This window comes from Variovorax sp., from assembly GCF_965279555.1.
In the GTDB taxonomy this organism is placed as follows: Bacteria; Pseudomonadota; Gammaproteobacteria; order Burkholderiales; family Burkholderiaceae_C; genus Variovorax.
The window spans coordinates 4,710,659-4,766,919 of record NZ_OZ257247.1; the positions used below are offsets into that span (position 1 = coordinate 4,710,659).

Annotated in this window: 53 protein-coding genes (2 of these 53 running past the window's edge); 25 read left to right on the forward strand and 28 right to left on the reverse strand. The window is 67.4% G+C overall.

Going from position 1 to position 56,261, the window contains the following annotated elements; all coding sequences use genetic code 11:
• On the reverse strand, positions 1–913 hold the 5' portion of the coding sequence (locus ACQY8B_RS22030) for an FGGY family carbohydrate kinase (RefSeq protein WP_422088654.1). Its footprint begins 575 nt before the window's first position; only the first 913 of its 1,488 coding nucleotides appear in the window; it begins with the start codon at positions 911–913; the stop codon falls past the left edge of the window.
• A 180-nt stretch (positions 914–1,093) separates the two neighbouring features.
• On the opposite strand from ACQY8B_RS22030, the gene ACQY8B_RS22035 reads away from it, so the two are divergent.
• The 12 genes from ACQY8B_RS22035 to ACQY8B_RS22090 all read left to right on the forward strand — a co-directional run bounded on the left by ACQY8B_RS22035 (position 1,094) and on the right by ACQY8B_RS22090 (position 16,807).
• A complete protein-coding gene (locus tag ACQY8B_RS22035; RefSeq protein WP_422088655.1) occupies positions 1,094–2,140 on the forward strand; it encodes a substrate-binding domain-containing protein in 1,047 nt (348 codons plus the stop codon).
• Positions 2,137–3,660 carry a sugar ABC transporter ATP-binding protein gene (locus ACQY8B_RS22040; protein ID WP_422088656.1) on the forward strand — a complete coding sequence of 508 codons (1,524 nt, stop codon included), beginning with the start codon at positions 2,137–2,139 and terminating at the stop codon, positions 3,658–3,660. The genes ACQY8B_RS22035 and ACQY8B_RS22040 overlap by 4 nt, the downstream gene beginning before the upstream one ends.
• Entirely contained in the window at positions 3,657–4,685 is a 1,029-nt protein-coding gene (locus ACQY8B_RS22045) for an ABC transporter permease (RefSeq protein ID WP_409194690.1), read from the forward strand. The genes ACQY8B_RS22040 and ACQY8B_RS22045 overlap by 4 nt, the downstream gene beginning before the upstream one ends.
• Positions 4,686–4,696: 11 nt before the next feature.
• Positions 4,697–5,677, forward strand: coding sequence for an aldo/keto reductase (locus ACQY8B_RS22050; protein WP_422089094.1), 981 nt, complete (start codon positions 4,697–4,699; stop codon positions 5,675–5,677).
• 40 nt (positions 5,678–5,717) lie between these two features.
• Positions 5,718–6,575: a class I fructose-bisphosphate aldolase gene (locus ACQY8B_RS22055; protein ID WP_422088657.1), complete on the forward strand. Its 858-nt coding sequence runs from the start codon at positions 5,718–5,720 to the stop codon at positions 6,573–6,575.
• Between the two features lie 150 nt (positions 6,576–6,725).
• Positions 6,726–11,435: an RICIN domain-containing protein gene (locus tag ACQY8B_RS22060; RefSeq protein WP_422088658.1), complete on the forward strand. Its 4,710-nt coding sequence runs from the start codon at positions 6,726–6,728 to the stop codon at positions 11,433–11,435.
• A gap of 140 nt (positions 11,436–11,575) precedes the next feature.
• Complete coding sequence (atpE, locus tag ACQY8B_RS22065; protein WP_081270724.1) at positions 11,576–11,815, forward strand: F0F1 ATP synthase subunit C; 240 nt, start codon at positions 11,576–11,578, stop codon at positions 11,813–11,815.
• A gap of 155 nt (positions 11,816–11,970) precedes the next feature.
• Positions 11,971–13,176, forward strand: coding sequence for an ABC transporter substrate-binding protein (locus ACQY8B_RS22070; RefSeq protein WP_422088659.1), 1,206 nt, complete (start codon positions 11,971–11,973; stop codon positions 13,174–13,176).
• A 129-nt stretch (positions 13,177–13,305) separates the two neighbouring features.
• On the forward strand, positions 13,306–14,226 hold the full coding sequence (locus ACQY8B_RS22075; protein WP_081270722.1) for a branched-chain amino acid ABC transporter permease: 921 nt from the start codon (positions 13,306–13,308) through the stop codon (positions 14,224–14,226).
• On the forward strand, positions 14,223–15,206 hold the full coding sequence (locus tag ACQY8B_RS22080; protein ID WP_422088660.1) for a branched-chain amino acid ABC transporter permease: 984 nt from the start codon (positions 14,223–14,225) through the stop codon (positions 15,204–15,206). Before ACQY8B_RS22075 ends, ACQY8B_RS22080 begins: the two co-directional genes overlap by 4 nt.
• Positions 15,203–15,958, forward strand: coding sequence for an ABC transporter ATP-binding protein (locus ACQY8B_RS22085; protein ID WP_081270720.1), 756 nt, complete (start codon positions 15,203–15,205; stop codon positions 15,956–15,958). The genes ACQY8B_RS22080 and ACQY8B_RS22085 overlap by 4 nt, the downstream gene beginning before the upstream one ends.
• Positions 15,959–16,102: 144 nt before the next feature.
• Positions 16,103–16,807 (forward strand): ABC transporter ATP-binding protein, encoded by a 705-nt coding sequence (locus tag ACQY8B_RS22090; RefSeq protein ID WP_422088661.1) that lies wholly within the window; start codon positions 16,103–16,105, stop codon positions 16,805–16,807.
• Positions 16,808–16,809: 2 nt separating this feature from the next.
• On the opposite strand, the gene ACQY8B_RS22095 is transcribed toward ACQY8B_RS22090, so the two are convergent.
• The 12 genes from ACQY8B_RS22095 to ACQY8B_RS22150 form a co-directional block, all read right to left on the reverse strand.
• Positions 16,810–18,267 (reverse strand): SulP family inorganic anion transporter, encoded by a 1,458-nt coding sequence (locus tag ACQY8B_RS22095; RefSeq protein WP_422088662.1) that lies wholly within the window; start codon positions 18,265–18,267, stop codon positions 16,810–16,812.
• Between the two features lie 253 nt (positions 18,268–18,520).
• Positions 18,521–19,234 carry an SDR family oxidoreductase gene (locus tag ACQY8B_RS22100; protein ID WP_422088663.1) on the reverse strand — a complete coding sequence of 238 codons (714 nt, stop codon included), beginning with the start codon at positions 19,232–19,234 and terminating at the stop codon, positions 18,521–18,523.
• A 313-nt stretch (positions 19,235–19,547) separates the two neighbouring features.
• Positions 19,548–20,156, reverse strand: coding sequence for a glutathione S-transferase (locus ACQY8B_RS22105; RefSeq protein ID WP_422088664.1), 609 nt, complete (start codon positions 20,154–20,156; stop codon positions 19,548–19,550).
• Between the two features lie 19 nt (positions 20,157–20,175).
• Positions 20,176–21,900, reverse strand: coding sequence for an FAD-dependent oxidoreductase (locus tag ACQY8B_RS22110; RefSeq protein WP_422088665.1), 1,725 nt, complete (start codon positions 21,898–21,900; stop codon positions 20,176–20,178).
• Positions 21,900–22,643 carry an SDR family NAD(P)-dependent oxidoreductase gene (locus ACQY8B_RS22115; RefSeq protein WP_422088666.1) on the reverse strand — a complete coding sequence of 248 codons (744 nt, stop codon included), beginning with the start codon at positions 22,641–22,643 and terminating at the stop codon, positions 21,900–21,902. Before ACQY8B_RS22115 ends, ACQY8B_RS22110 begins: the two co-directional genes overlap by 1 nt.
• A 24-nt stretch (positions 22,644–22,667) precedes the next feature.
• Positions 22,668–23,417, reverse strand: a complete 750-nt coding sequence (locus ACQY8B_RS22120; RefSeq protein ID WP_422088667.1) for an SDR family NAD(P)-dependent oxidoreductase — start codon at positions 23,415–23,417, stop codon at positions 22,668–22,670.
• A gap of 24 nt (positions 23,418–23,441) precedes the next feature.
• On the reverse strand, positions 23,442–24,161 hold the full coding sequence (locus ACQY8B_RS22125; RefSeq protein ID WP_422088668.1) for an ABC transporter ATP-binding protein: 720 nt from the start codon (positions 24,159–24,161) through the stop codon (positions 23,442–23,444).
• Positions 24,154–24,930 carry an ABC transporter ATP-binding protein gene (locus ACQY8B_RS22130; protein ID WP_422088669.1) on the reverse strand — a complete coding sequence of 259 codons (777 nt, stop codon included), beginning with the start codon at positions 24,928–24,930 and terminating at the stop codon, positions 24,154–24,156. The genes ACQY8B_RS22125 and ACQY8B_RS22130 overlap by 8 nt, the downstream gene beginning before the upstream one ends.
• Positions 24,927–25,910 (reverse strand): branched-chain amino acid ABC transporter permease, encoded by a 984-nt coding sequence (locus ACQY8B_RS22135; protein WP_422088670.1) that lies wholly within the window; start codon positions 25,908–25,910, stop codon positions 24,927–24,929. The genes ACQY8B_RS22130 and ACQY8B_RS22135 overlap by 4 nt, the downstream gene beginning before the upstream one ends.
• On the reverse strand, positions 25,907–26,809 hold the full coding sequence (locus tag ACQY8B_RS22140) for a branched-chain amino acid ABC transporter permease (protein ID WP_081270710.1): 903 nt from the start codon (positions 26,807–26,809) through the stop codon (positions 25,907–25,909). Before ACQY8B_RS22140 ends, ACQY8B_RS22135 begins: the two co-directional genes overlap by 4 nt.
• 13 nt (positions 26,810–26,822) lie before the next feature.
• Complete coding sequence (locus tag ACQY8B_RS22145) at positions 26,823–28,040, reverse strand: ABC transporter substrate-binding protein (protein ID WP_422088671.1); 1,218 nt, start codon at positions 28,038–28,040, stop codon at positions 26,823–26,825.
• A 45-nt stretch (positions 28,041–28,085) separates the two neighbouring features.
• Positions 28,086–28,865, reverse strand: a complete 780-nt coding sequence (locus ACQY8B_RS22150) for an SDR family NAD(P)-dependent oxidoreductase (protein ID WP_422088672.1) — start codon at positions 28,863–28,865, stop codon at positions 28,086–28,088.
• Positions 28,866–29,011: 146 nt separating this feature from the next.
• Here ACQY8B_RS22150 and ACQY8B_RS22155 point away from each other — a divergent pair, with 146 nt between their 5' ends.
• Complete coding sequence (locus ACQY8B_RS22155) at positions 29,012–29,743, forward strand: GntR family transcriptional regulator (RefSeq protein WP_422088673.1); 732 nt, start codon at positions 29,012–29,014, stop codon at positions 29,741–29,743.
• Here the strand turns inward: ACQY8B_RS22155 and ACQY8B_RS22160 are convergent.
• The 8 genes from ACQY8B_RS22160 to gtdA all read right to left on the reverse strand — a co-directional run bounded on the left by ACQY8B_RS22160 (position 29,709) and on the right by gtdA (position 38,134).
• A complete protein-coding gene (locus ACQY8B_RS22160) occupies positions 29,709–30,617 on the reverse strand; it encodes an acyl-CoA thioesterase (RefSeq protein WP_422088674.1) in 909 nt (302 codons plus the stop codon). The two genes, ACQY8B_RS22155 and ACQY8B_RS22160, sit on opposite strands and share 35 nt — an antisense overlap.
• 107 nt (positions 30,618–30,724) lie before the next feature.
• A complete protein-coding gene (locus ACQY8B_RS22165; RefSeq protein ID WP_428744986.1) occupies positions 30,725–31,414 on the reverse strand; it encodes a hypothetical protein in 690 nt (229 codons plus the stop codon).
• A 100-nt stretch (positions 31,415–31,514) separates the two neighbouring features.
• Positions 31,515–32,867 carry an FAD-dependent oxidoreductase gene (locus tag ACQY8B_RS22170; RefSeq protein WP_422088676.1) on the reverse strand — a complete coding sequence of 451 codons (1,353 nt, stop codon included), beginning with the start codon at positions 32,865–32,867 and terminating at the stop codon, positions 31,515–31,517.
• A complete protein-coding gene (locus ACQY8B_RS22175; RefSeq protein WP_422088677.1) occupies positions 32,867–33,844 on the reverse strand; it encodes a Bug family tripartite tricarboxylate transporter substrate binding protein in 978 nt (325 codons plus the stop codon). The genes ACQY8B_RS22170 and ACQY8B_RS22175 overlap by 1 nt, the downstream gene beginning before the upstream one ends.
• Before the next feature lie 84 nt (positions 33,845–33,928).
• On the reverse strand, positions 33,929–34,915 hold the full coding sequence (locus ACQY8B_RS22180) for a Bug family tripartite tricarboxylate transporter substrate binding protein (protein WP_422088678.1): 987 nt from the start codon (positions 34,913–34,915) through the stop codon (positions 33,929–33,931).
• 53 nt (positions 34,916–34,968) lie between these two features.
• Complete coding sequence (locus tag ACQY8B_RS22185) at positions 34,969–36,192, reverse strand: 3-hydroxybenzoate 6-monooxygenase (protein ID WP_422088679.1); 1,224 nt, start codon at positions 36,190–36,192, stop codon at positions 34,969–34,971.
• 29 nt (positions 36,193–36,221) lie between these two features.
• A complete protein-coding gene (locus ACQY8B_RS22190; RefSeq protein ID WP_422088680.1) occupies positions 36,222–36,926 on the reverse strand; it encodes a fumarylacetoacetate hydrolase family protein in 705 nt (234 codons plus the stop codon).
• 146 nt (positions 36,927–37,072) lie between these two features.
• Positions 37,073–38,134, reverse strand: coding sequence for a gentisate 1,2-dioxygenase (gene gtdA, locus ACQY8B_RS22195; RefSeq protein WP_422088681.1), 1,062 nt, complete (start codon positions 38,132–38,134; stop codon positions 37,073–37,075).
• Between the two features lie 120 nt (positions 38,135–38,254).
• Between gtdA and ACQY8B_RS22200 the strand changes: the two genes are divergently transcribed.
• The 8 genes from ACQY8B_RS22200 (at position 38,255) to ACQY8B_RS22235 (ending at position 44,212) form a co-directional block, all read left to right on the forward strand.
• On the forward strand, positions 38,255–39,151 hold the full coding sequence (locus ACQY8B_RS22200) for a LysR family transcriptional regulator (RefSeq protein ID WP_422088682.1): 897 nt from the start codon (positions 38,255–38,257) through the stop codon (positions 39,149–39,151).
• A 61-nt stretch (positions 39,152–39,212) separates the two neighbouring features.
• Positions 39,213–39,662, forward strand: coding sequence for an acyl-CoA thioesterase (locus ACQY8B_RS22205; RefSeq protein ID WP_422088683.1), 450 nt, complete (start codon positions 39,213–39,215; stop codon positions 39,660–39,662).
• 89 nt (positions 39,663–39,751) lie between these two features.
• A complete protein-coding gene (locus tag ACQY8B_RS22210; protein WP_422088684.1) occupies positions 39,752–40,222 on the forward strand; it encodes a phasin family protein in 471 nt (156 codons plus the stop codon).
• A gap of 141 nt (positions 40,223–40,363) precedes the next feature.
• Complete coding sequence (locus ACQY8B_RS22215; protein WP_422088685.1) at positions 40,364–41,059, forward strand: TetR/AcrR family transcriptional regulator; 696 nt, start codon at positions 40,364–40,366, stop codon at positions 41,057–41,059.
• An 8-nt stretch (positions 41,060–41,067) separates the two neighbouring features.
• Entirely contained in the window at positions 41,068–41,913 is an 846-nt protein-coding gene (locus ACQY8B_RS22220) for a hypothetical protein (RefSeq protein ID WP_422088686.1), read from the forward strand.
• Between the two features lie 67 nt (positions 41,914–41,980).
• Positions 41,981–42,238: an acyl-CoA-binding protein gene (locus ACQY8B_RS22225; RefSeq protein ID WP_007835415.1), complete on the forward strand. Its 258-nt coding sequence runs from the start codon at positions 41,981–41,983 to the stop codon at positions 42,236–42,238.
• A gap of 539 nt (positions 42,239–42,777) precedes the next feature.
• On the forward strand, positions 42,778–43,758 hold the full coding sequence (locus tag ACQY8B_RS22230; protein WP_422088687.1) for a ThiF family adenylyltransferase: 981 nt from the start codon (positions 42,778–42,780) through the stop codon (positions 43,756–43,758).
• Positions 43,748–44,212 (forward strand): HIT family protein, encoded by a 465-nt coding sequence (locus tag ACQY8B_RS22235; protein WP_422088688.1) that lies wholly within the window; start codon positions 43,748–43,750, stop codon positions 44,210–44,212. Before ACQY8B_RS22230 ends, ACQY8B_RS22235 begins: the two co-directional genes overlap by 11 nt.
• A gap of 6 nt (positions 44,213–44,218) precedes the next feature.
• Here ACQY8B_RS22235 and ACQY8B_RS22240 read toward each other — a convergent pair whose 3' ends face one another.
• From ACQY8B_RS22240 to ACQY8B_RS22255, 4 genes are read right to left on the reverse strand one after another with little or no spacing between them, the layout of a single operon-like run.
• Positions 44,219–45,463 (reverse strand): CaiB/BaiF CoA transferase family protein, encoded by a 1,245-nt coding sequence (locus tag ACQY8B_RS22240; protein WP_422088689.1) that lies wholly within the window; start codon positions 45,461–45,463, stop codon positions 44,219–44,221.
• Between the two features lie 12 nt (positions 45,464–45,475).
• Complete coding sequence (locus ACQY8B_RS22245) at positions 45,476–45,793, reverse strand: polyhydroxyalkanoic acid system family protein (RefSeq protein WP_422088690.1); 318 nt, start codon at positions 45,791–45,793, stop codon at positions 45,476–45,478.
• Positions 45,786–46,910, reverse strand: coding sequence for an aminopeptidase (locus tag ACQY8B_RS22250; RefSeq protein ID WP_422088691.1), 1,125 nt, complete (start codon positions 46,908–46,910; stop codon positions 45,786–45,788). The genes ACQY8B_RS22245 and ACQY8B_RS22250 overlap by 8 nt, the downstream gene beginning before the upstream one ends.
• Positions 46,907–48,967, reverse strand: coding sequence for a molybdopterin-containing oxidoreductase family protein (locus ACQY8B_RS22255; RefSeq protein WP_422088692.1), 2,061 nt, complete (start codon positions 48,965–48,967; stop codon positions 46,907–46,909). Before ACQY8B_RS22255 ends, ACQY8B_RS22250 begins: the two co-directional genes overlap by 4 nt.
• 51 nt (positions 48,968–49,018) lie before the next feature.
• Here ACQY8B_RS22255 and ACQY8B_RS22260 point away from each other — a divergent pair, with 51 nt between their 5' ends.
• On the forward strand, positions 49,019–50,149 hold the full coding sequence (locus ACQY8B_RS22260; protein ID WP_422088693.1) for an ABC transporter substrate-binding protein: 1,131 nt from the start codon (positions 49,019–49,021) through the stop codon (positions 50,147–50,149).
• On the opposite strand, the gene ACQY8B_RS22265 is transcribed toward ACQY8B_RS22260, so the two are convergent.
• From ACQY8B_RS22265 to ACQY8B_RS22275, 3 genes are all read right to left on the reverse strand, one after another.
• Positions 50,139–51,233 carry a M14 family metallopeptidase gene (locus tag ACQY8B_RS22265; protein WP_422088694.1) on the reverse strand — a complete coding sequence of 365 codons (1,095 nt, stop codon included), beginning with the start codon at positions 51,231–51,233 and terminating at the stop codon, positions 50,139–50,141. The genes ACQY8B_RS22260 and ACQY8B_RS22265 overlap by 11 nt on opposite strands.
• A 7-nt stretch (positions 51,234–51,240) precedes the next feature.
• The gene (locus ACQY8B_RS22270; RefSeq protein WP_422088695.1) at positions 51,241–52,443 is read right to left on the reverse strand and encodes a M20 aminoacylase family protein; all 1,203 of its coding nucleotides are present in this window, start codon (positions 52,441–52,443) and stop codon (positions 51,241–51,243) included.
• Positions 52,444–52,527: 84 nt separating this feature from the next.
• The gene (locus ACQY8B_RS22275) at positions 52,528–53,049 is read right to left on the reverse strand and encodes a nucleoside deaminase (protein WP_422088696.1); all 522 of its coding nucleotides are present in this window, start codon (positions 53,047–53,049) and stop codon (positions 52,528–52,530) included.
• A 134-nt stretch (positions 53,050–53,183) separates the two neighbouring features.
• Here ACQY8B_RS22275 and argE point away from each other — a divergent pair, with 134 nt between their 5' ends.
• From argE to ACQY8B_RS22290, 3 genes are all read left to right on the forward strand, one after another.
• Positions 53,184–54,350 (forward strand): acetylornithine deacetylase, encoded by a 1,167-nt coding sequence (gene argE, locus ACQY8B_RS22280; RefSeq protein ID WP_422088697.1) that lies wholly within the window; start codon positions 53,184–53,186, stop codon positions 54,348–54,350.
• 155 nt (positions 54,351–54,505) lie between these two features.
• Positions 54,506–55,729, forward strand: coding sequence for a DUF445 domain-containing protein (locus ACQY8B_RS22285; protein ID WP_422088698.1), 1,224 nt, complete (start codon positions 54,506–54,508; stop codon positions 55,727–55,729).
• A gap of 140 nt (positions 55,730–55,869) precedes the next feature.
• Positions 55,870–56,261: the 5' end (the start) of a hypothetical protein gene (locus tag ACQY8B_RS22290; RefSeq protein WP_422088699.1), read on the forward strand. Its footprint extends 1,321 nt past the window's final position; the window shows 392 of its 1,713 coding nt (coding positions 1–392); the start codon lies at positions 55,870–55,872; its stop codon lies beyond the right edge, outside the window.

Here is a 56,261-nt window from a genome sequence, read left to right on the forward strand (position 1 = left end):
AGGGGCTGTTCTCCATGTACAGCCGCCTGTCCCCGCGCCCGAAGTTCACGACCGCCGCCACGTCGGGCTTGGGCTCGATCACCGGTCCGATGACCGCGTTCACGCACCATGTGCCGAAGACAGACACCGCACGCTCGCGCCCTTCCGCGCAGATCGCGGCCATCGATGCGAGCAGGTCGATGGCGCCCATCGCCACGGGAATGCCGGCGGGCAGGCCGCACAGCGCGGCTTCGGCAGGCCGCAGCTTGCCGACGACCTCGCCGCTGGGTACCAGAGGACCGAAGGCACGGGGCCCGAGGTCAGCGATGCCCGATGCATCGAAGGCCGCCTGCGACCACGTGCCGGTGGCAATCGACACCAGCCCGGCGGTGCTCGCATCGCTCGCGTCGGTCGCGATCTCGCCGGTCAGCAGGAAGCCGAGGTAATCCTTCGCGAACAGCAGCCGGCGCACCTCGCCGCGCTGCACGGCGTCGGTGCCCAGCAGCTCGGCCGCGATCACGGTGGGCTGGCCCGGCCAGGGCCTGCAGCCGACATCGGCGAACAGCGCGTCCCCGTGGCTCAGCGACAGCGAACGCGCACGCGCATCGGCGCGCTGGTCGGTCGAGGCGACGGCCCTCGCGCCCACGAGTTCGTTGCGCGCGTCCAGCGCATAGAGCCCGGCGCCGTGGCCGGTGCAGCCGATGGCGCGGACCTCGGCCACGCGGTTGCCGAGCTGGTGGGCGACGTCGCGCAGCACGTGGGTCAGGGCGCAGCGGATGGCGGCCGCCCCCACTTCGCATCCCCCTCCGGGCAGCCGGTCGTGCGGCAGTGGCATGCGGGACAGGGCGACAGCCCGGCCGCTCCCGGCTTCGAGGGCCAGGGCTTTCAGGCTGCTCGACCCCATGTCGATGCCGATCAGTATTTTTGTCTTCATGTCATAACAGCTTCGGCGGAATAAAAGCGCATCGCCAGTAGCGTTTCCCCTAGTTATCCCGCCAAACGGCCAGCGCGTACATTCCAGCCTGTCATAACAACTGTCGTGACAACGAGGATCAGAAGGCTGCCTTCAAAAGCAGCATCAGCAAGCTGTGCCACACAACGTGAGGAGACAAAAATGAGGCGTAATTTCCTGAAGTCCGCGGCGGCCGCCGGTATCGGCCTGGCCGGTGCGAGCGCGCTTGCGCAGCAGCAAGCGGCAGCCCCCGCCGCGGGCGCCGGCCTGCGCGGCAATGCCAGCGACGTCTACGTGATGAACGTGATGGTGTCGGGCGTGGAGTACTGGTTTCCGGTCTACGAAATGATGAAGCAGCTCGGCCGCACGCTGGGCGTTCGCACCCGCTACACCGGCACGCCGGAGTACGACGTGAACAAGCAGCTCGCGTCCTTCGAGCAGGAGCTGGCGCGCAAGCCGGCCGGCATCCTGCTGCACCCGATGAACCCCGACCCGTTCATCGAGCCCATCAACCGCGCGGCGGCGATGGGCATCCCGGTCGTCACCTTCGCGGCCGACTCGCCCAACTCCAAGCGCACGTCGTTCATCACCTCCGACAACGACCGCGAAGGCACGCAGGCGGCCGACGCCATCGCGGCCTCGATGGGCGGCAAGGGCGAATACGCCGTGCTGGAGAACCCGGGCCAGGACAACCATGACCGCCGCATCGCCGCCTTCGTCAACCGCATGAAGACCAAGCACCCGGGCATGAAGCTGGTGGGCCGCGCCGCCAGCAACCAGGACCCGAACAAGGCCTACCAGGCCGTGCTGAGCCTGGCGCAGGCCAACCCGAACCTGGGCGCCCTCTTCATGCCCGAGGCCAACTCGGCGCTCGGCGCGGCGCAAGCCAAGGTCGAGACCAAGAAGAACATCAAGGTGATGTGCTGCGACGTGAACGCCAAGATCCTGGACATGATCAAGTCGGGCGACGTGTTCGGCTCCATCAACCCGAACCAGGGCATGCAGGGCTACATGGGCATGATGATGCTGTTCCTGGCCAAGAACCCGACGCTCATCGACCCGATGAACGACGCCAAGCGCAACGGCACCAACCCGATGTCCGTGCCCTTCCTGGACAACGGCCTGGCGGTGGTCAGCAAGGCCAACGCCGACGACTTCTACTGGGACAAGTACCTCGCCCGCCGCGGCACCAAGGGAATCGGCGAGTGAACGCAGTGAGCGCATTGCTCGAACTGAAGGGGATCAGCAAGCGCTTCGGCGCTTCGCGCGCGCTCACGGGCGTGGACTTCTCGCTGCACGCCGGCGAGATCCACGCCCTGTGCGGCGAGAACGGCGCGGGCAAGTCCACGCTGATGAACATCATCGACGGCATCCACCAGCCGGACGAGGGCGAGATCTCGCTCGACGGCCGCAAGGTGGTCATCGACGGCCCGGCGCACGCCATGCGCCTGGGCATCGGCCTGGTGCACCAGGAGATCGCCCTGTGCGGCGACGCCACCGTGGCCGAGAACATCTTCATGCCGGAGATCAACGCCGGCAAGCATGCGTGGATGAACTACGCCAGCCTCAACGCGCGCGCAGCCCGTGTGCTGCAGCGGCTGGGGCAGGACGTGGACCCGTCGGCGCTGGTGAAAGACCTGAGCATCTCGACGCAGCAGCTCATCGAGATCGCCAAGGCGCTCACGCTCGACTGCAAGGTTCTGATCCTCGACGAGCCCACCGCCGCGCTGACAGACAACGAATCGGCCGCGCTCTTCAAGGTGCTGCACGACCTGAAGGCGCAGGGCATCGGCATCATCTACATCAGCCACCGCATGGCCGAGATCTTTGCGCACTGCTCGCGCGTGACGGTGCTGCGCGACGGGCGCAACGTGCACTGCGGCCCGCTGGCCGAGCTGGACGCCGACGCGCTGGTGCGCCGCATGGTCGGGCGCGACCTGGGCAACTACTACCCGCCGAAGCATGGCGACACGGCGCACGGCGAGCCGGTGCTCGAAGTGAGCGACATCGCCGACGGCGAGCGCGTGCACGGCGTGTCTTTCACGCTCAGGCGCGGCGAGATCCTCGGCATCGCGGGCCTCATGGGCGCCGGGCGCAGCGAACTCGCCGAGACCGTCTGCGGCCTGCGCCCAGCCACCCGCGGCACGGTGCGCCTGCGCGGCAGGACACTGACGATCCGCAAGTACAGCGACGCGCTGCGCGAAGGCATCGCCTATCTCAGCGAAGACCGCAAGGCGGCGGGCGTGTACCTCGACCTGCCCATCGCGCAGAACATCGCGTCGATGGCGCTGAAGCGCGTGAGCTCGCGCTTCGGCCTGCTGCAGCGCGCGGCCGAGCACAAGCTGGCGGTGGACCTGGGCGCCAAGCTCAAGCTCAAGTCCGACGGCGTGGCCATCGACGTGGCGAGCCTGTCGGGCGGCAACCAGCAGAAGGTGGCCATCGCCAAGCTGCTGGCCACCAATCCTTCGGTGCTGCTGATGGACGAACCCACGCGCGGCGTGGACGTGGGCGCCAAGTCGGAGATCCATCACATCCTGCGAGAGCTGGCGAGCCAGGGCGTTGGCGTGGTGGTGATCTCCTCGGAGCTGCCCGAGATCATCGGGCTGTGCGACCGCGCGCTGGTGATCCGCGACGGCCGGCTGGCCGGCGAAGTGCAAGACAACGAAATGACGGAAGAGGCGCTGCTGCGGCTGGCCTCGGGACTTTGCGAAGAGGAAGCGACAGCATGAACTACCCGGCACAACTCGACGCGGGGGCCGCACCGGGCCTCCAGCCACATCAGTCGGGGGGCGGCCCCGCCAAACCCGCCAGCAAGCTCGGCAGCATGCGCGAGATGGGCTTGCTGCTCATCATCGCCGCGCTATGCGTGGGCATGAGCTTCGCGTCGCCGTACTTCCTCACGTGGGACAACGTGCGCGCGATGCTGCTGTCGTTCTCCATCGAAGGCATCGTGGTGGTGGGCATGACGATCTTGCTGATCGTCGGCGGCATCGACCTGTCGGTGGGCTCGGTGGTGTGCTTCGCGATGGTGGTCACGGGCAAGCTCTTCCTCATGGGCTTCGACCCGTGGACGGCGGGGCTGGTGGCCATCGGGGCGAGCGCGCTCATCGGCGCGATGATCGGCGGCTGCGTCACGCGCATCGGGCTGAACCATTTCATCGCATCGCTGGCCTTCATGGTGATAGTGCGCGGCCTGTGCCTGGCGCTCACTCAGGGCACGCCGCAGTCGCTGTTCTCGCTGCCGGCGGAGTTCAAGTTCATCGGCCAGGGAACGCTGTTCGGCATTCCGGCGGTGATCCTGATTTTTCTGCTGATCGTGGTGGTGAGCGACTTCGTGCTGCGCCGCTCCACCCTGCTGCGCCGCGTGTTCTACACCGGCAGCAACGAGAAGGCCGCGCTGTACTCGGGCATTCGCGTGGGCCACGTGAAGTTCTGGGTCACGGTGCTGTGCTCGGCCTCGGCGGGCCTGGCAGGCGTGATCTACACCGCGCGCTTCGGCGCGGCCACGCCCACCTTCGGCATGGGCATGGAGCTGAACGTGATCGCCGCCGCGGTGATCGGCGGCGCCAGCCTCAAGGGCGGCTCGGGCACGGTGCTGGGCGCGGTGCTCGGCCTGGCGCTGCTGTCGGTGGTGACCAGCTCGCTGATCCTGCTGGACGTGTCGCCCTACTGGCAGGACGTGATCAAGGGCCTGATCCTGCTCGCGGCCGTGACCATCGACCACATCATGAACACCAGAAAGACCAAGCGATGAACAACGCATCGATGAAGAAGACAACGCTGGGCCCCTCGGGCATCGAATGCTCGGCCATCGGCCTAGGCACCTGGGCCATGGGCGGCTGGATGTGGGGCGGCGGTGACAACGCCGCCGCCGTGCTGGCCATCCAGGCCTCGCTGGACGCGGGCGTGAACCTGATCGACACCGCGCCGGCCTACGGCCTGGGCCGCTCGGAGAGCATCGTCGGCACCGCGCTGAAAGGCCGCCGCCACGAAGCCGTGATCGCCACCAAGTGCGGGCTGGTGTGGCACACGCAGAAGGGAACGCACTTCTTCGAAGAAGACGGCCACCCGGTGTATCGCTACCTCGGGCGCGATTCGATCTTCCATGAATGCGAAGAGAGCCTGAAGCGCCTGCAGACCGACTACATCGACCTCTACATCACGCACTGGCAGGACAGCACCACGCCCGTGGCCGAGACCATGGATGCGCTGCTCGCGCTGAAGAAGCAGGGAAAGATCCGAGCCATCGGCGTGAGCAACGTGAGCCCCGAGACGCTGGCCGAGTACCTGCAATACGGCCCGGTGGATGCCGCGCAGGAGCGCTACAGCCTGATCGACCGCGAGATCGAGCAGACGCTGGTGCCGCTGTGCACCGAGCACGACGTGGCGGTGCTGGGCTATTCGTCGCTCGCGCTCGGCCTGCTGGCCGGCCCCATCGACCCCGCGCGCCAGTTCACCGGCGACGACCAGCGCGCGAGCAACCCGCGCTTCAGCGCCGGGAACCGCGCGAAGCTCAAGGCCTTCTTCGAAGAGCTGGAGCCGCTGCGCAAGCAGCTCGAATGCTCGTTCGGCCAACTGATGATCGCGTGGACGCTGGCGCGCGGCAGCGTCTCGGTGGCGCTGTGCGGCGCCCGCGTGAGCAAGCAGGCGGTCGAGAACGCGGCAGCCGGCTCGGTGCAGCTGCAGGACGACGCGCTGGCGCTCATCGACGCGGCGGCGGCCCGGCACCTCCACGCACTGGCCTGAGGCCCTTCTTCACTACTCTCAACACAAGGATTTCTTTCGTATGTCGAAGGACAAGACCGCACGCCTGAACCGACTGCTGAACAACGGGCGCTGCCTGGACATCGCACTGGACCACGGCGTGTGCAACGAGCCCTCGTTCCTCAACGGGCTCGAGGACATGCCGCAAGTGATCGACAAGCTCGTGGCCGCCGGCCCCGACGCGATCCAGCTCAACTACGGGCAGGCCGACCTGCTGCAGGACCGCCCCGGCCGCGACAAGCCGGCGCTGGTGCAGCGCATCGACATGGGCAACCCCTACAACGCCACCGCGCACCGCGTGATGTGGGCGGTGCTGCAGAACGAGCACGACCCGGTGCTGCCGGCCGTGCAGCGCGACGCGGCCTGCGTGGTGGTCAACCTGTTCATGCTGCCGAACGAGCCCGACCTGTTCCGCCAGTGCGTGCAGAACATCGCACGCGTGCGCGCCGACTGCGACCGCTACGGCATGCCGCTGATGATCGAGCCGCTGGTGATGCGCCCGCACAGCGAGCAAGGCGGCTACATGGTCGACGGCGACGCCGGGAAGATCGTCACGCTCGTGCGCCTGGCGCGCGAGATGGGCGCCGACATCGTCAAGGCCGACCCCACCAGCGACCCCGCCGACTTCCACCGCGTGGTGCAGGCCGCGCGCTGCCCCGTGCTCGTGCGCGGCGGCGGACGCGAAGACCTGCAGCAGGTGTTCGCCCGCTCGCGCGTGCTGATGGACCAGGGCGCGGTCGGCATGGTGTACGGGCGCAACGTGTACCAGCACGCCAATCCTTCGGCGGTGGTGGATGCGCTGATGGCCATGATCCACCGCGGCGCGAGCGCCAAGGAGGCATGGGACATCTACGAATCGGGCGGCGCGAAGAAGAGCTGAGCCGAGCCGGCGCGAGCTGAACGACGGCGCAACGCCGTCCAGAAAAACGAGGAGGGAGAGGCTGTACGGCCGGCGACGCATGTCGCCGGCCGGGGTGCGCCCTGCGCGCGCGCTTTTGCAAGTGACCGATACAACAACCTGGAGGCGACGATGAGAATCCGGTATTACTTGATGGCGTTCCTGCTGCCGTTCGTCACGCTGCTGACGCACGCTGCAATCACCGGGGTCAGTCCGATGACGACCCTGAACAACATGGCGGCGGCGGTTTCCGCGGCCGTCGCCGACCCGCTCCCGCTGCAGGGGCCGGGCCTGGGCAACCTCACCTACACCTCGGCGGAACTGTTCAAGCCGGTGTCGATGATCACCAGCGCCGCGCATCCGCTCGACCCGGCACACAGCAGTGCCTACGAATCGCGCGAGGTGCCCGCCACCTATCCGGGCCGCAAGGACTACGGCATGAACGCGGGCATCATGATCAACGGCTACTTCCTCACCTCCTTCGCGCCGGACAGCGGCCTGGGCCCGGGCGGCTTCCTGCTGTACGACGTGTCGAACCCGCGCCAGATCCAGCTCGTCAAGAAGATCTACGAACCCGAGGCACGCACCAAGGAGTTCCGCGAAACGCACTCCTTCGGCACCGCCAAGGTCGGCGGCAAGACCTACGTGGTGCTGCCCAGCATCAACGGCGTCGAGTTCTGGGACTTCACCGACATCAACGACATCAAGCAGGTGAAGAAGCTGGCGCTGCCCGGCGTCAACGGCGGCGACTACGAGGACGTGGCCTGGCAGCTCTGGTGGCAGGCGCCGTACCTGTACGTGGCCTCGGCCGGCCGTGGCATCTTCATCGTCGATGCCACGGACCCGGCGAACGCGGTGGTCGCGAACCGCGGCGCGGGCAAGCCCAACCCTGTGCCCACCGGCGAACTCGGCGGTTTCCGCATCGGCCCGATCTTCACGATGGGCAACCACATGGTGCTGACCGCGATGGAAAGCAACGGCGGCTTCGCGAGCCTGGACATTTCCGATCCGCTCAACCCCAAGGTGCTCGATTCCATCGTGGGCACCACGCCGTTCTATTACGCGACCTGCTTCGACGGCAGGAACCTGCACGTCTCCACGCGCAACAGCGGCGCCAGGATGTACAGCTACGACCTGAGCGACCGCTCGCGCTTCGTGGCAGAAGACAACCGCCTCGTCATCGACGAGCAGCTGTACTGCGCCACGCAGGACAACTACGTCATCCAGGGCGCGCAGACCCGCATCCACAAAGTGGACGTGAGCAACCCGCTCAACCACGTGGAGGTGGGCCGCGGCAGCATCCTGCGCGAGGACGACCCGAACTTCACGCATTCGGACAACGGCCAGGTCGCGATGTTCGGCAACCTGGTCTTCGTGGGCAACGACCACGGCTCGGGCAGCGGCTTCATCGTGCATTCGGTGGACCCCGACATCACCAGGCCCGAAGTGAAGCAGGTCTCGCCCGCCAGCGGCGCGAAGCAGCAGGCGCTGACCTCGCGCATCGGCCTGGGCATGACCGACAACATCCGGCCGGAGAGCGTGAACTCCAACACCTTCATCGTGCGGCCGGTGGGCGGCAACACCCTGGCAGGCACCTACAGCGTGCAGCTTGGCATCATCAACTTCTCGCCCGACCAGCCGCTGCAGCCCGGCACCAGCTATGAAGTGTTCCTGCCCGCCAACGGCGTGAAGGACTATGCGGGCAACGCCATCGCGGCGGACTACAAGTCGGTGTTCCACACCGGCAACGCGAGCGACATCAGCCTCATGCACTACTGGACGCTGGCGGGCAGCCTGTCGGACCAGATCGGCGCCAACAACGGCACGCCGGCCACCGGCGACGCCTTCGAGAGCATCGGCCTGAATTTCGCCAACCGCACGGCGGGCGTGCCGCTGAAGAACGACACCGTGGCCACCGTGCTCGGCGGCACCGCTTCGCTGAGCTTCTACATGAAGACCACGCAGACAGGCGCGGCCAACTCATGGACCGCCCCCGGGGTCTTCGGGCGCGACCAGGCGAACGGCACGGACGACGTGTTCTGGGGCTGGCTCGACACCAGCGGGCGCATCAAGCTGTCGGTCGGCAACGACGCGGGCACCGCCTCCTCGGCCGCGGTGAACGACGGCAACTGGCACCACGTGGTGATGACGCGCGACGCCGCCTCCGGCGCGCAGGCGGTGTACGTCGACGGGGTGAAGACCACCTCCGCCGGGCTCACCGGTACCAAGGGCCTCGCGAACAAGTTCCAGCTGCTGGGGCAGATCCAGGGCAACGCCGCGCTCTTCAAGGGCACGCTGGCGGAAGTGCGGGTGTACGGCCGCGTGCTGAGCGATTCCGACGTGGCCACGCTGCGCGGCCAGGCCATCATCGGCGACCCCGGCATCGGCGGCGGACCGAAACTGGTCAACGGCCAGTTGGTGTTCAACCCCGCCACGCTGGGCGCCAGCGGCGCGCAGTACCGCTGGAACTTCGGCAACGGCACGCAGACGGCCTTCTCCAACCAGGCGAACTACACCTACACCTACACCACGCCCGGCCACTACACCGTGACGCTGACGGTGCGCGACGCCCAGGGCCGCGAGACCTACTACACCTACAACCTGACGGTGATCGCACCGGTCACCGCACAGGCGCCCACGCACACCACCAACATCGCGGGCGACGCCAACTCGGTTTACTCGGTCAACCCCGACAGCGGCACGGTGGCCGCCATCGACGCGCAAACCCTGGCCAAGCGCTGGGAGACCCGCGTGGGCGACGAGCCGAAGACGCTGGCCGTGGGCCCCGACGGCCGCATCTGGGTGCCGGTGCACGGCGAGGACAAGCTGGTGGTGCTCAACCCGGCGGACGGCACCATCTCGGCCACCGTGGCGCTGGCCTACGGCAGCGGCCCCTACGGCGTGGTCTTCACGCCCAATGGCGCCAAGGGCCTGCTGACGCTGGAGAGCAAGTCGGTGCTCATGAGCTTCGACCCCGCCAACGGCAGCACCACCGGCGCAGTGGCGCTCGAAGGCGATGTGCGCGGCATCGCGGTGGCGGCCGATTCGCAGGTGGCCTACGTCACGCGCTTCAAGTCGAAGATGACGGGCAACCAGCTGCACAAGGTCAACCTGCAGAGCATGAGCGGCATGGGCGCCATCGCGCTGCCGGTGGACACCACCACCGTCGACACCGAGAGCCGCGCGCGCGGCGTGGCCAACTACACCGCGCAGGTGGTGATCTCGCCCGACGGCAAGCGCGCCGTGCTGCCTTCGAAGAAGGACAACATCGTGCGCGGCAAATTCCGCGACGGCACGAACCTCGTGCACGACCAGACGGTGCGCTCCATCCTGTCGCAGGTCGACCTGCAGGCGGCGGCACACAAGTTCGACGAGCAGATCGACTTCGACGACCGGGCCCCGGCGCGCGCCGCGCTGTTCTCGCCGGCCGGCGACTACATCTTCGTCGCGCAGATGGAAGGCAACCGCGTGGCCATCGTCGACGCCTACAGCCGCTCCATTCGCGGCGAGATCAACGCCAGCAGCGCACCGCACGGCCTGTACCTGGACGCGGCGCGCAAGCGGCTGTTCGTCAACAACTTCCTGGCGCGCTCGGTGTCGGTGCACGACGTGGCCTCGGTGCTTTCGTCGGAGACCAATGCGCCGAGCTTCCTGCAGAACGTGCAGACGGTGGCGGTGGAACCCATGGGCGCCGCGGCGCTGCGCGGCAAGCAGGTGTTCTACAACGCGTCGGACCGGCGCATGAGCAAGGACAACTACCTGTCTTGCGCGAGCTGCCACGCCGACGGCGGCGACGACGGCATGGTGTGGGACTTCACCCAGCGCGGCGAGGGCCTGCGCCGCACCATCAGCCTGCAGGGCCGGCGCGGCATGGGCCACGGCAAGCTGCACTGGACGGCCAACTTCGACGAGGTGCAGGACTTCGAGAACGACATCCGCAACGAGTTCGGCGGCACCGGCTTCCTGACCAACGCCGACTTCGCGGCCACCTCCGACCCGCTGGGCGCGCCCAAGGCCGGCAAGAACGCGCAGCTCGACGATCTCGCGGCCTACCTGACTTCGCTGAACAAGTTCATGCGCAGTCCGGCCCGCGCGGCGGACGGCAGCCTCAGCGTGGACGCGGTGCGCGGCCAGACCGTGTTCAACACGGCGCAGTGCGCGACCTGCCATACCGGCGCCACCTTCCGCGACGGAGTGCGGCATGACGTCGGCACGATCCAGGCCTCCTCGGGCAAGGGCATGAACCAGTCGCTGGCGGGCGTGGGCTTCGACACGCCGACGCTGCTGGGTACTTGGAACACCACGGCCTTCTTCCACAACGGCCAGGCGGCCACGCTGCAGGACGTGCTCGCCAGCGGCCACGGCAATGCTTCCAGCCTGCCGGCCAACGACGTGGTGGCGCTGCGCGAATACGTTCGCTCGCTCGACAACGACCCGACGCCGGTGGTCTCGCGCATCCGCTCGAACCTCAGCAACCTGTGCGTGAACGTCAAGGGCGCGGCGACCACGAGCGGCACGACGGTGGTGCAGTGGCCATGCGGAAACGCCGGCAACGAGCGCTTCACCATGACGCAGACCGGCGACGGCTTCGTGCAGTTCAAGGTCGAGCACAGCGGCCTGTGCCTGGCGCAAAGCGGCACCGCGACCACCAACGCGGCCGTGGTGCAGCTGGCCTGCTCGGCCGGCAACACGACGCATTGGAGCCTTGTCGGCTCGACCCTGCGCAACCGTGCCTCCGGCTCCTGCCTGGACGTGCCCGGCAGCGCGACCGCGCAGGACACGGCGCTGATCACCTGGACCTGCAACGGCGGCAACAACCAGAACTGGACGCAGGTGCCCTGAGGCTTCGACACTCCGCCTGCAAGCCGGCCGTTTTCACGGCCGGCTTTTTTTCGCCTGCCCCATGACCTCCCACGTCATGGACCGTGTGCACCCGCTCTGGGAAAGTCTCTCCATCGATCAACCAACCAGGAGAAAACACCATGACCGGCTTCAACATCCTTCCCCTCGCAGTCGCATTGCTGATCGGCATTGCAGCACTCGGATCGTGCCTCGGCATCGGGCTGGTGGGCCAGAAGTTTCTGGAAAGCAGCGCGCGCCAGCCCGAGATGGTGGACACGCTGCAGACCAAGTTTTTCCTGATCGCTGGTGTGACCGACGGCGCCTTCATCATCGCCACCGGCATCGGCCTGTGGTTCGCCACCGCCAACCCCTTCGGCTGAACGGAACCGACACGACGCACTGGCACCATTCGTGCTAGTACCGTTGACACCGAATTGTTTATGGCTAAAGTATTTAGCTATCAACGGTTCGATGCCGCCGATGCCGCACGACGCGGCGCCGGTGCGTCGTTTCATCCTTCCATGCCGGAGAACCCATGAGCTATCTGTCCCCGAAGTCGCCCGCGCTGCCGCGCACCCTGCTGTCGCTGCTGCTGTGCGGCGCCGCCCTTGGCACCGCCGCGCAAGCCATGGCCGCGCCCGTGAAGGTGGGCCTGGCGCTCGACATCTCGGGGCCCTTCGCGGCACTGGGCGCCGAAGCGCGCGACGGCTTCGCGCTGGGCATCAAGCAGCTCAACGGAAAGCTCGGCGGACAGGACGTGGAGTTCGTGCAGGCCGACATGGCCGGCAGCCCCGACCAGGCCAAGCAGCTGGTCGACCGCATGATCCAGCGCGACAAGATCGACATCTTCAGCGGCCCCATCGGCTCCAACGTGGCGCTGGCCGTGGGCCCCACGCTGTTCAACGCCAAGGTGCCGTACCTGTCGGCCAATGCCGGCCCGAGCCAGTTCGCCGGTGCGCAGTGCAATGCCTACTTCTTCGGCACCGCCTACCAGAACGACCAGTTCCACGAAGCCGCCGGCAAGTTCGCGCAAGACCGCGCGTTCAAGAAGATCGTGCTGATCGCCCCCAACTATCCCGCCGGCAAGGACGCACTGGGCGGCTTCAAGCGCCAGTTCAAGGGCCAGGTGGCCGACGAGCTCTACACCAAGCTCGGCCAGATCGACTACGCCGCCGAACTCGCGCAGCTGCGCGCGGCCAAGCCCGACTCCATCTACTTCTTCCTGCCCGGAGCGATGGGCATCAACTTCATCAAGCAGTTCGTGGGCGCGGGCCTGTCGAAGGACATCACGCTGGTGACCAGCGGCTTCTCCGCCGACGAAGACGTGATCGGCGCCGTGGGCGAGCCGATGCTCGGCCTGTTCAACACCTCGCACTGGGCGCACGACCTCGACAACCCCGCCAACAAGGCCTTCGTGGCCGCCTTCCGCAAGGAATACAACGGCCGCTATCCGTCGGTGTACGCCGCGCAGGCCTATGACGCGATCCTTGCGATGGACGCGGCAGTGAAGCAGTCGGGCGGCAACGCGCAGAACCGCGAAGCCGTGGTGGCCGCGCTGAAGAAGGCCAACTACGCATCGACGCGCGGCAGCTTCAGGTACGCCAACAACCACTACCCCATCGAGAACTTCTACCTGCGCGTGATCGGCAAGGATGCGCAGGGCAAGGTCACGAACAAGCTGATCAATACGGTCCTCACCAACTACGGCGACTCGTACGCCGACAAGTGCGGGCTGAAGTAACCCCCAGGCTGCGCGGCACTTCGTGTCCGCTTCTCCTCCCCCCCTGCCGGGGGCAACACCTGAGGCCCGGCGAAGCCGGTTCCTCGGTGTCTCCTGAATAAAAACGCGGGCACACCTGTTGGTTCTTCTATGAGTGGAATTCTTGTTCTGGAGCAGCTGCTCAACGGCCTCGGCTACGGGCTGATGCTGTTCCTGCTGGCGGCCGGGCTCACGCTGGTGTTCGGCATCATGGACGTGCTCAACCTCGCGCACGGCTCGCTGTTCATGGCCGGCGCTTATGTGGCGGCCGAGGCGCACACGCGCACCGGCTCGTTCGCCGCAGCCATCGTCATCGCGGTGGCGGTCACGGTGGTGGTGGCGCTGCTGCTCGAAGTGCTGCTGATGCGCCGCCTCTACACGCGCGACCATCTCGCGCAGGTGCTCGCCACCTTCGGCGTGATCCTGGTGGCCGACGACATCGTGACGATGGCCTGGGGCCCCTCGCCAGTGATGGCGCCGACGCCTGCCGCGCTCTCGGGCCCGGTGCAGCTCATGGACGGCCTGCCCTACCCGGCGTACCGCCTGGTGATCCTCGTGGGCGGGCTGCTGGTGGCACTGGCGCTGTACCTGCTGGTGAACCACACGCGCATCGGCATGCGGGTGCGCGCGGGCGCCTCCGACCGGCCGATGGCCGAGCTGATGGGCGTGCGCGTGGGCCGCATCTTCAACGGCGTGTTCCTGCTGGGTGCCGCGCTGGCGGCACTGGCCGGCGCGCTGATGGGGCCGATCGTCGCAGTGCAGGTCGGCATGGGCGAAGCGATCCTGATCCCGGCGCTGGTGGTGCTGGTGATCGGCGGCATCGGTTCGGTGCGCGGCGCCTTCGTGGCCGCACTGTTGGTGGGCGTGGTCGACACCGTGGGCCGCGCCTTCGTGCCGATGCTGCTGCGCGCCACGCTGCCGCCGGCCACAGCGGCCGACCTGGGGCCGCTGTTCGCCGAAGTCGCGATGTACGCGCTGATGGTGGTGGTGCTCATCTTCCGGCCCTCGGGCCTTTTCTCGGCACGCGCATGAAGTCACCCTCACGCTACATCGGCCTCGGGCTGCTCTTCGTGCTGCTCGCGGCGTTTCCGCTGGTCGCGCCGCTGTTCGGGCTCGAGTTCTACATCGGCTTCGTGCGGCGCGTGCTCATCGTGGCGCTGGCGGCGGCGAGCCTCAATTTCATCCTCGGCTTCGGCGGCATGGTGGCGCTGGGGCATGCGGGCTTCATCGGCGTGGGCGCGTACACGGTGGTGGCGCTGAGCGACGCGGGCGTGATGTCGGGCTGGATCATGTGGCCGGCGGCGGCGCTCATCGCCGGCCTGGTGGCCGCGCTGATCGGCACGGTGGCGCTGCGCACGCGCGGCGTGTACTTCATCATGACCACGCTGGCCTTCGCGCAGATGCTGTACTTCGTGGTGGTGTCGCTGCGCCGCTATGGCGGCGACGACGGCTACACGCTGATGTCGCGCCCCACGCTGCTGCCCGGCCTCGACCTGGGCAACGAATCGAACTTCTACTGGGTGGTGCTGCTGATCGTCGCGCTGGCGCTGTGGTGGCTGCACCGCGCGACGCAATCGCGCTTCGGCCATGCGCTGATGGGCATCCGCGACAACGAGACGCGCATGCGGGCGCTGGGCTATCCGGTGTTCCGGCTGCAGCTGGTGGCGTTCGCTATTGCAGGCGCCATCGCGGGACTGGCGGGTGCACTGCTGGCCGGTGGCAACGGCTTCGTGAGCCCGGCGACGATGCACTGGACGCAATCGGCGACGCTGCTGGTGATGGTGGTCATCGGCGGGCTGGGGCGCAGCTGGGGCGGGCCTGTGGGGGCCGTCGTTTGGCTGGTGCTTGAAGAGGCACTCAAGCAGCACACGGAGCATTGGCACATGCCGCTGGGGCTGTTGCTGATTGCCGTTGCCCTGTGGGCGCCCAAAGGATTGGCCGCACTGTACAAGCGCCGCTTGCCCCTCACCCCAACCCTCTCCCCAGAGGGGCGAGGGAGCAAAGCACCATGAGCCTTTTCAGAATCGAAGGGTTGGTCAAGCGCTTCGGCGGACTGCTTGCCACCGACCATGTGAACCTCACCGTCGAGCGCGGCGAAGTGCATGCGCTCATCGGGCCGAACGGGGCGGGCAAGACCACGCTGGTAAACCTCATCACCGGACTGCTGAAGGCCGACGCCGGCCGCCTGCTGCTCGACGAAAAGGACATCACCTCGCTGAAAGACCACCAGCGCGTGGCCGCCGGCATGTCGCGCTGCTTCCAGGTGACGCGCGTCTTCGCCAAGGAAACCGTGCACGACAACCTGATGCTCGCGGCGCAGGCCCATGCGGGCAGCAGCCTGCGCTTCATGGCGCCGCGCGCGAAGGAACGCGACCTCGTCGACCGCGCGGTGGCACTGGCCGACCGCGTGGGCCTGGGCAGCGAGCGCGACCGTATCGCCGGCACCTTGCCGCACGGCGCACAGCGTGCGCTCGACGTGGCGCTGGCGCTCGCGGCCGAGCCCAAGCTGCTGCTGCTCGACGAGCCGATGGCCGGCATGGGCCCGGACGAATCCGCGCGCATGGTCGAGCTGATCGAATCGCTGCGCGCGTCGATGGCCATCCTGCTGATCGAGCACGACATGGACGCGGTGTTCCGCCTGGCCAACCGGCTCACCGTGCTGGTGCAGGGCAAGGTGCTGATGAGCGGCACGGCCGACGAAGTGCGGGGCCACCCGGATGTGCAAGCGGTCTACCTCGGCACCGAAGCGGAGGGGCATTCATGACTCGCCCCCAGGCTGCGCGCACTTCGTGTCGCTGCGCCAACCCCCTACCGGGGGCAACACCTGCGGCCCGGCAAAGCCGGCTCCGCGGTGTTCCTCAAACTGGAAACACCCACTTCGCACTTCAAAGTGCGACGAGGTACTGAGATGCTGTTGGAAGCGAAGGCCATCGAAGCCGGCTATGGCGCGAGCCAGGTGCTGTTCGGCATCGACATCGACATCCGCCCCGGCGAAGTGCTGGCACTGCTGGGCCGCAACGGCATGGGCAAGAGCACGCTGCTCAAGGTGCTGACCGGCACGCTGGCACCGATGCGCGGCGACGTGCGTTTCGACGGTGCTGCCATCGGAGGGCACAAGCCCGACGCCATCGCGCGGCGCGGCGTGGCCATCGTGCCCGAGGGCCGGCATGTGTTCCCCAACCTCAGCGTCGACGAGCACCTGCGCGCTTTCGCACGGCCACGCCCTGGCAGCGCGCCGCGCTGGACGGTCGAGGCGCTCTACGGCCTTTTCCCGCGCCTGTCGGAGCGCAAGGCCAATGCGGGCAACCAGCTCTCGGGTGGCGAGCAGCAGATGCTGGCCATCGCGCGCGCGCTGTCCACGCACCCGCGCCTGCTCATCCTGGACGAAGCCACCGAAGGCCTCGCACCCGTGATCCGCGAGGAGATCTGGCATTGCATCGCCACGCTCAAGGCAGAGGGCGAAGCGATCCTGGTGGTCGACAAGTACGTGCAGCGCCTGCTGCCGCTGGCCAACCGCCATGTGATCCTGGAGCGTGGACGCGTGGTGTGGCAGGGCGACTCGGCGGCGCTGGATGCCGACCGGTCGTTGTGGACGCGTTACCTGGGCGTTTGAAACTACGGCGCCGCGTCGAGCTGCAGGATCAGGTCCTGGCTGGCGCGGTTGAGCCCGCTCACTTCCACCACGCTGCCATGCTTGCGCAGCCGCTCGACCACCTTCTTCAGCGCAGCCACTGCCGTCACGTCCCAGAAGTGCGCGCCTGACACGTCGATGTGCACCGGCGCACCGTCGATCTCGCGCACGTCGAAGGCATCGACCAGCATGTCGGCCGACGCGAAGAACACCTGGCCGGTGACGCGGTAGACGCGCGTGCCGTCGGCGTCCTGCGCGGCATGCACGTGCAGCAGCCGCGCCACCTTGAAGGTGAAGAACACACCGCTGAGCATCACGCCCGTGGCCACGCCGGCCGCGAGGTTGTCGGTGGCGACGGTGACGGCCACCGTCGCAAGCATCACCGCACTGGACATGCGCGGATGCCGCACCAGCGCGCGCAGCGAACCCCAGTCGAAGGTCGATGCCGACACCATCACCATGATCGCCACCAGCGCCGCCACCGGCACCTGCGACACCCAGGGCTTGAGCAGCACCATGAGGACCAGCAGGAAAGCGCCCGCGAAGAGCGTCGACAACCGCCCTCGCCCGCCGTAGCGCACGTTGCTTACCGTCTGGCCGATCATTCCGCAGCCCGCGATGCCGCCGAAGAAGCTGGCCGCGACATTGGCGACGCCCAGGCCGCTGCATTCGCGGTTCTTGGAGCTTGGCGTGTCTGTCAGCTCGTCGACCACGCTGGCGGTCATCATCGATTCGAGCAGGCCGACCATCGCGATGGCGAAGGCAGGCAGCGCGATGATGCGCAGCGTGTCCAGCGTCAGCGGCACGTCGGGCATTGCGAACGCCGGCAGCGCGCCGGGCAGTTGCCCGAGGTCGGCCACCGTCTTGAGCGGCAGCCCCAGCCAGTGGCCCACCAGGGTCACGACCAAGATGCACACCAGCGGCGACGGTACCGCCGTGGTGATGCGCGGCAGCAGGTAGATGACGGCCAGCCCGAGCCCGACCATGGCCCAGGTCGCGGTGTTGGCGCCGATGAAGTGCGGCATCTGCGCCGCAAAGATCAGGATGGCCAGCGCGTTGACGAAGCCGGTACGCACCGACGACGACACGAAGCGCATCAACACCCCGAGCCGCAGCAGCCCGAACACGATCTGCATCAGGCCTGCGAGCACGCCGGCCGCCAGCAGATACGGCAGGCCGTGCGCATGCACCAGCGGCGCGGCCACCAGCGCCACCGAACCGGCCGCGGCCGACACCATGGCCGGGCGCCCGCCCGTGAAGGCGATGACGATGCCGATGACGAAGGAAGCGAACAGCCCCACGGCCGGATCGACGCCGGCCACGAAAGAGAAAGCGATGACTTCGGGAATGAGCGCGAAGGTGGCGACGGCGCCGGCCATCAGTTCGCGGGGAATGCTCGGGCACCACTCGGCGCGCAGGCGGCTGTGCGGGGAAGAAGACATGAGAAGAAGAAAAAGTGAAGGCGGCCCGCATCGGCCGACGAGGCGATGCGGGACATGCATGGGCAGGAAGCGAAAAAAGGAAGCCGGCTTGCTTGCGGCTCTCTCCGGGTGTCGTGGCGGCCAGAGAGGCCGCCGCGCATCACTGCACAGCCTTCAAGGAGGCGTGGGCCGCGAGCAGCCTGACTGCCGGCGGCGAATGGGGAAGCGGGGCATCCTCGGACACATGGGTCGCGATTGTAGGCAGCCCCGGCCCCTACACCGAGCGCGTGATGCCGCCGTCCACCCGCAGGTTCTGCCCCGTGATGTAGCCGCCGCCTTCCGACGCCAGGAAGCCGATGACCGCCGCGATCTCGCTGCTCTTGCCGTAGCGGCCCATCGGAATGCGCGAACGGAACTCGGCCTTCTCGGGCAGGCTGTCGATGAAGCCCGGCAGCACGTTGTTCATGCGCACGTTCTGCGCGGCGTACTTGTCGGCGAACAATTTTGTGAAGGCCGCGAGCCCGGCGCGGAACACGCCGGAGGTCGGGAACACCGGGTCGGGCTCGAAGGCGGCGAAGGTGGATATGTTGATGATGCTGCCGCCGCCCTGCGCCACCATCAGCGGCGCGACGAGCCGGCTGGGCCGCACCGCGCTCAGCAGGTAGACGTCCATGCCGCGGTGCCAGTCTTCGTCGGTGATCTCGAGGATGGGCGCACGAGGCCCGTGGCCCGCGCTGTTGACCAGCACATCGACGCGGCCCCACTCGTCGGCGACCTTGTCCACCAGGCGTTTGATGTCGTCGTTCGACTGGTTGGAGCCCGTCACGCCGATGCCGCCCAGTTCCGCGGCGAGCGCCTCGCCCTTGCCCGACGACGAAAGAATGGCGACGCGAAAGCCATCGGCCGCTAGCTTGCGGGCTGCAGCCGCGCCCATGCCGCTGCCACCGGCGGTGACTATGGCTACTTTTTTCTGTGCTTCAGAGGACATGCAGGGTTCCTTGGTTCATGCTGGACCTGCATTTTTAGCCGAGGATTTTTTGGGGGTGTGTGCACAGGCCACCGGGTACTCCCCTCCGCGAATGTCCCCCGCCTTCGGCTCCTCCTTTATTTCGCTGCGGGGAGCACCCGGCGCCCTGTGCACAAGAGGCGCGGTCGTTGTGCTGGCCGATCAACAAGTGCTCTGAACGATCACGACGATGGGGTGCCTTGCGCAGCGAAATAAAGGAGGAGCCCGCAGGGCGGGGGACATTCGCGGAGCAAGGTACCCCGTCGGCGTGAGCGCGCCCCGAGCCGAACGAAACTCAGGCAGTAGGCAAAGTAGCCTGCATCGACGAACGCTGGTTGAACACCTCGAACCACTTCGCGCTGTTGGGTGCTTCGGCACGCCAGTCGACCGAAGGAAAACGGAAGTCCATGTAGCCCAGCGCGCAACCGAAGGCGATGGTGCCGATGTCCACTCGGTCGCCGAAAGAAGGCGCTGCGGTTTCGAGCCACTCGAGACCCGTGCGCACCTTCGACAACTGGCCATCGGTCCACTCAGCCCAGCGCAGCGACTCGGGACGCAGCACGTTCTCGTAGCGCGCGAGCAATGCGGCACCCGTCATGCCGTCGGCCAGCGACAGCTCGGTCAGGCGCGCCCAGCGGTCCGCGCCTTCTGCCGGGAACAGCTTGCCCGACTGCGCGGCATTGAGGTACTCGCAGATCACGCGGCTGTCGAACAGCACCTGGCCGTCGTCTGTGAGGAACGTCGGCACCTGGCCGAGCGGATTCTTCGGGATGATGGTGGCGTCGCGCTTCACGGGGCCGGCCGCGCTCGGCAGCTTCTCGATGCGATCGGCAATGCCGAGCTCGTGCGCCACGACCATGCACTTGCGGACGAAGGGAGATGCGGGAGAAAAGAAGATTTTCATGACGAAGTGCTGTTGTCTTTCAATGGTGTTCGGCGGCAGAACCGTGTGCCAGGTGCATGCCCGCCACCCAGCCGAAGGTTAGCGCGGGTCCGAGCGTGATGCCCGGCGCGGGGTACTCGCCACCCATCACCGAGTGCATGTCGTTGCCGGCCACGTACAGGCCGGCGATAGGCTCGCCCTGTGCATCGAGCGCGCGCGCGTTGCCGTCGGCGCGGATGCCCAGCGCGGTGCCGATGTCGCCGGGGTACACCTTCACGGCATAGAACGGCGCCTGCTTCACCGGCGCGAGGCAGGCATTGGGTTGATGCTCCGGATCGCCAAGATAGCGGTTGTAGGCATCGCTGCCCTTGCCGAACACCGGGTCCTGGCCCTGCGCGGCAAGCGGGTTGAACCTGGCAACGGTGCGCGCCAGCCCGGCCGGGTCCACGCCCGCCTGCTGCGCGAGCGCTTCGAGCGTGTCTGCGCGATAGAGATAACCGGCGCGCACCAGATGCTCGCGCGGGCGGCCGCCGGGCAACGCAAGGCCCAGGCCCCACTTCTCCATGAAGGCGCTGTCGCACACCAGCAGCGCGGGGATGCTCGCGGCCTTGGCGTTCGCGCGGTACATGCCGCGCACGAACTCGTGGTACGAGGTCGATTCATTGACGAAGCGCTCGCCGCGCGCATCGACCGCGATCAGCCCGGGCTTGGCGCGGTCCCACACCAGGTGCGGATATCGCAGCACGCTGCCATCGGGGCGCTTGAGCAACGAGACGGGTGCCCATAGCGCCGGCCCCGTGTGGCCCGTGCCGAGCACGCCGCCGGCCTCCTGGACTATCGCGATGCCCTCGCCCGCATTGTCTTGCGGCGACATCGAGTACGGCCCGGTGGGGGCCGGGTAGTGCTGGCCGCGCATGGCGGCGTTCCACGGAAAACCGCCGGTGGCGATGACCACGCCACGCCGTGCGTGCACGGTCAGTTCCTTGCCGTCGCGGCGCAGGTGCACGCCGGTGACGGCGCCTGTCGCGTCTTTCTCCAACCCCAGCGCCGGCGTGTTCAGCCAGAACGGAATGCCCTTCTTCAACACGCTGTGGAAAAGCCGCGCAGCCAGCGCATTGCCCAGCAGCAGCCGTGTGCCGCGGTGGTGGCCGCTCAGGCGGTCGCCGAAGTAGCGCAGCACCATCTTCACGCCATGCTTCCACGACGCGAACGAACGCCAGACCGCGAGCAGGTGCTTCACGTCGGTCATGTTGACCATCATGCCGCCGAGCACGCAGAACTCGGGCAGGGGGTCGCGCAGCGTCTTGAAGTGCGGGCCGAGCAGCCGGCCATCGAACTCGACGGGGTCGAGCGAGCGGCCGCCCATCGCGGCGCCTTCTCGGTCGGGGTAGTAGTCGGGCGAATAGGTGCGCGCGGCGAGCTGCACGTCGGTGCGCTCGCGCAGGTAGCGCAGCGCGAGCGGGCCTGCGTCGAGGAATGCGTGGCGCAGCTCTTCGTCGCCGGCCGCGCCCACGGTGTTCTGCAGGTAGGTCCAGGCCTTGCCGCGCGTGTCGGGGTGGCCGGCAGCCTCGGCCTGGTCGTTGAGCGGCACCCACACGGCGCCGCCCGAGATGGCCGTCGATCCGCCGATGCGGTCGGTCTTCTCGACCACGAGCACGTCGAGGCCTTCGAGGCTGGCGGTGAGCGCGGCGGAAAGGCCGCCCGCGCCACTGCCGACGACGACGACGTCGTACTGGGTCTTTTCCTGTTGTTGCCGCTGTGCCATCAGGACCCCGACCCGCCGAGCGACTTGCCGCCGTCCACGAACAGCACCTGGCCGGTGACGAAGCAGGTCGCCGGCGACGCGAAGAAGGCCACCGCATGCGCGATGTCCTCCGGCCTTCCCGCCGCGCTGGTGGGTTGCAGCGCAAGCTGCGCGGCCAGGCGTTCGGGCGAGAGCGCGCGCAGCAGCGGCGTGTCGATCAGCCCCGGCGCGATGGCGTTGACCATGATGCCGCGCGGCGCAAGCTCCATCGCGCTGGCGCGCGTGTAGCCCACAAGTGCGGCCTTCGAGGCCACATAGTGCGCGTGGTTCTTCGCGCCCAGGTAGGCACGCGATGCGATGTTGACGATGCGCGCACCGTCCGCCATCTTGCGCGCGGCTTCCTGCGTGAGCGTGGCCACGGCCAGCAGGTTCACTTCGTACATGCGGCGGAAATCCGCCGAAGTCACGTCGAGGAAGGCACGCTCGTCGAAGATCCCTGCGTTGTTGACCAGCGCGGTGAGCGGCGGCAGTTGCTGCACCATCGCTCGCACGGCGGCTTCGTCGGTGAGGTCGATGGCGCGGCATTCCACGTCGAGGCCGGCGGTGCGCAGCAGCTGCGTTTCGCGCTCGGCAAGCTCGCCGTTGTAGTCGGCCATGACCACGCGCCAGCCGTCGCGCGCCATGCGCTCGACGATGGCGCGGCCCATGCCGCTGGCGCCGCCCGTCACGAGGACGAGCGGCTTTTCTGTACTGCTGTTATTCATGATTGTTCCGATGTGCGGCGGTGCTCAGACCGCCAGGTAGCCGCCATCGACCGGCAGCACCACGCCATTGACGTAGCTGGCCATCGAGGACGCAAGAAAGACGACCGGCCCGGCGATCTCGTCGGCCTCGCCGTGGCGCTTGATGGGCACGCGGCTCATGTACCAGTCGGTGCCGTGGTCGGTCTCGCGCTGGCCGGCCGTCATGTCCGTGACCATGAGGCCCGGCGCCACCGCGTTCACTCGCACGCCGTAAGGCGCGAGGTCGCGCGCCAGTACCTGCGTGAGCGAACGCACGCCGCCCTTCGCCACCACATAGCCGGCCGACGAGATGCCGGCACCGAAGGCCACGATGGACGACAGGTTCACGATGTTGCCCTGCGTGCGCTTGAGCGCTGGCACGAAGGACTGCGTGACGTTGAACACGCCCTGCAGGTTGACCGACATCACGCGGTCCCAGGCTTCGCGCGCGCCGGGCTCGTCGAACTTCGAGCGCGCGGAGATGCCCGCGTTGTTGACCAGCACGTCGATGTCGCCATGCGACGCCGCGACGCGCAACGCGAGCGCGTCGACCGCCGCCGCATCGCTCACGTCGACGCTCTCGGCATCGGCACGGCCGCCGGCTTCGCGGATCGATGCGGCCACCTTCTGCGCGACTTCGAGGTCGCGGTCCACCACCAGCACATGCGCGCCTTCGGCCGCCATGCGGCGCGCGATGGCTTCGCCCAGGCCGCGCGCGGCGCCGGTGACGAGCGAGAGTTTGTCTTTGAGGAGCATGAACTTTCTTTCTGGGAAGCGGCGTCAAACGCCGAGGTAGGCGCGGCGCACCGCTTCGTCATCTGCAAGCCGGGCAGCCGGTCCGTGCAAGGAGATCTCGCCGTTCTCCAGGATGTAGCCGTAGCTCGACACAGCCAGCGCAAGCTGCACGTTCTGCTCGACCAGCAGGATCGTGATCTTCTGTTCGCGGTGCAGGCGCTCGATGATCCCGAACATCTGCTCCACCAGCAGCGGCGACAGGCCCATCGACGGTTCGTCGAACAGCATCACGCGCGGACGCGCCATCACCGCGCGGCCGATGGCCAGCATCTGCTGCTCGCCGCCCGACAAGGTGGCGGCCATCTGGTGCTGGCGCTCCTTCAGGCGTGGGAACATCGTGTAGACCGATTCGAGATCGTTGCGTATGCCCGCGCGGTCGCGCCGCAGGTAGGCACCGAGGTCGAGGTTCTCGCGCACGCTCATGTCGCGAAACACCTGCCGGCCTTCGGGCACCTGCACGATGCCGCGCTTGACCAGCGCGTCGGAGCCCAGCCGGTCGATGCGCTCACCGTCTAGGCGCACTTCGCCGTGCGTGCAGTCGACCAGGTTCGAGATGCAGTTCAGCGTGGTGGTCTTGCCCGCGCCGTTGCTTCCGAGCAGCGCGACGATCTCGCCCTCGGGCACGTCGACCGACACGCCGCACAGCGCCTGGATGCGGCCATAGGCGGCCGAGATGGCGCGCAGGGACAACAGTGCTTCAGCCATGCGCGGCTCCTTTTCCACTTCCTTTGCCAAGATAGGCTTCGATCACGCGCGCATTGCTGCCGATTTCCGCCGGCGTGCCTTCCGCGATCTTCTCGCCGAAGGCCATGACGGTGATGCGGTCCGAGATCGACATCACCAGCTGCATCACATGTTCGACCAGCAGCACGGTGATGCCGTCGCGCGCCACCAGCTCCTTGAGCAGCCGGTCGAGGCTTTCGATCTCGCGGTTGCGCAGGCCGGCCGCGGGCTCGTCGAGCAGCAGCAGCTTCGGCTTGATGGCCAATGCGCGCGCCAGCTCCAGCAGCTTCTGGCGGCCGAAGTCGAGATCACGCGCCGGCTGATGGCGCTCGTCGGCCAGGCCGACTCGCTCCAGCAGGTGCATCGCGAAGTCTTCGGTCTCGCGGTCGGGGCGGCGCAGCAGCCGGCCCAGCGTGGCGGCGCCGCGCGAGTGCGTGCCGAGCAGCACGTTCTCGAGTACCGAGAGTTCTGCGAACAGCTCCAGGTTCTGGAAGGTGCGCGCGATGCCGAGAGAGGCCATGCGGTGCGGCGACACGCTGGTGAGCTCGCGGCCTTCGAAGGTCACGCTGCCGCTGCTGGGCGTATAGAAACGCGAGATGCAGTTGAAGGTGGTCGACTTGCCCGCGCCGTTCGGCCCGATCAGCGCATGGATGCGCCCCTGCTCCACCTGGAACGAGAGACCGTTGACCGCCTTCAGCCCGCCGAACACCACGCTGATGTCGCGCACGTCGAGGAATGCAGTGGCGCTCATGCGTGCTTCTCCGCCACGGCCACGGAAGTCGCGCGCTGCGGCTTGCGGCGCGCCGCGAAGAGCGACGCCATGCCCTTGGGCAGGAACATCATGAAGAGCATGAGGATGCCGCCGTAGATGATTTCCTGGTACGACGGCGCCTGCCGCAGCAGCTCCGACGCCAGGCCGAACACGATGGCACCGGCCACCGCGCCGCGCACCGAACCCAGGCCGCCCACCACCACCATCGTGAGGATCAGGATGGTGGTCTGGAAGCCCAGGCTCTCCGGATGGATGAACGAGGTGAACAGCGTGTACATGCCGCCCGCCACGCCCGCGAAGGCGGCCGACAGCACGAAGGCCGTCACCTTCACCGCGCGCGTGTTCACGCCCATGGCGATGGCCGCCACGTCGCTCTCGCGCACTGCGCGCAACGACGAGCCCAGCCGCGAGCGCGACAGCGCCACCGTGAGCCACAGCATCAGCGCCGCGATGGCCACCACGAAGGGGTATGCCTGCAGGTCGTTGAGCAGCTGGTAGCCGCCGAGCGCGGCCGGCTTCATCTGCAGGCCGTTGGAGCCGTTGGTCACCGATTCCCAGTTCAGGAACACCCACTGCATCGCCTCGCCGAAGGCGAAGGTGGCCAGCGCCAGGTAGATGTCGCGCATGCGCAGCGCCAGCAGTCCGATGACCCAGCCCAGTGCGGCCGACAGCACGGCGCCCGCGAGGATCGACACGAAGAACGGCGGCTGCCACTGGTTGTTGATGAGCCCGGCCGTGTAGATGCCGATGCCGAAGAAGGCCGCGTGCGACAGCGCGAACTGGCCCGTCTCGCCGATGACCAGGTGCATGCCCAGCGCCAGCACCGAGAACACCATCAGCAGGTTGACCACGTACAGCACATAGCCGCTGGTGGTGAAGGGCAGCACCGCGAGCACCACGGCCATGCCGAGCAGCACCGCGCGGTCCCACCACGGGGACGAAACTGTCGAAGCGCTCATACCTTCTTCACCTGAGGCTTGCCGCCGAGCAGCCCTTGCGGACGCACCAGCAGCACCACCATGATCGCCACGAAGGGCGCGACCACGATGGCGTTGGACGAAATGAAAAGCCCCACCAGGTTCTCGACGATGCCGATGATGAAGCCGCCGACCACCGCGCCCGGCAGGCTGGTGAAGCCGCCGACGATGGCCGCAGCGTAGGCCAGGATCGCGATGTGGCCGATGTCGGGCGTGATGAGGATCTTGGGCGTGATGAGCAGCGCCGAGATGGCCGAGATGACACCCGTGAGCGCCCAGATCTTCATGCGGATCGTGCCGAGCTTCACGCCCACGATCTGCGCGCCGCGCGGGTTCATGCCCACCGCGCGCATGGCCTGGCCGGTGCGGGTGCGGGTGAACATCAGATACAGCAGCACCATCACCACCACGGCCGAGCCGAAGATGGCCAGGTCGAGCAGCGTGAGCGAGGCCTGGCCGATCATGATCGGGTCCTGCGGCACCAGCGACGGCAGCGAGCGCGGCGTGTCGCCCAGGCCGGTCTTGCGCACCAGTCCCTTGAGCAGGTACGCAAAGCCGAGCGTGGCAATGACGAGCTGCACGCCCACACCGCGCGAGGCGGTCACGCGCTGCATCACCACGCGCTGGAAGGCCGCGGCGAGCAAGGCGGTGACCACGATGCTCGCGAGCACGGCGGCCCAGTAGGGCCAGCCCCACACCACCAGCGGAAAGAGCGCGGCGTAGCCGCCGGCCATGAAGATTTCGCCTTGCGAGAAGTTCGGCACGTCGGTGGTCTTGAAGACCATGACGATCGCCACCGCGAGCAGCGCGTAGACGCTGCCGGTGACGATGCCGGACAGCACGCCCTGCTGGACGAACAGCCAGATGTCGGAAAGACTCATGTCGCGCCGGCCGTCAGGGCTTGTACTGCCACACGCTCTTGTAGCTGCCCGGCACCAGCGCCATGTTGCTGCCGTCGAACTTGATGTAGATCGCCGATTCCTGCGCCGCGTGGTCCTGCGGGCCGAACTCGATCGGGCCGGCCATCACGCCGGAGTCGAACTTCATCGTCGACAGCGCCGCGAGCACCTTCTCGCGCGTCGGGTTGGGGCCGGCCGCCTTCAGTGCGTTGACCACGGCCATCGCGGGCGGAATGCCGTAGGGCATGTAGGCCTGCGGATGGCCCGGCTTGGAGGCCAGGTCGGGGTAGGAGGCCTTGTACATGTCGTACACCCACTTGAGCTTGGGACCACCGGGAACGTCGGCCAGCACTTCCTGGATGTAGACGTTCTTGAAGGCATCCTTGTTGCCCACGTTTTCCACCAGTTGCTTGAGGTCGGCGGTGGAGTTCACGGCCAGCACGATGGGCTTGTTGAAGCCCAGCTCGAAGGCGCGCTTGACGATCAGGCTCACCGGCCGCGCATAGGTGGTGAGCAGCAGCACGTCGGGGTTGGCGGCCTTGATCTTCAGCATGGGCGCCGTCACGTCGGTGATGTTCGGGTTGACCGACTGCACCTGCAGGTCGACCCCGCCCAGGGCCTTGGCCTGCGCCTGGGCCGACTCGAGGTTCCAGCCGCCGTAGGCGTCGTCGTGGTTGATGTAGCCGATCTTCTTGGCCTTGAGCTGCTCGCTCGCGAACTGCACCATCGAGCCGCCCACCGCATGCTGCGAGATGGAGAACGCGCCGTAGATGTACTTCGACGGCGGATACAGCGCGCCGTCGCCCGAGGCGTTGAGCATCACCAGCGGGATCTTCGCGCGCTCGACGTATTCGCGCGCGCCCACCACGGCGGCCGAGCAGGAGCCGCCGTTGAGCAGGAACACCTGGTCCTGCTCGGTGAGCTTCTTCACCGCGGCCAGCAGGTCGTTGGCGTTGCAGCGGTCGTCTTCCACCACGAGCTCGATCTTGCGGCCGTTCACGCCGCCTTCCTTGTTGATCTTGTCGTAGTACATCTTCGCGGCGTTGATGACGTCGAAGCCGTAGTTCATGGACGCGCCCGACATCGGCGAGAACATGCCGATCTTGATGGTCTTGTCGGTCAGGCCGGGCTCGGCCTGCGCGAGCGCGGCGGGCGCCGTCGCGCAGAGCGCCGCGCCCAGGGCCAGTGCCGAAATCAGGAAGTTCTTTTTCATGAGCTGTCTCCGTTGGAATGAAAGGGTGAAAGACCTGCGCCGCCGTTACTGCATGCGGTAGCCGCCGTTGACGTCGATCACGTTGCCCGTGATGTACGCCGCCTGCTCCGACACCAGGTAGTCGACCGCGCCGGCCACGTCGTCCACCGTGCCGATGCGCCCGAGCGGGATGCTGGCGGCGGCCGCGTCGAGCGCGCCGCTGCTGCGCACGGTGCCGCGCAGCATGTCGGTGTCGATCAGGCCGGGCGCCACCGAATTGACCGTGACGCCCAGGTGCGCCGATTCGCGCGCCATCGCCTTCGTGAGGCCGAGCACCGCCGACTTGGCGCCGATGTAGGTGGCGCTGGAGCGGTAGCCGCCCAGTTGCGCCGCCACCGAGCCGAAGGTGACGATGCGCCCGTGCGCCACGGGCTTGGCTTCGCGCCGGCGCAGGTAGGCGCGCCCGCAGAGGAACACGCTGCGCGCGTTGACGGCGAAGGTGCGCTCCCAGTCTTCGAGCGTGGTGTCCTTGATCGGCGAACGCTCGCCGCCGGGCATCAGCAGGATGCCGGCCACGCAGACCATCGCGGCCACCGGGCCGAGGTCGGTCTCGATGTCGTCGAACGCGGCTTCGACCGCGGCCTCCTGGCTCACGTCGAACTGGCGGAAGTGGTGGCCCTCGCCGAGCGACAGGGCCACGGCGCGGGCGTTGTCGCCGTCGATGTCGGCCACCACGACGCGAAAGCCGCTGGCCGCGAGGCGGCGGCACACGGCCTCGCCGATGCCGCGGCCGCCGCCGGTCACGAGGGCCAGCCGGCCGTGAGGTTGTGCATGATGTTCCGCCATGGGCTGCAAGGTCTCCGGGCCGCGTCGAGGCGGCGTTAAAGTTGATCGAGGGCCGCATTGTGTATACATGAACACTTTTCGAAGCCCTCGTTTTCCCTGATATCCCGCCTTATTTCTGACTTTCACTGGCATCATGTATACTTGACATGGACACACTCTCCCAACAAGTCACAGAGACACTGCGCACCTGGATCCTTCAAGGCAGGCTGCAGCCGGGCATGCGCGTGGAAGAAGTGCCGATCGCCGAGACCCTCAAGGTGTCGCGCACGCCGGTGCGCGCCGCGCTGGCCGCGCTGGCGATGGAAGGGCTGATCGACCACCAGCCGAAGAAGGGCTACCTGGTGCGCTCGTTCGCGCTCGAGGACATCCTCGCGGCCTACGAGGTGCGCGCTGTGCTGGAGGGGCTGGCCTGCAGGCGCTTTGCCGCGCTGGGCGTGGACAAGCCGACCGCCGCGCTATTGCAGGAGTGCCTGCGCGAGGGCGACGAAATACTTGCGAAGGGGAAGCTGCTGGCCGAAGACCTCGCGCCCTACCAGCAGATGAACGTGCGGCTGCACAACGCGCTGATGCATGGCGCGGGCAACCAGTGGATCGTGCGCTTCGGCGCGCAGGCGCAGGCGGTGCCGTTCGCGTCGGACCGCATCATGCTGTGGCACGACCACGGCGTGATCCTGCGCTCGCACGACGACCACCACCGCATCGTGCAGGCCGTGATTTCAGGCGACGCGGCGCGCGCGGAGCAGCTGATGCGCGAGCATGTGTACTACGCCGGCATCCTGCTGCGCGACAACTACCAGCGGCTGCTGGGCGAACGCAGCCGCGACGGGCTGCAGCAGGCCGCGCTCACGAGCGAGTCGTCGCCGTCCCCGGCTTCCTGATGCGCAGCATGCCTTCCTGCGCGGCCGAGGCCACCAGGCGGCCGTCGCGCGCATAGAGGCTGCCGCGGCACAGGCCGCGCGCGCCGCCGGCGCTGGGCGAATCGAGCACGTACAGCAGCCAGTCGTCCATGCGGAAATCGCGGTGAAACCACATCGCGTGGTCCAGGCTGGCGGGGCGCACCTGGCCGCTCATGAAGCTCAGGCCGTGCGGCAGCATCGCGGCGCGCAGCAGGCCGTGGTCGGAGGCGTAGGCCAGCAGTGCGCGGTGCACCACCGGGTCGTCTGGCAGCGGCGCGATGGCGCGCATCCAGATGGCGCTTTGCGCGGAGGCCGGGCGCGGCAGCGGCGCCATCAGGTCCTCGGGATCGACGCGGCGGTACTCGATGCCGTGCGGCTGGATCGCCTTGCTGCGCCAGGGCTCCGGCAGGCGGTCGCCGAGGGCGATGCGCTGGTCGAGTTCGCTGACGAGGCCTTCGGGGCCGGCCACGGCGGGCATGTCGAACTGGTGTTCGACCCCCTCGTCCACGGTCTGGAACGAGGCCGACATTTCAAAAATGATGCGCTCCTGCTGGCGCGCCACCACATGGCGGGTGGTGAAGCTGCGGCCGTCGCGCACGCGGTCTACGCTGTATTCGATGGGCGCATGCTCGCCCGGCAGCAGGAAGTAGGCGTGCATGGAATGCACAGGGCGCTCGGCGCCGACCGTGAGGCTGGCGGCCATGAGCGACTGGCCCAGCACCTGGCCGCCGAAGACGGCGGGCGTGCCGATGTCCTCGCTCCGGGCCCGGAAGCGGTCGCCGCCCAGGGGTTCGAGCTGCATGAGCGCGACGAGTTCGTCGACGAGGCGGGAGGCGGTGGCGGAGTCGGTGGTCATCGGGGGAAGGCTGTCGAAGCGGACTGGAAGCAACCCTCCACCATAGCAAAGCCCGGGCCCGCCAGCTGTCGCGGGCCGGTCAGCAGCCCCACCTTCAGCTGCCGCTACTACTTGTAGAAGCACATGCCCATGAGACGGGCGCGGCAGCCGTAGTCCGTGCCACCCTGCACCACGCGCACCGGCACGCCGGCCAGCAGCAGCGAGCCGTCGTCGGCATACACCAGCGGCGAAGGCGCGGCCTTGCTGAAGGGGGCGCTGAGCGTTTCCTGCTCGACGTAGCCCAGGTACTGGCGCCGGGAGAAGTCGACCGTGTCGGCCGACTTCAGCGGCGCCGCCGCATAGCGCTTGCCATAGACGGTACCGAAGTAGCGCAGCCCCGGGCCGGTGCGGTCGCCGTATTTCGCGTCGGTCTTCGCGAAGCCGGTCTGGATCAGGAAGGCCCGGTCTTCGGGCGTCAGGTCGGCGTCGAAAGCCATCAGCACGTACTGGCCCTCGAAGCTCTGGTTGCGCGCCACCTTGAACTCGCCGAGCAGCGCGGGCGTGACCTTGGTGCGCCCTTCCCAGCGCAGCAGCGCGGCCACCGACGGATCGCCGTCGAACACGTAGTGGTAGTTCTCGCCGGCAATGGCGACCTTGCGGCCGTCCTTGGCCGCGAAGAAACTCAGCAGCCGGTCCTTGCCGTGCACGGGCTCGCCTTCGGGGGTACTGGCGCAGCCGGCCAGCATGAGGCCGATGGCGGCGCAGGACAGCGTCAGGAGGGTGCGACGCGCGGGGGTCGACAACGAAGGGAAGTGCACGGTTCGTCCGGGGTTCGAGTTCATCAAGCCCCGGACTCTAGCGCCATCCGAGCAATCCGAGCCATCCGCGCGATTGGCGCGATTGGCGCGCCCGGCGCGTTCAGCGGTCGAGCTCCGCGCCGTCGGCCGCCAGCTTCTGCTGCAGGGCCGCCACGTCCACGCCGGCGAACGCGCCGCCGCCCAGCGACGCCGCCGCCGTGCCCGCCGCCTGCCCCATCACGAAGCAACCGCCGCTCGCGCGCGCGGCCGACTGGCCTTCGTGCGTCATCGATGCGCAGCGGCCGGCCACCAGCAGGTTGTCGACCTCCTGCGGCACCAGCATGCGCCACGGCAGGTGGTTGTAGGCGTTGTCTTCGTCGCGCGGGAAGGCCCACTCGATGCGGCCGTCGGCGTGCATTTCCATCGGCCAGGCATTCAGGCCGATGTTGTCGTCGAACTTGGCCGAGGACAGGATGTCTTCGCGCCCGAGCGCGTACAGGCCCTGGATGCGCCGTGTCTCGCGGATGCCGACCTGCGGCGCGATTTCCACGATGGCCGACTGCGCGAAGCCCGGCACCTCGGCCTTCAGGAACTTGAAGTACTCGCTGATCTGGCGGCGGCCTTCGAGCTCGCCTTCGGTCAGCTCGCGCGCGTCGACGCCGTTCATCGCGCGGCCCTGGGCGTTGCGGATCTGCGTGACGTTGGCGCGCCATTCGCGCGGGTCCTTGTTGGGCCGCAGGATGGCGCCTTCGCGCGGGAACTTGTAGACGCCCGGCTTCTGCTGATCGGCGCGGGCCATGAAGTCGTTGATGGCCTTGAACTCGCCCACCGCTTCCAGCGCGGCCGGCGCGTCGACCTGGCCGATGCGGAACATGGTGGTCGGGAACAGCCCGCTGCCGTGGCCGTCGCCCACCTCGAACGGCACGCCCGCGAAGGCGGCCACGTCGGCGTCGCCGCTGGCGTCGATGAAGGCGTTGGCGCGGATGGCCTGGCGGCCCGACTTGGTCTCCACCACCAGCGCCGCAATGCGGTTGCCGTCGCGGATCACCGCGGCCGCATACGCATGGAACAGCAGCTTCACGCCTGCCGCATCGAGCAACTGGTCGGCGGCCAGCTTGTAGGCCGAGGTGTCGTACGAGCGCACGCAGATGCGCCCGCCCATGCCGTTCTGCGGCTGGTTCATGCCGTTGAGCCCGGCGATCCGCTCGATCAACTCGTCGACCACGCCGTGCACCAGTTGCGTCATCTCGCCCTTGCGCTTGCCGTACAGGCCCGCGAAGTTGGTGACGCCGCCGGCCGTGCCCATGCCGCCGAGAAAGCCATAGCGCTCGACCAGCAGCGTGCTGGCGCCGTGGCGCGCCGCGCTCACGGCGGCGGCAATGCCGGCAGGGCCGCCGCCGACCACCACCACGTCGTATTCGCCGAAGACCGGCAGCTCGCGTGCCGGTTCGTGCAAGGTCTGGACTGTCGTCATTACTGCAATTTGATTCCGCGGGCCGAGATGATCTTGGTCATGATGGCCGCCTCTTCGTTCACGCGCGTGCGCATGCCGTCCGGCGATGTGCCCACGGCCTGCCAGCCTTGCTCGAAGAGCTTGCGGCGCACGTCCGGGTCTTTCATGACCACTTCGAGTTCGCGGCTGATGCGCGCCTGCGCGGCCTTCGACAGGTTGGCCGGACCGAGCAGCGCCACCCACACTTCGAGGTTGAAGTCCTTCACGCCGGCTTCGGACAGCGGCGGGATCTCGGGCACCAGCGCGCTGCGCCCGCCCGTGAGGCCGATGGCCTTGAGCTTGCCGGCCCTGATCTGCGGCATGGCCACGCCCGGCGGGATCAGGCCCATCTGCACCTGGTCGCCCAGCATGGCGGTGATGACCTGCGGGTTGCCCTGGTAGGGCACGTGCTCGGGCTTGAAGCCGGGCACGCGGGTCTTGAGCAGCTCCATGCCCAGGTGGCCGACCGAGCCGATGCCCACCGAGCCGTAGTTCCACTTGTCGCCGGCCTTGCGGCCCGCGTCGAAGAAGGCGGCGCCCGAGGGCAGGTTGTTCTGCGCCACCAGCACCAGCGGCGCGGTCGCGATCAGCGACAGGTAGGTGAAGTCCTTGACCGGGTCGTACGGCAGCTTGGCGTACAGCATCTTCGACGACGTGAGGTTGCCGTTGATGACGATGCCCAGCGTGTGGTCGTCGGTGGCCTTGGCCACCTGGTCGGCAGCGATGTTGCCCGATGCACCGGCCTTGTTGTCCACCACGATCGGCTGGCCCAGTGCCTTGGACAGCGGCTCGGCGATGGTGCGCGCGGCGATGTCAGGCGTGGAGCCGCCGGGAAAGCCCACCAGCAGGCGGATCGGCTTGGTCGGCCAGGCGGCGTTCTGCGCGCTGGCGGTCATCGGCAGCACGGTGGCAGCGGCCAGGCCGCAGGCAATCAGGAGGGCTCTCTTGGTAGCTTGCATGGAGAAAAGTGTGAAAAAGTTGTCAAAAAACAAAGAGGGCCAGCTTAACTGCCGAGCGAAGCGCTGGGCAAGGCACGGGCCGCGCTAATCGAGGCTGATGTTGCCCCTGCGCACCAGCTCGCCATACACCTTCGACTTGGCCTCGGCATTGCGCTCGATTTCCTCGGGCGACCAGGCCAGCGGCTCGAAGGCGAAGGTGTCGAAGCGGGCACGGATCTCGGGATCGGCGATGACCTTGGCCACGTCGGCGTTGATCTTCGCCTTCACGGCCGCCGGCACGCCCTTGGGCGCGAGCAGCGACACGAACGAATTGACATCCAGCGAAGCCGGGCCGCCGGCCTCGGCCATGGTCGGCACGTCGGGCATCTGCGGAATGCGCCGGGGCGCCGCGACGGCCAGGTAGCGCAGCTTGCCGGCCTTGTAGATGCCCTGGCTCGACGGAATGCTCGCGAAGGCCCACGGCACTTCGCCGGTGCCCACGTTGGAATACAGCTGCGACACCTCGCGGTAGGGCGCGTGGCGCATGCGGATGCCGGTGAGCGCCTCGAGCTGCTGCGCGCCCAGGTGGCCGGGGCTGCCAACGCCCCACGAGCCATAGACGATGGCGTCCGGCTCCGCCTTGGCGGCGGCGATCAGGTCAGCCATGTTCTTCCACTTCGAGTCTGTGCCCACCGCCACGAAGAAAGGCGTGCGAAACAGCGAGGCCACCGGGTCGAAGTGCTGCAGCGTCACGAAGTTCTTCGACTTGTACAGGTGCGGCAGCGCGGCGATGTGCTCGCTGTCGAGCTGCAGCAGCGTGTAGCCGTCGGGCGCGGCGCGGCGGGCCTGGTCGATGGCGATGAAGCCGCCGCCGCCGGGCCTGTTGTCGATCAGCACGCGCTGGTTCCACAGGCGCGAGAGCTTGTCGGACACCAGGCGCAGCACCGCGTCGGGGCCGCTGCCGGCCGCGAACGGCGTGACCAGCGTCACGGGCTTGCTGGGAAAGTCGCCGGCCTGCGCCAGTGCGGCGGTGGTAGCGGTGGCGGCAGTCACGGCAAGAATGCCGGTCAGCAGTGCGCGCGGGAAGTTCATGCTTTGTCTCCTGGGCCTTTGGCCTCGAATAGTGATGATGAAGGGAACAGGTTTCAGCGCGGCGAAAGCGCCTGGGGCGCATCGTCCAGGCAGTGCTCGGGCCGCCATGCGTAGAGCCACTCGACCGCATCGTAGAAGCGTTCGGGCGTGCGGCCGGCCCAGAGGCTGTTGCGCACCAGGCGCTCCACGCCCTTGGCGTGATAGATGCGGCCCATCTCGCGCACCGACAGCACCACGCGCGCCGTGCGGGCGACGCGTGCCGCCTCGTACAGCTTGAACGCGGCGGTCATGTCGAAATCGCAGGCTTTCACGGCTTCGCCCAGCGTCACCGCGTCTTCGAGCGCCATGCAGGCGCCCTGCGCCAAGTACTGCATCATGGGATGCGCCGCGTCGCCCAGCAGCGTGGCCGGGCCGTCGCTCCAGCGCTCGACCGGGTCACGGTCGGCGGTGCTCCAGCGGCGCCACGAGGTCGGGCGGTCCAGCAGCTGGCGCGGGCGCGCGTGCACGCCCTCGAAGTAAGACAGCACTTCTTCCTTGCTGCCGTCGGTCACGCCCCACTGTTCCCGCTCGCGGCTGTGGAAGGTGACGACCAGGTTGTATTGCTCGCCGTGGCGCAGCGGGTAGTGCACCAGGTGGCAGTCGGGGCCGGCCCAGACAACCGGCGCGTTCCAGCACAGGTCGGCCGGCATGTCGGCGGCCGGCACCACCGCGCGATAGACCACGTGGCCCGACACGCGCGGCGCATCGCCGATGAGCCTGGCGCGCACCACTGACTTCACGCCGTCGCAGCCGACGACGGCGCCGGCCTTGAAGCGACGGCCGTCGGTGGTGACGGCCGTCACGCCCTGGGCGCCAATGTCGAGCGCCTCGACCTGCGCCGAGGTGTGGAAGCGGATCAGCGGATGCTGCTTCACCGCCTCGTGGATCGCGCCGTGCAGGTCGGCGCGGTGGCTCACCGCATACGGGTTCCCGAAGCGCGCGCGGAAGGCTTCGCCCACCGGCACCGAGGCCACTTCGCCGCAATCGACGGCGTCCATCATCACCAGCCGGTCGGTGAACACCGAGCCCCGGCGCACAGCCTTGCCCACGCCCAGCGCATCGAGCGCGGCGAAGGCGTTGGGGCCCAGTTGCAGGCCGGCGCCGATCTCGCCGATGGTGGCGCTCTGCTCCAGCAGGTCGATGGACACGCCAAGGCGCGCCAGCGCCAGCGCCGCGGCCATGCCGCCAATGCCGCCGCCGACCAGCAGCACGGAGGGGGGATTCTTCGAAAGGGTCATGGCGCGGGCCTGTGCGATCGGGAAAAGACTCAGTCGATACGAACCGTCAGCGACGGCAGGCGCTCGATGCTCACCTTGATGGTCTGGCCGGCCTTCACCGCGCCCACGCCTTCGGGCGTGCCGGTGAAGATCAGGTCGCCGGGCTGCAGCGCGAAGAGCGTCGACAGGTTGGCGATGACCTCGTTCACCGACCAGATCAGGTGCGTGATGTCGCTGTTCTGGCGCACCTGGCCATCGACTTCGAGGGTGATGGCGCCGGCGTTGATCTCGCCCACGTCGGCCAGCGTGCGCAGCGGCGCGATGGGCGCGGAGAAGTCGAAGGCCTTGCCGATCTCCCAGGGGCGGCCCTGTTCGCGCATCTTCATCTGCAGGTCGCGGCGGGTCATGTCCAGGCCCACGGCATAGCTGTGGATGTGGCTGGCGGCCTCTTCGGCCTTGATGTCCTTGCCGCCCTTGCCGATGGCCACGACCAGCTCGGCTTCGTAGTGGTAGTTGCTGGTGAGCGGCGGGTACGGAATGCTGCCGGTCGCGCCTTCGGCCACGGGCACCACCGAGGCGTCGTCATTCGGCTTGCAGAAGAAGAACGGCGGTTCGCGGTCGGGGTCGAAGCCCATCTCGCGCGCATGTGCCGCGTAGTTGCGGCCGACGCAGTACACGCGGCGCACGGGGAACAGCTTGTCGGAATCCATGATGGGCAGGCCGACGATGGAAGGAGGCGTGAAAACGAAGGACATGGGAGGCTCCTGCCGCACGGGGCGGCACACGGTCAACAAAAGAAAAGAAGAAATTCGGCCGGCGCCGGGCCGCCCCAAGGCGGCCGAGCCTCCCCCTCGGGGGATGGCGAATTACACGAAGCGAAGCGCAGTGAAAAGCCGGAGGGTCAACATCCTTCGAGGAAGGCTTCGCGCAGGATGCCCATGGCCTGTTGCACGGGGCGGTCGGAGAAGCTGAAGAGCACGGTGTCTTCGTTCGGCGAAGACAGCCGCAGCGGCGCCCACGACGGCACCACGAAGGTGTCGCGCGGACCGAAGTCGAAGCGCTGGCCCGCGATGTCGGCACTGCCGTGGCCTTCGACCACGCTGTACACCGCGCCGTCGGTGGCGCGGTGGGTCTTGCCCGCGAAGCCCTTGGGCAGCAGCTGCAGGTTGGTCGAGATGGTCGGCATCGGCGAGCCGCCGGTCAGCGGGTTCACGTAGCGCAGCTTGTGGCCCAGCCACGCATCGGGCGCTTCCTGCTTGTGCAACCGGGCCAATGCCTCGCGGCTGCGCGCATAGGGGTAGTTGAAGATCGGCGAGGTGGCCGACACATGGTCGTGGCGCACCGGCACCATGTTGTGGCCGAAGCGCGCGAGGCTGTTGCCTTCGGGGCGCGACACGTGCTGCACCTTGGAATCGTCGTTCTCGGCAAAGCCGGCGTCGAAGAAGCGCAGCATCGGAATGTCGAGGCCGTCGAGCCACACCACCGGCTCCACGCTGCCGCCGATGCCTTCGTTGCCGTGGTCGTGCCAGGCCCAGGATGGCGTGATGATGAAGTCGCCGGGGTACATGGTGGTGCGCTCGCCGCCCACCGTGGTGTAGGCGCCCTTGCCGTCGACGATGAAGCGCAGCGCCGACTGCACATGGCGATGCGAAGGCGCCACCTCGCCCGGCATGATGAGCTGCAGGCCGGCATACAGCGACTGCGTGATCGACGAGTTGCCGGGCAGCGCCGGGTTCTCGAGCACCAGCACGCGGCGCACGGCTTCCTCGGCGGTGATGAGGTCGGCCGACTCCATCAGCAGCGGGCGGATCTCGTCGTAGCGCCACAGCGCTGGCACGCAGGGCGTCTGCGGTTCGCGCGGCACGAGTGCGTGCAGTGATTCCCACAGCGGCGTGAGGTTCAGCGGGCGGATGCGGGCGTAGTAGTCGCGGCGCTCTGCCGCGTTGGAGGGAACGGGTTTCATTGGCGTGGGTTGTCAGCGTGGCGGCATTGTTGGCCCGCACCACTATTTACTCAAGACCGGTGGCCAATACACGGAATCCGGAATTTCGATAATGGTGCCTTTCGCTGCGGAAAGCACTCCATGTCCAGGCTCGATCTCGAATGGCTCGCCGTGTTCGACGAGGTCTACAAGACCGGCAACGTCTCCAAGGCGGCCGAACGGCTGGGCATGGCGCAGTCGGCGGCCAGCACCGCGCTGAACAAGCTGCGCGCGCACTTCGACGACCGCCTCTTCACCCGCACCGCGCAGGGCATGCAGCCCACGCCGCACGCGGAGCGCATCTACCCGAACCTGCGCGAGGTGCTGGGCCAACTGGCGCAGGCCCAGGGCAACCGCAGCAGCTTCGACCCCGCGCAGGCGCAGCGGCGCTTTCGCATCTGCATGACGGACATCAGCGAGGTGGTGCTGCTGCCAGGCCTGCTCGACCACCTGCGGCATGCGGCGCCGGGGGTGCATATCGAGACCGAGATCATCTCCACCATCAGCGGGCGCCGCCTGCAGGACGGCGAAGTCGACCTGGCGGTGGGCTTCATGCCGCAGCTGGACGCGGGCTTCTACCAGCAGACGCTGTTCATGCAGAACTTCGTGTGCCTGGCGGCGCAGAACCATCCGCGCATCGGCGCGCGGCTCACGCGCAAGCGCTTCGAGGCGGAGGCGCATGCGGTGGTGTCCACGTCGGGCACGGGGCATGCCATCGTCGACACCACGCTCGCGCGGCTGGGGCTCAAGCGCAACGTGGTGGTGCGGCTGTCGAGCTTCCTGAGCGTGGCGCGCATCGTGGCGCACACCGAGCTGCTGGTGGTGGTGCCCCGCATCCTGGGCAAGGTGCTGGCCACGCAGGAGCCGGTGAAGCTGCTGGAGCCGCCCTTCTCGCTGCCCGACTACGCGGTGAAGCAGCACTGGCACGAGCGCTTCCACGCCGACCCCGGCAACGCGTGGCTGCGGCGCACGCTGGCCCAGCTGTTCAGCGGCGCCTGAGAGGGCGTCCGCTCGCATAATCGCGGGCACCCCACACCAGCCACCCCAGAAAAGGCGAACCATGTCCTCGATCACCCTGCGCTTTCTTGCCGAGCCGAACACCGTCAACTTCGGCGGCAAGGTCCACGGCGGCACGGTCATGAAGTGGATCGACGAGGCCGGCTACGCCTGCGCGACCAGCTGGGCCAAGCGCTACTGCGTCACCGCCTTCATCGGCAGCATCCGCTTCCACCGGCCGATCATGATCGGCGACCTCGTCGAGGTGGAGGCCCGCCTGGCCTACACCGGCAAGACCAGCATGAACATCTCGGTCGAGGTGCGCAGCGGCGACATGAAGGGCGGCGCGATGGAAAAGACCACCGAATGCCTGATCGTCTTCGTGTCGGTCGACTCCCACGGGCGGCCATTGGCGGTCGAGAGCTTCATGCCAGGCACCCCGGGCGAAATGGCGCTGGCCGAGCGCGCCAAGGCCCACCTGGACGCCAGCCGCGCCGCCGGCGCGACATCCTGAGTCCGGCGCTAGGCGCAAAGCCCTAATCGCGAGCACCGGGGGCCGCTAGAGTCCTGCGATCGATTCGAATCTTTCAAGGAACACCTCGCATGGCCTCCCAGGACGACAACAACAAAGCCGCCGACCGCATCAAGGACTCCGCCCAGCAGATCTGGCTGGCCGGGCTCGGCGCCTTCGCCAAGATGCAGCAGGAAGGCAGCAAGGCCTTCGAGGCGCTGGTCAAGGACGGCGCCGGCATGCAGAAGAAGACCCAGCAGGCCGCCGAGGAAACGCTGGCCCAGGCCCAGCAGCGCATGGCCGGCTTCGCGAGCGAGTTCGGCACCAAGGCGGCCGGGCAGTGGGGCAAGCTGGAAAACATCTTCGAGGAACGCGTGGCGCGCGCTCTCGACAAGCTCGGCGCCCCCTCTGCCGCCGACATGGCCGCGCTGCAGGCGCGTGTCGAAGCCCTCGAGGCCCAGTTGAAGAAGCAGGCGGCCGCGGCTCCCCGCAAGGCTGCGGCCCGCAAGACGGCGGCTCCAGCCGCCAGGAAGACCACCTTGCGCCGCAGCAAGGCCGACTGAACCTCCGCGCCGGCCTGCATCGGCCGGCGGGTATTGCGGCACTGCACAATAAAACAGCACCGCAAAACATGCACCGCGCCATTCATGGTGCAGTGCACATGCGCTAGAGTGCCTTCAAGAGACAACCGGGGGCACCGAGACATGGCAAAGAAGGCGCCACGCCGCACAGCGCAACGCATCCTCGAAGCCGCATTGGACCTGTTCAACCGCTTCGGGGAGCCGAACGTGTCAACCACCCTGGTGGCGGGCGAACTCAACATCAGTCCGGGCAACCTGTACTACCACTACCCGGCCAAGGAAGAGCTGATCAACAAGCTCTACGAAGGCTACGAAGCAGAGCTCAACGAACTGCTGCACGCAAGCGAAGGCGTGCACGACGTGGAGGACGCCTGGTTCTTCATGCACAGCCTGTTCGAGCTGATCTGGCGCTACCGCTTCCTGTACCGCGACCTCAACGACCTGCTGAGCAAGAACCGCCACCTGGAAACCCAGTTCCAGCTGGTGCTGGAGAACAAGGCCCGCGCCATCCGCCAACTGATCGCCGGGCTGAGCCGCGCCGGCCACCTGGAGATCGATGCGCACGAAGTCGGCACCCTGGCGCACAGCATGGTGGTGGTGCTGACCTACTGGCTCAGCTACGAGTACGTGCGCAACCCGCGCGAGGCGCTGGAGCCGGCGCATGCCCAGGGCGCGCTGATGCGCGGCGGCCAGCACACGCTGCACCTGCTGGCGCCGTACCTCGGCACCGAGCAAAGGCGGCATCTGCTGACATTGAGCAATGCCTACGGCGCGGAAGATGCCGCCAACGCGACGTCCCCGGTCGATATGGCGGCCTAGACAAGACCATGCCCCACTCCGATTTCAAACCGCTCTCGCTGATGTCCGGCGGCGCCGCGGCCGCCGCCACCGCCGCGGAACCGTGGACGCCCCTGCCCTACGCCGACACACCCCGCTACGACGCGCGCAGCGTGCTGGCGCACTGGCCGCGCCTGCATGCGGGCCACGACCACATGCCGCCGCCCGACGCCGACACGCCGCTGGCCGAGGGCTGGGCGCTGTACCACAGCGGCGAATTCGAGCGCGCCGCCGCGGTCGGCCTGCTGCACGGCGCCGACGGCATGGTGCTGGCCAACCAGGCCACCGCCATCTACGCCAACTACCTGGAGCCGCGCGAATCCGTTCGGCTCGCCATGTTCCGCCAGGTGATCGAGCGCGCCGGCGCGCAGGTGCTGGCCGATCCCAGCAATTGCCAGGCCCTCTATTGGCAGGCCTATGCGCTGGGCCGCTACAGCCAGGGCATCAGCGTGGCGCGCGCGCTGGCGCAAGGGCTGGGCAGCAAGCTCAAGGGCGCGCTCGAACACGTGATCGAGCTTCAGCCGGGGCATGCCGATGCGCACGTTGCGCTGGCGGCGTTCCACGCCGAGGTGATCGACAAGGTCGGCGCGCTGGTCGGACGCATGACCTACGGCGTGCGGGCCGAGACCTCGATCGAGCTGTTCGAACGCGGCCTGGCGCTGCACCCCGACTCGGCCGCCGGAATGATGGAATACGCCCGCGCGCTGCTGATGCTGCACGGCGAATCGCGCATGCGCGAGGCTACGCAGTGGTTCGAGAAGGCCGCCGCGCTGAAACCGGCCGACGCCCGGGAGCGGCTGGACGTGGAACTGGCGCGCGCGGGGCTGCGGGACTGATTCAGGTACTTGCAAGTACCACGCGATTTAAGATGCGCGTTTTCAGCTTTTCAATTCGACGAAGCCCATGTCCGACCTCAACGCCCAATTCGAAGCCGCCCAAGCCAACTCCAAGCTGCTCGCCGAGCGCCCCGACAACCCGACGCTGTTGAAGATCTACGGCCTGTTCAAGCAGGCCACCGAAGGCGACAACACCGCCAAGAAGCCGAGCTTCAGCGACATCGTCGCGCGCGCCAAGTGGGATGCCTGGACCGCGCAGAAAGGCGCGAGCGCCGATGAAGCCAAGCAGAAGTACATCGACCTGATCGAATCGCTGCGCGGCTGATTGTCAAATAGATAGACGCTTGCTGCTCAGTTCGAACACATCTAGCAGCCACAACGTTGCCGTGTTAGGCCTGCCCAGTTGCATATGTCTGCACGCACCCGAAACCTCAATCTCGACCTGTCGATATTCCGAGATTTTGTAACAAGGACCGCAACTTGCGAAAAAGTTCACATTAATCGAAGGGAAAGGAAAACGCCCGTTTGTTAACCCGTCTTTGAGATGCCAGACCATTTTCTCTGGCAATGCTCCATTCCGAGCACTTAACTCAAAAGGGAAACAATGAAAAAATCTTTGTCAACAGTTGGACTACTCCTGATTGCAGCGCAAGCGAATGCAATGCAGCACCCGCCAAAAGAAACCGTTCATCTGCCGAGATTTACATCCGAAATTTCACAGGCCGATACAACAGAAAGCACTACAATTGCAAGGTCAATTTTTTGCACGCCTTATGGTCTGAAGCCAGGCACCTTGAGCGCACGTTGTAATTAACTTTTATTCAAGAGGCTGATTAGAAATAATCAGCCTCTTTTATTTAAAAAATGAATTACTTTCAAAAAAACTGCGCAAAAGGTTTCGAAAAAATTGAAGGTGGAGTAATTTACGTCGACGGCGAAGAAATTGGACTCCTCAAACCTTCAACGCTCTGGGGCAAAGATATAAGGGGGAATTTTTATATTTCAGGCCCTTTAGGAATAGCCCAAACAACCGAAGATGATGGCGATACTTTCTGGCAGGCACTTTTGTCCACAGACTGTTTTCTCTTCGGCACGAAGTTTGAAATAGAAAACTGCCTGGAGCTATTAAAAAACCCTGACTCCAGCAGGACAACTTCATTTTTGGCAGCCAAAAGCAAGAATTGCGCCGACCTTATTTCAAAAGTAGAGAGATTAAAAAATGGACGGGTCTTGATCGTTGGCTGCGGAGGCATTGGCTCACTCACCGCAATCAATCTAGCAGGTGCAGGCGTCGGATACTTGGTTTTGGTCGACGGGGATAGTATCGAATTAAGCAATCTCAATCGACAATTTTTTTGGTGCCCAAGCGACAAAGGGAAAAAGAAGGCCCTTGTACTTCAGCGAGAGATTTTAAGCCGTTATCCAAGCATGAATTGCGAGGCAATTAGCGAATATCTTCAGGAAGAGAAAATTCGAGAAATTGCAACCTCTTTTCACGCTGTAGTTTTGACGGCGGATGAACCTCTAGGCCTCGGCAGCTCCATGCAGTCTAGTCCAAAAACTCTTTATGTTGGATGTGGATACATCCATCAACACATCAGTTTCGGAGTGAATGAATCGAAATTGAACAATACCGAGGAAATAAAATGGCAACGCACGCCTTTCTTTATTGGGCCTAGTTTTGGTCCAACCAATACAGAACTCGCGGGAATCGCCTCTTCCTATGTAATTCATTTCTTAGCTGAAGAACAACCTAAAAGCCTTGGCACACCACTAGGGTGCATTTGGGACGCGACTGAATTTCCTCGGCGAATATTTTCAACTACTGAATGTCATGAGCGCTGACTGCATTTTCTGCAAGATCATCGAAGGCCAGAGCCCTTCTCACACGATATGGGAGGACGAATCGCATGTCGCCTTCCTGTCGATTTTTCCGAATACCGAAGGCTGCTCGGTCGTGATACCGAGAAAGCACTCCCCGAGCTACGCATTCCATCTGGAAGACGACGCGCTGGCAGGCCTGGTCCTCGCCGCGAGAAAAGTCGGCCTGCTGCTCGATCGCGCCTTCGATGACGTCGGTCGCACCGGGATGGTCCTGGAAGGCTTCGGCGTCGACCACGTGCATGCCAAGCTTTTTCCCATGCACGGCACGCCCAAGCAAGGCAAGTGGCAGCCGATCAAGTCGAACGTCGACAGATATTTCACGCGCTACGAGGGCTACCTGTCGTCGCACGACCATGCGCGCGCAAGCGATGAAGCGTTGGCGATGCTCGCTGCACGCATCAGAGCTGCGGCCTGAAACGGACTACCCCACGATCCCGCGCGCACGCAGCGCGGCGATCTGCTCCTCGCTCAGCCCGATTTCCTTCAGCACCGCATCGGTGTCCGCTCCCACTGACGGTGCGTTGTGCCGGTGGCTGGCCGGCGTGAGCGAGAGCTTGGGCACGAATCCCGGCACGGCCAGCTTGCTGCCGTCGCTCATTCGCACCTGCTGCAGCATGCCGCGCGCCGCGTAGTGCGGATCGGCCGCGATGTCGGCGATGGTGTAGATGCGCCCGGCCGGCACGTGCGCCGCGTCGAGCGCGGCCAGCACTTCTTCCACCGTGTGCCGCGCGGTCCAGTCGCCGATGGCGGCGTCCAGCATCTCGACCTGCGCCACGCGCCCGGCGTTGCCGGCCAGTGCCGGTTCGGCGGCCAGGTCGGGCCGCCCGATGCATTCCATGAGCCTGCGGAAGATGCTGTCGCCGTTGCCCGCGACGATGGCATAGCCGCCGTCAGCGCAGCGGTAGGCGTTGGTCGGCGCAATGCCCGGCAAGGCGCTGCCGGCCGCCTCGCGCACCGCGCCGAAGGCGTCGTATTCGGGCAGCAGGCTTTCCATGCAGTTGAACACCGCCTCGTAGAGCGCCACGTCGATCACCTGCCCGCGGCCCTTGGGGTATTCGGCGCTCACCGTCGCATGCCGGTGCTGCATGGCCAGCAGCACACCGATCACGCCGTGCAGCGAGGCCAGTGTGTCCCCGATCGACACGCCCACGCGCACCGGCACGCGGCCCGGCTCGCCGGTGAGGTGGCGCAGCCCGCCCATGGCCTCGGCCACCACGCCGAAGCCGGGCCGGTCGCGGTACGGCCCGGTCTGGCCGTAGCCGCTGATGCGCAGCATGACGAGCGCGGGGTTGGCGGCCAGCAGCTCGTCGGGGCCCAGGCCCCAGCCTTCCATCGCGCCGGGGCGGAAGTTCTCGATCAGCACGTCGGCCTCGGCCGCGAGCTTGCGCACCACGGCCTGCGCCTCGGGCTCGCGCAGGTCGAGCGCCAGCGAGCGCTTGTTGCGCGACTGCACCTGCCACCAGACCGAGGTGCCGTCTTTCAGCAGCCGCCAGCTGCGCAGCGGATCGCCCGTGCCGGGCGGCTCGATCTTGAGGACCTCGGCGCCGAAGTCGGCCAGCGTGCGCGCCGCGAACGGCCCCGCGATCAGCTGGCCGAGTTCGATGACCTTGAGGCCGGCCAGCGGACCGGCGACATGAGAGGAGGAGGAGGTTGCCGTCGCGGTCATGCCCCGGACCGCTCAGGCCAGCCGGGTGTCGCCGCCGCCGGGCGCGCCGAGCAGCGCGTCGAGGTTGCGCGTGATCTTCTGCTCGATGACCTCGCTGAAGCTGCCGAACAAGAAGCCCAGCGTCGCGTCGAGCGTGAAGGTGTTGGCCGTGACCTCGACCGTGCCGTCGATGCCGGCGCGGGTGAACTGCGCCACGTCGCGGTCCTCGCCCTCGGTGTAGGCGCATTCGAGGCCGAATTCCTCCTGGGCCTGCTTCACCCACTGGCGCGCGACTTCGCGTGCGCCGGCAATGCCAAGCGCGTGGTTGCGTTCGATATGGATGTCAGGCACCGGGATCTTCCTTGTTGTCTTTGGGGCTGGAACGGGTCTGCAGCACGCCGCTGGCCGTCTGCAGCGCGGCGCGGCGCGCCTGCTCGGTCGACAGCGCGGCAATGCGCTTGACCTCAGTGTAGAAGCGCGGCCAGTCGCGGCCTTCACGCTCGAAGAGTTGCTCGAAGCTCGGCACCAGGTCGTCGTAGGCGCCCTGCGCACCGAAGGCCGCATTGTTGGCGCGCGCCACCCAGGCGTCGTAGGCGTTCTGGCGCGGGCCGCTCCAGCCGGCCTTCAGACTGGCGTAGCGCTCGCGGAAGTCGGCCATGGCGGCCTGCTTCATGGCTTCGACCCGGGTCCAGTCCTTGGCCTTGGCTTCAGGCGACTCGTAGACCTTCGTCAGCGCGCGGCGGGTGTCGAGCGCGAGCGCGCGGAAGTCCTGGCGCTGCCTGTCGAACTGAGCGTATTCGCGGCGGGCCGGCTCGCCGGCCTCGCGCTGCAGCCACATCGCGCCGCCGATGCGCTCGACCGCGGTGGCGTACGACTCGTTGAACACCGTGTCGCCCGGCACGTAGAGCACCTGGTGCGCGAGCTCGTGGAACACGATGCGCGCCAACTCGCCCTCCGGATAGCCGATGAAGGTGGACAGCAGCGGATCGCCGCCGGCCCAGTTCATCCAGCCGAGCGTGGAGTACGCCGGCACGGGGTAGACGGCCACCTCCATGCCTTCTTTCTTCTGCGCCTCGGCTTCAGTCCTGGCCGAGGCTTCGTCGTAGTAGCCGCGATACCCCACGCAGCCCGCCACCGGGAAGCACCAGCTCTTGAGCGTGAGCGAATACGGCGGCGCGGCCACCACGTTCCACACGGCGGCGGCGCGGTGCAGGTCGGCGTACGACTTGTAGCTGGGGTTGTCGGGCAGGCCGAGCTCGGAAGAAGCGAAGCGGCGGATGCGCTGCGTGAGTTCGAGCTTGGCTTTCAGCGCCGCGGACACCGCCGGGTCGGCCAGCCACTCGGGCACGGGCTTGGCGGCCCGCATGATGCCGATGTGGCCGCTGGCCGACTGCCAGTAGTAGCCGAGGTCGGCACAGCCGGTCAGGAACACCGAACCGGCCAGCGCGAGCGCTGAAAGCAGCTTCACGCCTTCTCGACCTCGACGAGGCAGTCGTAGAAGGTGGGGCCGCGGCCGATGTCGGTCAGGCGCTGGCTGGTGAGTTCGTTGACGTTGGTGCCGTCCATGCCGAGCTTGCGCCACCAGATGCCCATGCCATGCACCACGCCCTGGCGTGCGCGGCGCGAGACCTCGGCGCGGCAGCGGTGCTCGCCGCGCTTGTTGAACACGCGCACCAGGGCGCCGTCCTCGATGCCGCGCGCGGCGGCGTCGGCCTCGTGGATCTCCAGCAGCGGCTCGACCTCGATGGCGCGCAGGCTCGTCACGTTGACGAAAGTCGAATTGAGGAAGTTGCGCGCCGGCGGCGAGATCATGGCCAGCGGGAACTCGGTCGAGCTGCCGGCCGGCTCCCAGTTGGGCACATGGTCGGGCAGGCCGTTCATGCCCATGGCCTCCAGCCGCGCGCTGAAGAATTCGCAGCGGCCCGAAGGCGTGGGGAACTTGCCTTCGGCGAAAGGCGCTTGCGGCAGCTTCAGGCTGGTGAAGCCTTGCTCCAGCAGCTGCGGGAAGTCGATCGCGTTCTCGGCGAAGGCGGTGCGGCACAGCGTCTCGTCGGAATCGGAGAAGCAGGGCTCGTCGAAGCCCATGCGGCGCGCCAGCTCGCGGAACACCCAGGCGTTGCTGCGGGCCTCGCCGCGCGGCGCCATGGCCGGGCGGTTCAGCAGCACGTCGGTGTGGCCGTAGCTGCAGTGGATGTCCCAGTGCTCCAGCTGCGTGGTGGCGGGCAGCAGGTAGTCGGCGTAGTCGGCGGTGTCGGTGCGGAACTGCTCGAGCACCACGGTGAAAAGGTCTTCGCGCGCGAAGCCCGCCGCCACCTTGGCCGATTCGGGCGCCACCGCCACTGGATTGCTGTTGTAGACCACGATGGCCTTCACCGGGGCGGCGGTGTCCAGCAGCGCGTCGCCGATGGTGCTCATGTTGATGGTGCGCGGCTTGCGCCCGGCCAGCAGGTCGGGGCGCTGCAGCGCGGCGCGGTCGACCGGGTAGTGGCCCGAGCTGCTCAGCAGCAGGCCGCCCGCGCGGTCGCGCCAGGCCCCCACCAGCGCCGGCAGGCAGGCGATGGCGCGGGCCGCGTTGCCGCCGCCGCGCACGCGCTGCATGCCGTAGTTCAGACGAATGGCGGCCGGCTTCGTGGTGCCGTAGGCCCTGGCCAGCGAGACGATCTGCTCTTCGGGGATGCCGCAGACTTCGGCCGCGCGCGACGGCGGCCACTGCAGCGCGCGCTCGCGCAGCTGCTCCCAGCCCAGCGTGTGGCTGGCGATGTAGTCGTGGTCGAGCCAGTCGTGCACGATCAGCTCGTGCATCAGGGCCAGCGCCAGCGCGGCGTCGGTGCCGGGCAGCAGCGCGATGTGCTCGTCGCACTTGTCGGCGGTTTCGGTGCGGCGCGGGTCGATGCACACCAGCCGGGCGCCGGCGCGCTTGGCGGCCTGGGCGTGGCGCCAGAAATGCAGGTTGCTGGCGATGGAGTTGCTGCCCCAGATCAATATGAGCTTGGCCTCGGCGAAGAACTCGATGCGCATGCCGACCTTGGCGCCCAGCGTGTAGACCATGGCCTCGCCGCCGGCCATGGAGCAGATGGTGCGGTCCAGCAGGGTGGCACCCAGCTTGTGGAAGAAGCGCCGGTCCATCGACTCGCCCTGCACCAGGCCCATGGTGCCCGCATAGCTGTAGGGGACAATACCTTCGGGTTTTCCCTGTAATACTCGAAGATGCGCGGCGATGTCGTCCAGCGCGGCGTCCCAGCTCACCGGCTCGAACTGGCCGCTGCCCTTGGGTCCGACGCGCTTGAGTGGCTGAACCAGCCGCTCGGCGTGGTCGTTGCGCTCTATGTAGCGCGACACCTTGGTGCAAAGCACGCCGCCGGTGTGCGAATGCGCGGCATTGCCCTGCAGCTTCACGGCCACGCCGTCCTTGACTGTGGTGACGAGCGCGCAGGTGTCCGGGCAGTCATGGGGGCAGGCCCCCAGCACGGTGGACGTGGCGGGCGGGGGTGCTTCTTCGAGCAGGGAATCCGGTGCGTGGGGCATCGGGCAAGTCTAATTTGTGCGCGAGTCAGAGCGCGGGAGTGGGTTTTCAACATGACGATGAATCGACGACATTTTTCGCTGGCCGCCGGCGCGGCCGCCGCTCTGGGCGGCTTCGGCATCGCCCGGGCACAGGGCGACACGCCCCTGGTGCTGGGCCAGTCGGCGCCGTTCAGCGGGCCGTCCGCCCAGCTGGGCATCCAGTTCAACCAGGGCGCCAAGCTGTTCCTGGACCAGTACAACGCCCAGCCGGGCCGCCGCAACCTGGTCATCAAGAACCTCGACGACGGCTACGAGCCCGACCGCTGCGCCGCCAACACGCAGAAGTTCATCGAGGAAGACGTGTTCGCCCTGTTCGGCTATGTCGGCACGCCGACCAGCCTGGCGGCGCTGCCGCTGGCGGTGAAGGACAAGGTGCCCTTCGTGGCTCCCTTCACCGGCGCGATGTCGCTGCGCGAGCCCTTCCAGAAGAACGTGTTCCACCTGCGCGCCTCGTACAACGACGAGACGGCGCTCATGGTGAAGCAGCTCACCCACCTGGGCCTGAAGAAGATCGCGGTCTTCTACCAGAACGACGCCTACGGCAAGGCCGGGCTCGACGGCGCGACGCTGGCGCTCGGCGAGCAGCAGCTCAAGCCGGTCGCACTGGCCACCGTGGAGCGCAACTCGGCCGACGTGGCCCAGGCCGTGAAGACGATCGTGGCGGCGCGGCCCGACGCGGTGGTGCAGGTGGGCGCGTACAAGGCATGCGCGACCTTCATCCGCGAGGCGCGCAAGGCGGGCTACGGCGGCACCTTCTTCAACATGTCCTTCGTGGGCACGCAGGCGCTGGCGGACGAACTGGGCAAGGACGCGGCCGGCGTGATGATCACCCAGGTGGTGCCCTCGCCCTACAACCAGGCCAATGCGCTGGCACGCGAGTTCGCCGAAGCGGTGCGCAAGGCCGGCAACGGCGCGAGCGCCAATTTCTCGAGCATGGAAGGCTACCTGGCCGCGAAGGTGCTGGTCGAGGGCCTGCGCAAGGCGCCGGGCAAGCCTGCGCGCGAGAGCCTCATCGCAGGGCTGGAGAGCATCGACCGTCAGCAGTTCGGCGGATTCGAGGTGTCGTTCTCCTCGAAGAACCACGTGGCTTCGAAGTTCGTCGAGCTGTCGATGCTGACCGGAGACGGCCGGGTCAGGACCTGAGACCGTCCACGGCCTGGAACATCGCCTGGCGGGCCTGGCTGACGATCTGCCCGCGCCACGCATCGGTGTCGGTATAGAAGGCCTCCACCATCCGCGCGCGGATCGAATCCGCGAGGTCGGCCGGCGCATCCGGGTGCTTGTGCAGCCAGTGGTCGGCGCGCAGCGCGCCCGTCACTTCCAGGATCGGCAGCGTGCCGTATTCGAGCGCGATGCCGGTGTACTCGGCCTGCGGGCACTCTTCGTACATGGCGTCCCACATCAGCCCGCGCAGCAGCGCCGAGGTTGACGAGCCGTCGTAGATCGACGTGACCGGCGCGGCCGGCGTGCCCCACCAGGCGTTGGCGCGGGCGTAGGCGACCTTGTCGTCGCGGCAGGCGAAGATGCGCTCGCCCAGGCCGCTCGGGCCCAGGCCCGTGTGCAGGTCGATCCAGGCCACGCGCCGGGCCTTGCCCGCATGGCGCTTCAGCACGCCGCGAATAGTCTTGTTGCTCCAGGTCGGCGCCTTGCCGCCGAAGAACAGGCCGTCGTCGAACTGGTACTGGCCGCTGGTGACGGCCGCCTGGTAAGCGGTGGCGCCGTGCTTCTCGATCCACTTGGCCACGGCCGCCTGGTTCTCGGGCGTGGGCGGCCAGGTGGCGGGCAGCAGCAGTTCGTGCAGCTTGGCGTAGGGCTCGTTGACCGGCACCGGCTTCGAGAAATCGATGAAGTTGCGGTTCAGGTCGACGTTCTCGTGCGTGACGCGCCGGCCGTACGAAAAGCCGTGCGGGTTGAGCGCATGCACGTACAGCACCGCCACGCCCTGTGCCTTGGCCTTCTCGCGCCATTCGGCGTCGTGCAGCGCGAACACCTGCACGCCGCTGCCGCAGTGGCCTTCCACGCCGTGGCAGGCGCTGGTGACGATCAGCAGATGCTCGGCATCGGCATTGCCGTCGAGCGCCACGTCCATCGACAGCTCTTCGCCGTCGCGCCCCTTGAGCGGATGCGCATGCGGCTCGACCGTGAGGCCGGCGCTCACGCAGGCCTGCAGGAACTTCTGGCGCGCCTGCGCGTAACGCGGCGAAAAGGCTTCGGGAATGGCGATCATCGGGCGGTCACTCCGCGGCGGCGCCGGGCTTGAGGAACTGCTCGGCAATCTGCACCCAGCAGGTGGCGCCCAGCGGAATGAGATCGTCGTTGAAGTCGTAGCTCGCGTTGTGCAGCGTGCACGGGCCTTCGCCGTGGTGCACGTCGCGGTGCGCGCCGTCGCCGTTGCCGATGAATGCATAGGCGCCGGGCTTGGCCTGCAGCATGAAGGCGAAGTCTTCCGAGGTCATGGCCGCTTCCTGCTTCAGCACGTTCTCGGGCCCGACGATGCCGCCCATCACGCGGCGCGCGAAGTCGGCCTCGGCCTCGGTGTTGACGGTGGGCGGGTAGTAGCGCTCGAAGCGGAACTCGCAGGTGGCGTCGTGCGCGGCGCAGATGTTGTCGGCAATCTGCTTCATCTTCGCTTCGATCAGGTCGAGCACCTCCAGCGAGAAGGTGCGCACCGTGCCCGACAGCTCGCAGTTGTCGGGGATCACGTTGTTGGCTTCGCCCGCATGGATGGTGGTGACCGAGATCACGGCCGAATCGGTCGGCTTCATCTTGCGCGTGAGGATGGTCTGGAAGGCCTGCACGATCTCGCAGGCAATCGGCACCGGGTCGATGCCGGTCTGCGGCAGCGCCGCATGGCCGCCCTTGCCGACCACGTTGACGAAGAACTTGTTGCCCGACGCCATCACCGGGCCGGGGCTCACCGCGAACTGGCCGGCCTTCATGCCGGGCCAGTTGTGCATGCCGAAGACGGCGTCCATGGGGAACTGCTCGAACAGCCCTTCCTTGATCATTTCGCGGGCACCGCCGCCGCCCTCTTCCGCCGGCTGGAAGATCAGGTACACGGTGCCGTCGAAGTTGCGGTTCTTCGCCAGGTGCTGCGCGGCCGCCAGCAGCATGGCGGTGTGGCCGTCGTGGCCGCAGGCGTGCATCTTGCCGTGGTGCTTGCTGGCGTGGGCGAAGGTGTTGAGCTCGGTGACGGGCAGCGCGTCCATGTCGGCGCGCAGGCCGACGGCGCGGTTGCTGGTGCCGTTCTTGACGATGCCCACCACGCCGGTGGTGCCGAGGCCCCGGTGGATGGGAATGCCCCATTCGGTGAGCTTGCCTGCCACCACGTCGGCGGTGCGGACTTCTTCGAAACAGAGTTCGGGATGGGCGTGGAGGTCACGCCGCACGGCGGCGATGCCGGCCGCCTGCGTGACGAGCGAATCGATGAGTTTCATGGCGTGGAGGTCTCAAAATGCCAGTCTATCCACTCTGCCCGCGCGAGGCACCGCGTAGATACACGCAAGCCCGCGCGCACCCGCTCAGTGCGCGGCATGCCAGAAGCCCCGGTGCGGTGCGGCCGCCTCGTCCTCGAGCAGCGGGCCGACCACCTCGACCTTGTGCTGCCCGCGCACGAACACCTCGCGGCAGGGCAGCGAGAAGGTCGGGTTCTCGGGGTGGTCGCCGGTCAGGCCCAGCAGCGTGTGTTCCGACAGCGCATAGACCACGCGGCCGATGTTCGTCCAGTAGATGGCGCCCGCGCACATGCAGCAGGGCTCGGCGCTGGTGAACAGCGTGCAGCGCGCCAGTTGCTCGGGCGTGAGCAGCCGCGCGGCCTGCGCGGCGGCCACCAGCTCGGCGTGCTGCGTGGGGTCGCCCTCGGGCGGCATGGAGTTGTTGCCGGCGCTGGCGACGACCTCGCCGTGCTCGTCGGCCACCAGCGCGGCGAAGGGATGGCGACCGCGCGCCTTCGATTCGTCCGACAGGCGGATGGCCATGCGCAGCAGTTCGAGGTCGCGCGGCGATAGCTCGGCCGGCGTGGCGGGATGTGCGTGAGCGTTCATGGAAATGTTCGGGATAAAAGAGAAAGGGCGGCATGCCCCGGATCGATGCACCACAAGCGTGGCAGATCATCGCCGAGAGCCCGGCGGCATGGGCATGTGCACGCATCGTGCCGACTTCCGGGAGAATGCAGCGCATGCTCCACACGCTTTCCCCCCAAAGCCTCCTGCTGGCCCAGACCCTGGTGCGCATGAACACCGTCAGTGCCAACAGCAACCTCGAACTGATCGACTTCGCGCAGAGCCATCTGAAGGCCCTGGGCGTGCAAAGCCGCATTACCTACAACGCCGAGCGCACCAAGGCCAACCTGTTCGCCACGCTGGGCGAAGGCAAGCCGGCCGGCGTCATCGTCTCGGGCCACACCGACACGGTGCCCTGGGACGGACAGGACTGGAGCGTCGACCCGCTCTCGGCCGTCGTGCAGAACGAGCGCCTCTACGGGCGCGGCTCGGCCGACATGAAGAGCTTCATCGCCATCGCGCTGGCCAATGCCCATCGCTTCCTCGAAAGCGACTCGCCATTCGCGGTGCACTTCGCCTTCAGCTATGAAGAAGAGATCGGCTGCTTCGGCGTGAAGGAACTGATCGCCGACATGCGCGACGCCGGCATCAAGCCGCTGGCCTGCATCGTGGGCGAGCCCACCAGCATGGTGCCGGCCATCGCGCACAAGGGCGTGTACCGCTACAAGTGCTGCGTGCGCGGCAAGGAGGCGCATTCGTCGCTCACGCCGAAGTCGGTCAACGCCATCGAGATGGCGGCGCGCGTGATCGGCAAGGTGCGCGACATGGCGGAAGACTTCGAGCGCAACGAACCGCGCTACGAGGGCTTCGACGTGCCCTTCAGCACCGCCAGCGTGGGCCAGTTCCACGGCGGCATCGCCGACAACGTGGTGCCGCGCGACGCGGAGTTCCGCTACGAGTTCCGCGACCTGCCGACCGCCGATGCCAGGCGCATGCAGGCCGACGTGGTTGCCTATGCGGGCAGCATCGAGCCGGCGATGAAGAAGGTGGCGCCCGACGCAGGCTTCAGCTTCGAGACGATCTGCGAAATTCCGAGTTTCCTGGGCGCGGCCGACAACCCGGTCACCAAGCTGGCGCAGCGCCTGTCGGGCGAAGAAGGCACCACGCTGGTGGCTTTCGGCACCGAGGCGGGCCTGTTCAAGAACGCCGGCATTCCCACGGTGGTGTGCGGGCCGGGCAGCATCGAACAGGCACACCAGCCCGACGAGTTCGTGAGCCTCGAGCAACTCGCGCGTTGCGAGCTGTTCATGGAGCGGCTGGCTTCTTCTCCTGCCATCGGCTGACGCGTGTCGGCCGGGTTTGTGGTCCGTCGGTTTTCGGGGCTCGCTCACGCCGGCGGGGACATTCGCGGAGGGGAGCACCCGGTGGCCTGCGCACTCGCCCCGGACAAATCCGACACGGCCCTCAATTGACAGAACAAAGCAACGGCCTGCAGCAAATGAAGCGCATCGCACTAGGCCTGCTGTGCGGCGCCGCCGTGCTCTACGCGGTAGCCAGCGTGCTGCATGCGCAGCACCCCGCCTGGGGCTACGTCGCCGCGTTCGCCGAGGCCGCGATGGTCGGCGCCATTGCCGACTGGTTCGCGGTGGTGGCGCTGTTCCGCCATCCGCTGGGCCTGCCGATCCCGCACACGGCCATCATCCCCAGCAACAAGGACCGCATCGGCGCCAAGCTCGCCGGCTTCATCTGCGACAACTTCCTGAGCACCGCGCAGGTGCTCGGCAAGCTGCGGGAATTCGACACGGCCGGCCGCATCGCCGGCTGGCTGGCCCGGCCCGAGAGCGGTCAGAAACTCGGCGAATGGGGCGTGGCCGCCACGCGCTACGGCCTCACCGCCTTCGACGACGAACGCGTGCGCGACTTCATGGGCCGCGCCGCCGCGGCCGGCCTTGAAAAAATCGACCTTTCGCGCCTCACCGGCCAGGCGCTCGATGCGCTCACCGCCGGCGGGCGCCACCAGGCGCTGCTCGACGACGTGCTGCAGCAGGTGGCCGGCCTGCTCGAAGGCGAGGAGGTGCAGGCGCACATCACCGAAGCCATTGCGCGCGAGATCAAGACGCTGCGCTACGTGGGCCTCGACCAGGTGGCCGCCAAGCTGGCCACCCGCAAGATCGTGGCGGCCGTGGCGCACACCATCGGCGAGCTGGCGGCCGAGCCCGACCATCCGATGCGCCGGCGCTTCGACCACTTCGTCGACGACTTCGTGGTGCGCCTGAAGCTCGACCCCGAGTTCCAGCAGCGCGGCGAGCAGATCCGCGCCGAACTCATCGCGCACCCGGCCCTGGGCGACTACCTGCACGGCCTGTGGGGCGAACTGCTCGCGTGGCTGCACGAAGACCTGGGCCGCGGCGACTCGACCATCCGCCGGCGAATCGCCTCGATGGCAGGCGCGCTGGGCACCCGGCTGCAGGGCGACGAGGCCATCCGCCGCTGGATCAACGAGCAGATCGAGGCCGCCGCGCCGCTGGCCATCGAGCGCTACCGCGAGGACATCCGCCGCTACATCGAGCAGCGCGTGGGCGAGTGGAACGCGCAGGAGATGACGGTGGAACTGGAGCGGCACATCGGGCGCGACCTGCAGTTCATCCGCATCAACGGCACGCTGGTGGGCGGACTGGTGGGGCTGCTGATCCATACCGTCACGCAGTTGCTGCGCGGCTAGGCCGCGGCTGAATGGCGGCTGAAGGATGCGGGTAATCCACAGCAAACGAAAGTCCGCATCCTGTCCCAGGCGCGACGCCGTGGACACGTTCGCCTCCTAGACTGCTTCGCGATTACAGAAACAGAAGAGGAGAAGAACCCATGTCCCGCAGATACCTTCGCGCTGCCGTGATGGCCGCACCCCTCGCCCTGCTGGCCGCCTGCGGCACGGTGATGCCGCCGGCCTCCGCGCCGCCCTCGTCGGCAGCGCCGGCTGCTTCGCCCCCACCGCTCGCTCCGACGACGCCGCCAACGCGCCCGGCCGCATGGGCGGCGCCCGAGGCGCTGGTGGCGCCATCGTCGTTCGCGGGCGTGCACGGCCTGGCGATCGACGCCAAGGGGCGGCTGCTCGCGGGCTCGGTGCTGGGCAACACGCTGTGGGAGGTCGATCGCGCCACCGGCGCCGCCAAGGTGCTGATCGACGCGCCCGAAGGCCAGGCCGACGACATCGCCGTGGGCCCGAACGGCGAACTGGCGTGGACCAACTACCTCAT

Coding starts and splice junctions, on each gene's coding strand:
- ACQY8B_RS22035 (WP_422088655.1), top strand. CDS start 1,094: ATGAGGCGTAATTTCCTGAAGTCCGCGGCGGCCGCCGGTATCGGCCTG.
- ACQY8B_RS22045 (WP_409194690.1), top strand. CDS start 3,657: ATGAACTACCCGGCACAACTCGACGCGGGGGCCGCACCGGGCCTCCAG.
- ACQY8B_RS22050 (WP_422089094.1), top strand. CDS start 4,697: ATGAAGAAGACAACGCTGGGCCCCTCGGGCATCGAATGCTCGGCCATC.
- ACQY8B_RS22055 (WP_422088657.1), top strand. CDS start 5,718: ATGTCGAAGGACAAGACCGCACGCCTGAACCGACTGCTGAACAACGGG.
- ACQY8B_RS22060 (WP_422088658.1), top strand. CDS start 6,726: ATGAGAATCCGGTATTACTTGATGGCGTTCCTGCTGCCGTTCGTCACG.
- atpE (WP_081270724.1), top strand. CDS start 11,576: ATGACCGGCTTCAACATCCTTCCCCTCGCAGTCGCATTGCTGATCGGC.
- ACQY8B_RS22070 (WP_422088659.1), top strand. CDS start 11,971: ATGAGCTATCTGTCCCCGAAGTCGCCCGCGCTGCCGCGCACCCTGCTG.
- ACQY8B_RS22075 (WP_081270722.1), top strand. CDS start 13,306: ATGAGTGGAATTCTTGTTCTGGAGCAGCTGCTCAACGGCCTCGGCTAC.
- ACQY8B_RS22080 (WP_422088660.1), top strand. CDS start 14,223: ATGAAGTCACCCTCACGCTACATCGGCCTCGGGCTGCTCTTCGTGCTG.
- ACQY8B_RS22085 (WP_081270720.1), top strand. CDS start 15,203: ATGAGCCTTTTCAGAATCGAAGGGTTGGTCAAGCGCTTCGGCGGACTG.
- ACQY8B_RS22090 (WP_422088661.1), top strand. CDS start 16,103: ATGCTGTTGGAAGCGAAGGCCATCGAAGCCGGCTATGGCGCGAGCCAG.
- ACQY8B_RS22095 (WP_422088662.1), bottom strand. CDS start 18,267: ATGTCTTCTTCCCCGCACAGCCGCCTGCGCGCCGAGTGGTGCCCGAGC.
- ACQY8B_RS22100 (WP_422088663.1), bottom strand. CDS start 19,234: ATGTCCTCTGAAGCACAGAAAAAAGTAGCCATAGTCACCGCCGGTGGC.
- ACQY8B_RS22105 (WP_422088664.1), bottom strand. CDS start 20,156: ATGAAAATCTTCTTTTCTCCCGCATCTCCCTTCGTCCGCAAGTGCATG.
- ACQY8B_RS22110 (WP_422088665.1), bottom strand. CDS start 21,900: ATGGCACAGCGGCAACAACAGGAAAAGACCCAGTACGACGTCGTCGTC.
- ACQY8B_RS22115 (WP_422088666.1), bottom strand. CDS start 22,643: ATGAATAACAGCAGTACAGAAAAGCCGCTCGTCCTCGTGACGGGCGGC.
- ACQY8B_RS22120 (WP_422088667.1), bottom strand. CDS start 23,417: ATGCTCCTCAAAGACAAACTCTCGCTCGTCACCGGCGCCGCGCGCGGC.
- ACQY8B_RS22125 (WP_422088668.1), bottom strand. CDS start 24,161: ATGGCTGAAGCACTGTTGTCCCTGCGCGCCATCTCGGCCGCCTATGGC.
- ACQY8B_RS22130 (WP_422088669.1), bottom strand. CDS start 24,930: ATGAGCGCCACTGCATTCCTCGACGTGCGCGACATCAGCGTGGTGTTC.
- ACQY8B_RS22135 (WP_422088670.1), bottom strand. CDS start 25,910: ATGAGCGCTTCGACAGTTTCGTCCCCGTGGTGGGACCGCGCGGTGCTG.
- ACQY8B_RS22140 (WP_081270710.1), bottom strand. CDS start 26,809: ATGAGTCTTTCCGACATCTGGCTGTTCGTCCAGCAGGGCGTGCTGTCC.
- ACQY8B_RS22145 (WP_422088671.1), bottom strand. CDS start 28,040: ATGAAAAAGAACTTCCTGATTTCGGCACTGGCCCTGGGCGCGGCGCTC.
- ACQY8B_RS22150 (WP_422088672.1), bottom strand. CDS start 28,865: ATGGCGGAACATCATGCACAACCTCACGGCCGGCTGGCCCTCGTGACC.
- ACQY8B_RS22155 (WP_422088673.1), top strand. CDS start 29,012: ATGGACACACTCTCCCAACAAGTCACAGAGACACTGCGCACCTGGATC.
- ACQY8B_RS22160 (WP_422088674.1), bottom strand. CDS start 30,617: ATGACCACCGACTCCGCCACCGCCTCCCGCCTCGTCGACGAACTCGTC.
- ACQY8B_RS22170 (WP_422088676.1), bottom strand. CDS start 32,867: ATGACGACAGTCCAGACCTTGCACGAACCGGCACGCGAGCTGCCGGTC.
- ACQY8B_RS22175 (WP_422088677.1), bottom strand. CDS start 33,844: ATGCAAGCTACCAAGAGAGCCCTCCTGATTGCCTGCGGCCTGGCCGCT.
- ACQY8B_RS22180 (WP_422088678.1), bottom strand. CDS start 34,915: ATGAACTTCCCGCGCGCACTGCTGACCGGCATTCTTGCCGTGACTGCC.
- ACQY8B_RS22185 (WP_422088679.1), bottom strand. CDS start 36,192: ATGACCCTTTCGAAGAATCCCCCCTCCGTGCTGCTGGTCGGCGGCGGC.
- ACQY8B_RS22190 (WP_422088680.1), bottom strand. CDS start 36,926: ATGTCCTTCGTTTTCACGCCTCCTTCCATCGTCGGCCTGCCCATCATG.
- gtdA (WP_422088681.1), bottom strand. CDS start 38,134: ATGAAACCCGTTCCCTCCAACGCGGCAGAGCGCCGCGACTACTACGCC.
- ACQY8B_RS22200 (WP_422088682.1), top strand. CDS start 38,255: ATGTCCAGGCTCGATCTCGAATGGCTCGCCGTGTTCGACGAGGTCTAC.
- ACQY8B_RS22205 (WP_422088683.1), top strand. CDS start 39,213: ATGTCCTCGATCACCCTGCGCTTTCTTGCCGAGCCGAACACCGTCAAC.
- ACQY8B_RS22210 (WP_422088684.1), top strand. CDS start 39,752: ATGGCCTCCCAGGACGACAACAACAAAGCCGCCGACCGCATCAAGGAC.
- ACQY8B_RS22215 (WP_422088685.1), top strand. CDS start 40,364: ATGGCAAAGAAGGCGCCACGCCGCACAGCGCAACGCATCCTCGAAGCC.
- ACQY8B_RS22220 (WP_422088686.1), top strand. CDS start 41,068: ATGCCCCACTCCGATTTCAAACCGCTCTCGCTGATGTCCGGCGGCGCC.
- ACQY8B_RS22225 (WP_007835415.1), top strand. CDS start 41,981: ATGTCCGACCTCAACGCCCAATTCGAAGCCGCCCAAGCCAACTCCAAG.
- ACQY8B_RS22230 (WP_422088687.1), top strand. CDS start 42,778: ATGAATTACTTTCAAAAAAACTGCGCAAAAGGTTTCGAAAAAATTGAA.
- ACQY8B_RS22235 (WP_422088688.1), top strand. CDS start 43,748: ATGAGCGCTGACTGCATTTTCTGCAAGATCATCGAAGGCCAGAGCCCT.
- ACQY8B_RS22240 (WP_422088689.1), bottom strand. CDS start 45,463: ATGACCGCGACGGCAACCTCCTCCTCCTCTCATGTCGCCGGTCCGCTG.
- ACQY8B_RS22255 (WP_422088692.1), bottom strand. CDS start 48,967: ATGCCCCACGCACCGGATTCCCTGCTCGAAGAAGCACCCCCGCCCGCC.
- ACQY8B_RS22260 (WP_422088693.1), top strand. CDS start 49,019: ATGACGATGAATCGACGACATTTTTCGCTGGCCGCCGGCGCGGCCGCC.
- ACQY8B_RS22265 (WP_422088694.1), bottom strand. CDS start 51,233: ATGATCGCCATTCCCGAAGCCTTTTCGCCGCGTTACGCGCAGGCGCGC.
- ACQY8B_RS22270 (WP_422088695.1), bottom strand. CDS start 52,443: ATGAAACTCATCGATTCGCTCGTCACGCAGGCGGCCGGCATCGCCGCC.
- ACQY8B_RS22275 (WP_422088696.1), bottom strand. CDS start 53,049: ATGAACGCTCACGCACATCCCGCCACGCCGGCCGAGCTATCGCCGCGC.
- argE (WP_422088697.1), top strand. CDS start 53,184: ATGCTCCACACGCTTTCCCCCCAAAGCCTCCTGCTGGCCCAGACCCTG.
- ACQY8B_RS22285 (WP_422088698.1), top strand. CDS start 54,506: ATGAAGCGCATCGCACTAGGCCTGCTGTGCGGCGCCGCCGTGCTCTAC.